Source organism: Coprococcus hominis (ex Arizal et al. 2022) (assembly GCF_040094675.1).
Taxonomy (GTDB): domain Bacteria; phylum Bacillota; class Clostridia; order Lachnospirales; family Lachnospiraceae; genus Coprococcus_C; species Coprococcus_C hominis.
The window spans coordinates 173,015-230,685 of the sequence record NZ_JBBNHG010000032.1 but is presented as its reverse complement, the minus strand read 5'-3'; the positions used below and the strand labels follow the sequence as shown (position 1 = coordinate 230,685).

The 57,671-nt window shown below is 45.2% G+C and carries 60 protein-coding genes and 2 pseudogenes (2 of these 62 running past the window's edge); 7 read left to right on the top strand and 55 right to left on the bottom strand.

Annotated elements, in window-relative coordinates; translation table 11 throughout:
* The 17 genes from AAAT93_RS09240 to AAAT93_RS09160 all read right to left on the bottom strand — a co-directional run.
* Nucleotides 1–1,458 carry the 5' portion of an RNA polymerase sigma factor gene (locus AAAT93_RS09240; RefSeq protein ID WP_118374341.1) on the bottom strand. It extends 363 nt beyond the left edge of the window, so the window shows 1,458 of its 1,821 coding nt (coding positions 1–1,458); the start codon lies at nucleotides 1,456–1,458; the stop codon falls past the left edge of the window.
* Entirely contained in the window at nucleotides 1,430–2,008 is a 579-nt protein-coding gene (locus AAAT93_RS09235) for an FHA domain-containing protein (RefSeq protein WP_021985906.1), read from the bottom strand. Before AAAT93_RS09235 ends, AAAT93_RS09240 begins: the two co-directional genes overlap by 29 nt.
* 1 nt (nucleotide 2,009) lies before the next feature.
* Nucleotides 2,010–3,065 carry a hypothetical protein gene (locus tag AAAT93_RS09230; protein WP_117780015.1) on the bottom strand — a complete coding sequence of 352 codons (1,056 nt, stop codon included), beginning with the start codon at nucleotides 3,063–3,065 and terminating at the stop codon, nucleotides 2,010–2,012.
* 36 nt (nucleotides 3,066–3,101) lie between these two features.
* Nucleotides 3,102–3,431 carry a hypothetical protein gene (locus AAAT93_RS09225; protein ID WP_117780014.1) on the bottom strand — a complete coding sequence of 110 codons (330 nt, stop codon included), beginning with the start codon at nucleotides 3,429–3,431 and terminating at the stop codon, nucleotides 3,102–3,104.
* Nucleotides 3,432–3,529: 98 nt separating this feature from the next.
* The gene (locus AAAT93_RS09220) at nucleotides 3,530–4,105 is read right to left on the bottom strand and encodes an indolepyruvate oxidoreductase subunit beta (RefSeq protein WP_117780013.1); all 576 of its coding nucleotides are present in this window, start codon (nucleotides 4,103–4,105) and stop codon (nucleotides 3,530–3,532) included.
* A 1-nt stretch (nucleotide 4,106) separates the two neighbouring features.
* A complete protein-coding gene (iorA, locus tag AAAT93_RS09215) occupies nucleotides 4,107–5,849 on the bottom strand; it encodes an indolepyruvate ferredoxin oxidoreductase subunit alpha (protein ID WP_117780012.1) in 1,743 nt (580 codons plus the stop codon).
* Nucleotides 5,850–5,872: 23 nt separating this feature from the next.
* Nucleotides 5,873–7,507 (bottom strand): class I adenylate-forming enzyme family protein, encoded by a 1,635-nt coding sequence (locus AAAT93_RS09210; protein ID WP_021985901.1) that lies wholly within the window; start codon nucleotides 7,505–7,507, stop codon nucleotides 5,873–5,875.
* Between the two features lie 22 nt (nucleotides 7,508–7,529).
* Nucleotides 7,530–9,182, bottom strand: a complete 1,653-nt coding sequence (locus AAAT93_RS09205) for a hybrid sensor histidine kinase/response regulator (RefSeq protein WP_117780011.1) — start codon at nucleotides 9,180–9,182, stop codon at nucleotides 7,530–7,532.
* 32 nt (nucleotides 9,183–9,214) lie between these two features.
* Nucleotides 9,215–10,747, bottom strand: coding sequence for a serine/threonine protein kinase (locus AAAT93_RS09200; protein WP_118545415.1), 1,533 nt, complete (start codon nucleotides 10,745–10,747; stop codon nucleotides 9,215–9,217).
* 50 nt (nucleotides 10,748–10,797) lie between these two features.
* Entirely contained in the window at nucleotides 10,798–11,346 is a 549-nt protein-coding gene (locus tag AAAT93_RS09195) for a cob(I)yrinic acid a,c-diamide adenosyltransferase (protein WP_227573147.1), read from the bottom strand.
* A 70-nt stretch (nucleotides 11,347–11,416) separates the two neighbouring features.
* Complete coding sequence (locus tag AAAT93_RS09190; RefSeq protein ID WP_117780009.1) at nucleotides 11,417–12,931, bottom strand: cobyric acid synthase; 1,515 nt, start codon at nucleotides 12,929–12,931, stop codon at nucleotides 11,417–11,419.
* A gap of 18 nt (nucleotides 12,932–12,949) precedes the next feature.
* On the bottom strand, nucleotides 12,950–14,029 hold the full coding sequence (locus tag AAAT93_RS09185; RefSeq protein WP_117780008.1) for a Fic family protein: 1,080 nt from the start codon (nucleotides 14,027–14,029) through the stop codon (nucleotides 12,950–12,952).
* Between the two features lie 131 nt (nucleotides 14,030–14,160).
* Complete coding sequence (locus AAAT93_RS09180; RefSeq protein WP_118671006.1) at nucleotides 14,161–15,255, bottom strand: pyridoxal phosphate-dependent aminotransferase; 1,095 nt, start codon at nucleotides 15,253–15,255, stop codon at nucleotides 14,161–14,163.
* 45 nt (nucleotides 15,256–15,300) lie between these two features.
* Nucleotides 15,301–15,990, bottom strand: a complete 690-nt coding sequence (locus AAAT93_RS09175) for a TMEM165/GDT1 family protein (RefSeq protein ID WP_227573146.1) — start codon at nucleotides 15,988–15,990, stop codon at nucleotides 15,301–15,303.
* A gap of 16 nt (nucleotides 15,991–16,006) precedes the next feature.
* Entirely contained in the window at nucleotides 16,007–17,008 is a 1,002-nt protein-coding gene (locus AAAT93_RS09170; RefSeq protein ID WP_227573145.1) for a calcium/sodium antiporter, read from the bottom strand.
* Nucleotides 17,009–17,325: 317 nt separating this feature from the next.
* The gene (locus AAAT93_RS09165) at nucleotides 17,326–18,474 is read right to left on the bottom strand and encodes a sensor histidine kinase (RefSeq protein WP_195540986.1); all 1,149 of its coding nucleotides are present in this window, start codon (nucleotides 18,472–18,474) and stop codon (nucleotides 17,326–17,328) included.
* A complete protein-coding gene (locus AAAT93_RS09160; RefSeq protein WP_227573144.1) occupies nucleotides 18,471–19,151 on the bottom strand; it encodes a response regulator transcription factor in 681 nt (226 codons plus the stop codon). The genes AAAT93_RS09165 and AAAT93_RS09160 overlap by 4 nt, the downstream gene beginning before the upstream one ends.
* Before the next feature lie 98 nt (nucleotides 19,152–19,249).
* Here AAAT93_RS09160 and AAAT93_RS09155 point away from each other — a divergent pair, with 98 nt between their 5' ends.
* The 3 genes from AAAT93_RS09155 to AAAT93_RS09145 are packed head-to-tail and all read left to right on the top strand — an operon-like array spanning nucleotide 19,250 to nucleotide 21,239.
* Nucleotides 19,250–19,393 carry a CD1871A family CXXC motif-containing protein gene (locus AAAT93_RS09155; protein ID WP_117780134.1) on the top strand — a complete coding sequence of 48 codons (144 nt, stop codon included), beginning with the start codon at nucleotides 19,250–19,252 and terminating at the stop codon, nucleotides 19,391–19,393.
* Nucleotides 19,386–20,300 (top strand): 4Fe-4S binding protein, encoded by a 915-nt coding sequence (locus AAAT93_RS09150; RefSeq protein ID WP_021985890.1) that lies wholly within the window; start codon nucleotides 19,386–19,388, stop codon nucleotides 20,298–20,300. Before AAAT93_RS09155 ends, AAAT93_RS09150 begins: the two co-directional genes overlap by 8 nt.
* A 30-nt stretch (nucleotides 20,301–20,330) precedes the next feature.
* Nucleotides 20,331–21,239 (top strand): TlpA disulfide reductase family protein, encoded by a 909-nt coding sequence (locus AAAT93_RS09145; RefSeq protein ID WP_117780002.1) that lies wholly within the window; start codon nucleotides 20,331–20,333, stop codon nucleotides 21,237–21,239.
* A gap of 206 nt (nucleotides 21,240–21,445) precedes the next feature.
* On the opposite strand, the gene AAAT93_RS09140 is transcribed toward AAAT93_RS09145, so the two are convergent.
* From AAAT93_RS09140 to AAAT93_RS09045, 20 genes and pseudogenes are all read right to left on the bottom strand, one after another.
* Entirely contained in the window at nucleotides 21,446–21,910 is a 465-nt protein-coding gene (locus tag AAAT93_RS09140; protein ID WP_021985888.1) for a GNAT family N-acetyltransferase, read from the bottom strand.
* 98 nt (nucleotides 21,911–22,008) lie between these two features.
* Nucleotides 22,009–22,341, bottom strand: coding sequence for a DUF3784 domain-containing protein (locus AAAT93_RS09135; RefSeq protein WP_118374330.1), 333 nt, complete (start codon nucleotides 22,339–22,341; stop codon nucleotides 22,009–22,011).
* A gap of 620 nt (nucleotides 22,342–22,961) precedes the next feature.
* Nucleotides 22,962–23,546 (bottom strand): hypothetical protein, encoded by a 585-nt coding sequence (locus tag AAAT93_RS09130; protein WP_227573143.1) that lies wholly within the window; start codon nucleotides 23,544–23,546, stop codon nucleotides 22,962–22,964.
* Nucleotides 23,547–23,637: 91 nt separating this feature from the next.
* Nucleotides 23,638–24,567: a RhuM family protein gene (rhuM, locus tag AAAT93_RS09125; RefSeq protein WP_118671619.1), complete on the bottom strand. Its 930-nt coding sequence runs from the start codon at nucleotides 24,565–24,567 to the stop codon at nucleotides 23,638–23,640.
* Nucleotides 24,568–24,649: 82 nt separating this feature from the next.
* Nucleotides 24,650–24,895, bottom strand: a complete 246-nt coding sequence (locus AAAT93_RS09120) for a TipAS antibiotic-recognition domain-containing protein (RefSeq protein ID WP_227573142.1) — start codon at nucleotides 24,893–24,895, stop codon at nucleotides 24,650–24,652.
* A 75-nt stretch (nucleotides 24,896–24,970) separates the two neighbouring features.
* Nucleotides 24,971–25,669, bottom strand: coding sequence for a transglutaminase-like domain-containing protein (locus AAAT93_RS09115; protein ID WP_227573141.1), 699 nt, complete (start codon nucleotides 25,667–25,669; stop codon nucleotides 24,971–24,973).
* Between the two features lie 74 nt (nucleotides 25,670–25,743).
* Nucleotides 25,744–26,337 (bottom strand): DUF3267 domain-containing protein, encoded by a 594-nt coding sequence (locus AAAT93_RS09110; RefSeq protein WP_117781736.1) that lies wholly within the window; start codon nucleotides 26,335–26,337, stop codon nucleotides 25,744–25,746.
* A 131-nt stretch (nucleotides 26,338–26,468) separates the two neighbouring features.
* Nucleotides 26,469–27,266, bottom strand: a complete 798-nt coding sequence (locus AAAT93_RS09105; RefSeq protein WP_227573140.1) for a PfkB family carbohydrate kinase — start codon at nucleotides 27,264–27,266, stop codon at nucleotides 26,469–26,471.
* 48 nt (nucleotides 27,267–27,314) lie between these two features.
* Nucleotides 27,315–27,833, bottom strand: coding sequence for an isochorismatase family protein (locus tag AAAT93_RS09100; RefSeq protein WP_227573139.1), 519 nt, complete (start codon nucleotides 27,831–27,833; stop codon nucleotides 27,315–27,317).
* A 155-nt stretch (nucleotides 27,834–27,988) separates the two neighbouring features.
* Nucleotides 27,989–28,981: a hypothetical protein gene (locus tag AAAT93_RS09095; protein ID WP_227573138.1), complete on the bottom strand. Its 993-nt coding sequence runs from the start codon at nucleotides 28,979–28,981 to the stop codon at nucleotides 27,989–27,991.
* Nucleotides 28,982–29,358: 377 nt separating this feature from the next.
* On the bottom strand, nucleotides 29,359–29,802 hold the full coding sequence (locus AAAT93_RS09090) for a GNAT family N-acetyltransferase (protein WP_227573137.1): 444 nt from the start codon (nucleotides 29,800–29,802) through the stop codon (nucleotides 29,359–29,361).
* A 26-nt stretch (nucleotides 29,803–29,828) separates the two neighbouring features.
* Nucleotides 29,829–30,362: a nitroreductase family protein gene (locus AAAT93_RS09085; protein ID WP_227573136.1), complete on the bottom strand. Its 534-nt coding sequence runs from the start codon at nucleotides 30,360–30,362 to the stop codon at nucleotides 29,829–29,831.
* Between the two features lie 21 nt (nucleotides 30,363–30,383).
* Nucleotides 30,384–30,545: a hypothetical protein gene (locus tag AAAT93_RS09080; RefSeq protein WP_227573135.1), complete on the bottom strand. Its 162-nt coding sequence runs from the start codon at nucleotides 30,543–30,545 to the stop codon at nucleotides 30,384–30,386.
* 110 nt (nucleotides 30,546–30,655) lie between these two features.
* On the bottom strand, nucleotides 30,656–31,054 hold the full coding sequence (locus AAAT93_RS09075) for a bacteriohemerythrin (protein ID WP_216507567.1): 399 nt from the start codon (nucleotides 31,052–31,054) through the stop codon (nucleotides 30,656–30,658).
* 83 nt (nucleotides 31,055–31,137) lie between these two features.
* Nucleotides 31,138–31,680, bottom strand: a complete 543-nt coding sequence (rbr, locus tag AAAT93_RS09070) for a rubrerythrin (RefSeq protein WP_117947600.1) — start codon at nucleotides 31,678–31,680, stop codon at nucleotides 31,138–31,140.
* Between the two features lie 18 nt (nucleotides 31,681–31,698).
* Nucleotides 31,699–32,319, bottom strand: a pseudogene (locus tag AAAT93_RS09065) (flavin reductase); the annotation flags it as partial.
* Nucleotides 32,312–32,404, bottom strand: a pseudogene (locus AAAT93_RS09060) (Fur family transcriptional regulator); the annotation flags it as partial. The pseudogenes AAAT93_RS09065 and AAAT93_RS09060, both read right to left, overlap by 8 nt.
* A 69-nt stretch (nucleotides 32,405–32,473) precedes the next feature.
* On the bottom strand, nucleotides 32,474–33,463 hold the full coding sequence (gene cbiB, locus AAAT93_RS09055; RefSeq protein WP_227573134.1) for an adenosylcobinamide-phosphate synthase CbiB: 990 nt from the start codon (nucleotides 33,461–33,463) through the stop codon (nucleotides 32,474–32,476).
* 122 nt (nucleotides 33,464–33,585) lie between these two features.
* The gene (locus tag AAAT93_RS09050) at nucleotides 33,586–34,374 is read right to left on the bottom strand and encodes a histidine phosphatase family protein (protein WP_227573133.1); all 789 of its coding nucleotides are present in this window, start codon (nucleotides 34,372–34,374) and stop codon (nucleotides 33,586–33,588) included.
* A gap of 1 nt (nucleotide 34,375) precedes the next feature.
* The gene (locus AAAT93_RS09045) at nucleotides 34,376–34,723 is read right to left on the bottom strand and encodes a bifunctional adenosylcobinamide kinase/adenosylcobinamide-phosphate guanylyltransferase (protein ID WP_118374289.1); all 348 of its coding nucleotides are present in this window, start codon (nucleotides 34,721–34,723) and stop codon (nucleotides 34,376–34,378) included.
* Nucleotides 34,724–35,019: 296 nt separating this feature from the next.
* Here AAAT93_RS09045 and AAAT93_RS09040 point away from each other — a divergent pair, with 296 nt between their 5' ends.
* Entirely contained in the window at nucleotides 35,020–36,387 is a 1,368-nt protein-coding gene (locus tag AAAT93_RS09040; protein WP_227573132.1) for a hypothetical protein, read from the top strand.
* Here the strand turns inward: AAAT93_RS09040 and AAAT93_RS09035 are convergent.
* From AAAT93_RS09035 to AAAT93_RS08980, 12 genes are all read right to left on the bottom strand, one after another.
* Nucleotides 36,380–37,192: an adenosylcobinamide-GDP ribazoletransferase gene (locus tag AAAT93_RS09035; protein WP_227573131.1), complete on the bottom strand. Its 813-nt coding sequence runs from the start codon at nucleotides 37,190–37,192 to the stop codon at nucleotides 36,380–36,382. The two genes, AAAT93_RS09040 and AAAT93_RS09035, sit on opposite strands and share 8 nt — an antisense overlap.
* 247 nt (nucleotides 37,193–37,439) lie before the next feature.
* A complete protein-coding gene (locus AAAT93_RS09030; RefSeq protein WP_195541565.1) occupies nucleotides 37,440–38,030 on the bottom strand; it encodes a bifunctional adenosylcobinamide kinase/adenosylcobinamide-phosphate guanylyltransferase in 591 nt (196 codons plus the stop codon).
* A gap of 17 nt (nucleotides 38,031–38,047) precedes the next feature.
* On the bottom strand, nucleotides 38,048–38,827 hold the full coding sequence (locus AAAT93_RS09025) for a hypothetical protein (protein WP_227573130.1): 780 nt from the start codon (nucleotides 38,825–38,827) through the stop codon (nucleotides 38,048–38,050).
* 10 nt (nucleotides 38,828–38,837) lie between these two features.
* The gene (gene cobT / locus AAAT93_RS09020) at nucleotides 38,838–39,899 is read right to left on the bottom strand and encodes a nicotinate-nucleotide--dimethylbenzimidazole phosphoribosyltransferase (RefSeq protein WP_227573129.1); all 1,062 of its coding nucleotides are present in this window, start codon (nucleotides 39,897–39,899) and stop codon (nucleotides 38,838–38,840) included.
* 6 nt (nucleotides 39,900–39,905) lie between these two features.
* Nucleotides 39,906–40,553, bottom strand: a complete 648-nt coding sequence (locus tag AAAT93_RS09015) for a precorrin-8X methylmutase (RefSeq protein ID WP_021984587.1) — start codon at nucleotides 40,551–40,553, stop codon at nucleotides 39,906–39,908.
* 57 nt (nucleotides 40,554–40,610) lie between these two features.
* On the bottom strand, nucleotides 40,611–42,005 hold the full coding sequence (locus AAAT93_RS09010; protein WP_227573128.1) for a cobyrinate a,c-diamide synthase: 1,395 nt from the start codon (nucleotides 42,003–42,005) through the stop codon (nucleotides 40,611–40,613).
* Between the two features lie 182 nt (nucleotides 42,006–42,187).
* Complete coding sequence (gene cbiT, locus AAAT93_RS09005; RefSeq protein ID WP_117780372.1) at nucleotides 42,188–43,558, bottom strand: precorrin-6Y C5,15-methyltransferase (decarboxylating) subunit CbiT; 1,371 nt, start codon at nucleotides 43,556–43,558, stop codon at nucleotides 42,188–42,190.
* Complete coding sequence (gene cobK / locus AAAT93_RS09000; RefSeq protein WP_227573127.1) at nucleotides 43,548–44,360, bottom strand: precorrin-6A reductase; 813 nt, start codon at nucleotides 44,358–44,360, stop codon at nucleotides 43,548–43,550. The genes cbiT and cobK overlap by 11 nt, the downstream gene beginning before the upstream one ends.
* Nucleotides 44,357–45,109, bottom strand: coding sequence for a precorrin-3B C(17)-methyltransferase (gene cobJ / locus AAAT93_RS08995; RefSeq protein ID WP_021984583.1), 753 nt, complete (start codon nucleotides 45,107–45,109; stop codon nucleotides 44,357–44,359). The genes cobK and cobJ overlap by 4 nt, the downstream gene beginning before the upstream one ends.
* 101 nt (nucleotides 45,110–45,210) lie before the next feature.
* Nucleotides 45,211–47,052, bottom strand: coding sequence for a precorrin-4 C(11)-methyltransferase (gene cobM, locus AAAT93_RS08990; RefSeq protein ID WP_331682241.1), 1,842 nt, complete (start codon nucleotides 47,050–47,052; stop codon nucleotides 45,211–45,213).
* Nucleotides 47,037–48,230: a cobalt-precorrin-5B (C(1))-methyltransferase CbiD gene (gene cbiD / locus AAAT93_RS08985; RefSeq protein WP_227573126.1), complete on the bottom strand. Its 1,194-nt coding sequence runs from the start codon at nucleotides 48,228–48,230 to the stop codon at nucleotides 47,037–47,039. Before cbiD ends, cobM begins: the two co-directional genes overlap by 16 nt.
* A gap of 252 nt (nucleotides 48,231–48,482) precedes the next feature.
* Nucleotides 48,483–49,922: a hypothetical protein gene (locus AAAT93_RS08980; protein WP_227573125.1), complete on the bottom strand. Its 1,440-nt coding sequence runs from the start codon at nucleotides 49,920–49,922 to the stop codon at nucleotides 48,483–48,485.
* Between the two features lie 224 nt (nucleotides 49,923–50,146).
* Between AAAT93_RS08980 and AAAT93_RS08975 the strand changes: the two genes are divergently transcribed.
* From AAAT93_RS08975 to AAAT93_RS08965, 3 genes are read left to right on the top strand one after another with little or no spacing between them, the layout of a single operon-like run.
* Nucleotides 50,147–50,890, top strand: coding sequence for a LytR/AlgR family response regulator transcription factor (locus tag AAAT93_RS08975; RefSeq protein ID WP_182439293.1), 744 nt, complete (start codon nucleotides 50,147–50,149; stop codon nucleotides 50,888–50,890).
* The gene (locus AAAT93_RS08970) at nucleotides 50,887–52,221 is read left to right on the top strand and encodes a sensor histidine kinase (RefSeq protein WP_227573124.1); all 1,335 of its coding nucleotides are present in this window, start codon (nucleotides 50,887–50,889) and stop codon (nucleotides 52,219–52,221) included. The genes AAAT93_RS08975 and AAAT93_RS08970 overlap by 4 nt, the downstream gene beginning before the upstream one ends.
* Before the next feature lie 4 nt (nucleotides 52,222–52,225).
* Entirely contained in the window at nucleotides 52,226–53,155 is a 930-nt protein-coding gene (locus AAAT93_RS08965; protein ID WP_227573123.1) for an asparaginase domain-containing protein, read from the top strand.
* Here the strand turns inward: AAAT93_RS08965 and AAAT93_RS08960 are convergent, their stop codons facing one another.
* The 6 genes from AAAT93_RS08960 to AAAT93_RS08935 form a co-directional block, all read right to left on the bottom strand.
* The gene (locus AAAT93_RS08960) at nucleotides 53,156–54,004 is read right to left on the bottom strand and encodes a patatin-like phospholipase family protein (protein ID WP_182428856.1); all 849 of its coding nucleotides are present in this window, start codon (nucleotides 54,002–54,004) and stop codon (nucleotides 53,156–53,158) included.
* Between the two features lie 4 nt (nucleotides 54,005–54,008).
* Nucleotides 54,009–54,743: a lysophospholipid acyltransferase family protein gene (locus tag AAAT93_RS08955; RefSeq protein ID WP_349095566.1), complete on the bottom strand. Its 735-nt coding sequence runs from the start codon at nucleotides 54,741–54,743 to the stop codon at nucleotides 54,009–54,011.
* 67 nt (nucleotides 54,744–54,810) lie between these two features.
* On the bottom strand, nucleotides 54,811–55,752 hold the full coding sequence (locus AAAT93_RS08950) for a magnesium transporter CorA family protein (protein ID WP_021984574.1): 942 nt from the start codon (nucleotides 55,750–55,752) through the stop codon (nucleotides 54,811–54,813).
* 86 nt (nucleotides 55,753–55,838) lie between these two features.
* Nucleotides 55,839–56,597, bottom strand: a complete 759-nt coding sequence (locus tag AAAT93_RS08945; RefSeq protein ID WP_117780380.1) for a YlmH/Sll1252 family protein — start codon at nucleotides 56,595–56,597, stop codon at nucleotides 55,839–55,841.
* Nucleotides 56,598–56,684: 87 nt separating this feature from the next.
* Nucleotides 56,685–57,479, bottom strand: coding sequence for an ABC transporter ATP-binding protein (locus AAAT93_RS08940; protein ID WP_021984572.1), 795 nt, complete (start codon nucleotides 57,477–57,479; stop codon nucleotides 56,685–56,687).
* Between the two features lie 5 nt (nucleotides 57,480–57,484).
* Nucleotides 57,485–57,671, bottom strand: partial view of an ABC transporter permease gene (locus AAAT93_RS08935; RefSeq protein WP_021984571.1) — the 3' end only. 749 nt of this gene lie beyond the right edge of the window; the window shows 187 of its 936 coding nt (coding positions 750–936); the start codon falls outside the window, past its right edge — the gene reads right to left on this strand; the stop codon is at nucleotides 57,485–57,487.

The window sequence follows — 57,671 nt, the reverse complement described above, 5'->3', positions numbered from 1 at the left end:
CGACATAACATTTCCTTCACTATAATAGCAATTCCCATATCTGGCTTCTGGATGATATTCCCAATTACAGATATCTCGGATTTCTACCATCCTCTTCTCCGAATTCCAACAACCAAACAAAAGCTCATCTTCTCCATCCTCGTCAATATCTTCCAGTGCATAAAAACTGTTTTCCTTACTGTACGTTGTAATTGTGTAATAATCTGAATACTCACTTTTCCCGGTTGTAGCATAATCTTCCATCCCCGTTCTCGCCTGTTCCAGCATTACTTCTAATTGTGACTTTACCTGCTGCTCATCTTCGTTCTCCGGCATTGTCTCCTCTTCCGTTTGTTCTGTCTCAACTTCAGGTGCCGGTCCATCCTCCCACATAAGCGCACCATTGCCATCCTCTTCTTCTATTGCTACAATGTGTCTTTCCGGTTCGGACGATGCATGATGGATTCCCAGACCGATGCCGACAACCGCTGCAACTCCGACAACTCCAACTGCCACTTTTCCGCCAACCGTACCAAGGAATTTTGCAATCCCATGTGCGGATGCTTTCGCTGCTGCACCTGTAGCTCCGCCTGCCTGTCCGGTTACCGCTGCACTTGCAGCACTCCCTGCCTGTCCTGCCGTGGTTCCTGCAATACCTCCTGCCTGTCCGATTACCGCAGATGTTCCTGCCACGCCACCTGCCTGTCCGACCATCGCGATTGCACCAACCGCACTTCCTGTGATTCCGACATGCGCGATGCCCGTCACCTTTCCAATATAATTCTGGAACAAAATATACATCCAAGGTGTATCCTTCAAGCCGAATTTATGCGACTTCTCCTGCTGTACCGCATATGCAGGTGCCTGTCCATACGCGGTGATTGCAGAAAGCAAGGCTGTCCGTGTCTGTCCGATGGTATGCTTTACCGCCCGCGTTGTACATCCCGTTTTTTCTACGATCGCAGGTACGCTCTCGCCAAAATAATAATACGACTGGAATACGACCTTTTCCATCGGTGATAACGCCTCGATCACAGCCTGCACATGCTCTGTAAATACGCGATCCTCAGATAAATCCTCCGTAATCGCAAGGGCTTCATCCTCCGCTGCATAATCATAGAACGGCATATCCGAACTGCTGTCTGCCGATTCCATAGTCTGTGCATTTACAGAATCCGTGTCTGGCTGCATGTCAGAATTTCCTATCGATACAGCATTTCCCTTTAAGTACTCCAAAGCTTCCTCATTTGCAAGCTTTGCGCTCCACGCATAAAATGCCTCTGTCTGTGGAAGCGTCTGCACATTCGCATAGATTTTCTCATATACCTTCGGCATCAGCTCTGCCGCAGTGTTCTCATCCGGAATAATCGTATGCAGCATCGTATAGACCGTCTGCGATGTCGCATAATAAAAGCTCTCATATCCGCTGAAATCTCCGGACTGAAATTTCTCAATTTGTTCTGTAATAATTGGTTCCATCTGTACTCCCTTTACTTCCCATCACCTTCAACGGTCCGATCACATAGGTAAGCGCACCCATATAGATCACCATCCCGTGTTCACATTCTACCACACTTCCCGGCTCCGGGTCTGCTAACTTCATCCGGATATCCCCATCCACGATCAGGAATTTGCTGCAGCCTCGCGAATCCATCGCCCGCCACGGCGCATCATAGTACCGCGTCCGGAAGAACGCCCACACCGTTGCCGGACTTACGACCGCATCCTCGCCGCCACCGAAGACGAACACATCCCCCGGCGAAACCATCACCGGCTTGACGCGCCCATGCAGCCCGGAAGATAATTTCTTCCAATTGCGGATCGTACCATTCTTCGGGTTTTCATCCATGTAAAACCAGATACCGTCCATATTCTGAAACCGCCCATGCCTACGGCTGATTGTCGTTGCATGCATCGGGATATCCGGTGTATGCTCCTTCGACATCCGTCCAACCTCCCAGACAACCTGATTGTCCAGCAAATAGATATTCAATTGTCCATTTTCAATTACGATTAAATTATTTTCCATCCTACCATATATCCGTATCGAGATCCGGAAGCTCCGCGAGAAATGCGTCGATCTCCGGCAGGTCAAGCTCCAGCAGCACCTTACGCGCATAGCGGCATAACTCATCTGGATCAAACTCCTCCGATTCCGTATCAAGCATATTGTTCAACTCCGCATCATCCAGAATAAACAGGATCACACTTTCGAACAGGTTCTTCGCACACAAAGGTTCCATATGTGCCAGCGTGAGCATCTCGTCGATCTGCTCATGATCCATGCTCAGATGCAGTCCCAGCGAGATGATCTTGTTCCGCGTCGGATACCATTTGTTCTGTCGTATCGCGGACACACACTGCCGCAGCGATGAAGACCAGCCCTGTCCCTCTGCCAGATTCGCCACACTCGACGAATACCGCTGGTAATTGATCGTCACATACATTTTCACATAGGCATAGAACTTCTGATATGCTGAGGAAAAGGTTGCGATATTGTCATAGATAAACTGCGTCAGGGCATCTGCATCCTCTACCTGTGATAGCCGTTCTGCAAACTGTGCCGTATTGATATCCGGGATTTCCATATCCGCATCCGCCGCCATGTTCTCCTTAATCTGCGACAATATGTAATCATAGGCGGTCAGTCCATACGCTTCCTCGCACTTCTCCGACTCGCGATTATCTACGCAGTCCATATCAAACCTGTGATTTAACACGTAGATACAGACACAGTCTTCCAAGCTTTTCGAATAAAGCTCCGGGTACTGCCCGTATCGACGCAGAAGCTGGTTCATCTTCTCCAGATCATACTCCGCCGCCATGCCGATTCGAAGAAATGTCTCGCGGTTCTTCGGTATCGCTCCCTTGCACCATTTGTCGACCGACACCCGGCTCACGCGGCACCGCTTCGCAAATGCAGACTTCGTAAGTCCGCTCTCCGCAAGGATTTCCTGCATCTTCTGCATCCACAGCTCCTGCTGTGACTGCAGCAGTGGAAAAATCCGCGCTTTCAGTTCTTCGAGATCCTCACATCTTCCGATCTCTTCTCTTATAAATCTTGTCTCTAAATCATTTTCTTCCATACATCATCCTGTGAGATGCCTGCCACAGGCATCCGTTTACTCCATCGACTGTTCCTTGTACGCCTTACGAATCGGAATAATTGGCAACGCCATAAATACGAAAATCGAAATAAAAAATGCAACCAGACCGGTCACGATATCATACGGAAACGGCAGAATGATCCAGCCCCATTTTGCAATCTTTCCCGCCATTTTCACTGCGGTTTTGATTCCGCCGAAGAAGTATGAGATCAATCCGATCATCACACCATATCCACACATCGTCATACTCCATCTGCTCTGTGTGGCGAGGTTGATCACGAACCCCAATACTGTCATACAAGTTGCTCCAAGTGCAATATACTGCGCAATTTCCAATCTTTTCATTTTTACCTCTCCTTTGTTCGTTTGTTTTTCAGCTCTTGCTGATGTCCTTATATTACACGAACAAAGGAAAGGTGTTTTCAGGCAAAGTTTACACCTGCCTATGCATTTCTTCCAAGTTCAAATGCTTTATGGTTTAAAGCACGAAACTTCTCCGCAACGATTGCATCGATTGCTTCTTCCCATGCATGCTCCGGAATCTCCGGGAAATATTTCGAAAGTCTTCCCATGAGTGCGATATTTACCGCCTTGGCAGAACCTGCCTCCTCGGCGATAGCGAGGAAATCCTTCGCATCGACATTCGCACCGGCTGCCTCCATCTTGGAGACAAGCTCCTGCGGATACTCCGCAGCACCTGTGATAACCGGCATCGGCTCTACCTCCTGTGTATTCACGATGATCTGTCCACCCTTCTTCAGGTAGGAAATCCATCTTGCCGCTTCGAGCTTCTCAAATGCGACAATCGCATCTGCCTCGCCCTTGTCAATGACCGGTGAATACACCTTCTCACCATATCTTACATATGTGACAACGCTTCCGCCACGCTGGCTCATACCATGCACCTCGGAAACCTTCACATCAAAATTCTGTGAGAGCAGCACATGTCCTAATATCTTGCTGGCAAGCAACGTACCCTGTCCGCCGACACCGACGATCATAATATTCTTTGTTTCCATCTTACCTGCCCTCCTTTGCTGCCGGACACAATGCGCCGAATTTACACATCTGTGTACATACTTCACAACCGATACACAACGTTGTATCGATCACTGCCTTCTTATCCCGCACGGAAATCGCAGGACATCCGATCTTCATACACATCTTACAGCCGACACATTTATCGGTATCCACCTTGATTGGCGGCTTATGTACCGTACCCTTGATCATAACACACGGACGGCGGCTGATAATGATACTTGGCTCCTCTGCGGCAAGCTCTTCCTTCACGACACGCTCCACCTCTGCGAGATCGTACGGATCAACAACTGTGACACGGTTGAATCCAAGTGCTGCACAGAGCGCTTCGAGATTCACCTTACCGGCCGGTTCACCACGCAGATTCTTACCGGTTGTCGGATTCTGCTGATGTCCGGTCATACCTGTGATTGAATTATCCAGGATAATCACGGTCGAATTGCTCATATTGTAAGCGATATCTGTAATACCGGTAATACCGGAATGAATGAAGGTCGAATCTCCGATTACACCGACACTCATCTTCTCGCCCTGTTCACCCATCGCTTTATTAAAGCCATGCAGACCGGAGCAAGACGCACCCATGCAGACATTTAAGTCCATCGCATTCAACGGTGCCACGGCGCCCAATGTATAACATCCGATATCACCATAGACCATACACTTTAATTTCGAAAGGATGTAGAAGATTCCACGGTGTGGACAGCCCGCACACATAACTGGTGGACGTCCCGGAATCTCATCGGCAAGTGCCAGCTCTTCCGGTGCATCTCCGCCAAGTGCCGTACGCACCAGATTCTGTGAGAATTCGCCACAGATCGGGAATGTCTCTTTGCCGACAACTTCCAGACCGAGCTTTCTACAGTGATTCTCAATAAATGGATCTAACTCTTCCAAGACTACAACCTTATCCACATGCTCTGCAAAGTCTAAAATCAGCTTCTCTGGAAGCGGCCAGATCATACCAAGCTTCAGATAGCTTGCATTATCGCCATACACTTCCTTTGCGTACTGATACGATGTGGAGCTTGTGATAAATCCGATGGATGTATCTCCCATCTCCACGCGGTTCAGATCACAATTCTCAGCAAATGCGATCAGATCCTTTGTCCGCTGCTCCACGCGCACATGCGCATCGCGGGAATTCTTCGTCATCATAACCTTTGTCGGATCCTTCTTGTAAGGAACCTGCTCTGGAACGATCCGCTCCTCCGTATTTACAACACTCTGTGAATGTGCTACACGCGTGCACATCTTAAGGAATACAGGTGTATTGAACTTCTCAGATAATTCGTACGCACGCTTTGCAAATACGCGCGCTTCCTCTGAATCTGCCGGCTCCAACATCGGCACCTTTGCAGCTTCAGCATAGTGTCTGGAATCCTGCTCATTCTGGGAAGAATGCATACCCGGATCATCTGCCACGCAGACAACCAGACCTGCATTTAATCCCTGATAAGAGATCGTGAACAATGGGTCTGCTGCCACATTCAATCCAACATGCTTCATTGCCGTTGCGCTTCTGACTCCACCCAGACTCGCGCCATGTGCCACTTCCATAGCCACCTTCTCATTTGGTGCCCACTCACAATAGATCTCATCGTATAAAGCGGCTTCCTCTGTGATCTCTGTACTCGGTGTACCCGGATAACTGGAAATCACTTTGCATCCGGCTTCGTACAGACCGCGTGCAAGTGCCTTATTCCCTAACATCAATTCTTTCATTTATAATTTACTCCTTTTGTTCTTTATGCCTCATTTTCCTTCTCTACCAGCTTGTCTGCGCCGTACATCTCACGCAGTTTCGGCTTCTCGATCTTTCCGGTCGCATTACGCGGAATCTCATGGAAAATAATCTGCTTTGGTCTCTTATATCTTGGAAGCTCCAGACAGAAGTTCTCGATTTCTTCCTCTGTGCAGGTCATGCCATCCTTGATCTCGATGATCGCAGCGGTCTTCTCGCCCAACCGGCGGTCTGGAAGTCCAATAACTGCCACGTCCTTGATCTTGTCATGCTTGCGCAGGAAATCCTCGATCTGTACCGGATAGATATTCTCGCCTCCACTGACGATGACATCCTTCTTCCGGTCAACAAGGAAATAGAATCCATCCTCGTCCTGTCTTGCCATATCTCCGGTGAACAACCAGCCGTCCTTGATTGTCTCCGCGGTTGCTTCCTCATTTCTATAATAACAGGTCATCACGCCCGGTCCCTTGACACAGAGCTCTCCGACTTCGCCCTGTGGGACTGTCACACCGTTCTCGTCCACGATCTTACATTCCCAACGGTAACCCGGCACACCGATCGCACCGACCTTATGGATATTCTCCACACCCAGATGCACGCAGCCCGGTCCGGTTGACTCGGAAAGTCCATAGTTCGTATCGTACTGGTGATGTGGGAAATATTCTTTCCAGCGCTTGATCAGCGATGGCGGTACCGGCTGTGCACCGATATGCATAAGCCGCCACTGCGAAAGCTCATAATCCTCTAACTTCAGGTCCCCGCGGTCTAACGCATCCAGAATATCCTGTGCCCACGGAACGAGCAGCCAGACGATCGTACAATGCTCACTCGACACAGCGGAGAGAATCGTCTCCGGTTTTGTGCCCTTTAAGAGCACAGCCTTGCTGCCTGCCACCAGACTTCCCATCCAGTGGAACTTCGCACCGGTATGGTACAGTGGCGGGATACACAGGAACGTATCATCCCGGCTCGTGCCGTGATGCTTCTGCTCCATCTGTGCGGCCTGTGTTAAGCTCTGGTGTTTATGTAAAATTGCCTTCGGGAATCCGGTCGTTCCGGATGAAAAATAAATCGCTCCAAAATCATCGTCTGTGATCTCCACATTTGGTGCATGGCTCGAACAATCTGCCACGAGCTGATGATAGCTCTCTGCGAATTCCGGACAGTTATCCCCGACATAGATCAACAGTCTTCCCTTGGAAAGCCGCTCTGCATTTGTCTCGATTCGTCCGATGAACGCCGGGCCAAACACGATCATATCAACCTCTGCAAGCTCTGCACAATATAAAATCTCTTCTGCATCATACCGGAAATTAAACGGCACGGCGATGGCTCCTGTCTTCAGAACGCCGAAATAAATCGGCAGCCATTCCAGACAGTTATACATCAGGATTGCGACCTTATCGCCCTTCTTGATGCCTCGCCCGATCAGCATGTTGGCAAACCGGTTTGCCTTCTCATCGAAGACACTCCATGTAATCTCTCTTCGATACGGCTCAAATCTCGATGGCTGTATCAGCTCGAACTCCTTCCACGAAGTTCTTCTCGTATCCGGCTCATCCGGATTCAACTCCACCAGTGCAACCTCATCCGGGTACAATCTGGCATTTCTCTCTAGGTACTCTGTAACTGGCATTTTCTTTTGCGACTCCTTAATTTTATATATATTCGCGCACGGCTTCCATCAGTTTCCTTGCACTGACAGGTTTTTGAAGCCTTGCTTTCATTCCATATTCTTCTCCATGAAACTCATCGTCTGCATATAACCGGGAAGACAACGCAATCACTGGAACCGTCCTTCCATCCTCGCGAAGCTGTCGTATTCCCATTGTTGTTGCATAACCATCCATAAACGGCAATCCCATATCCATCAATATCAGATCATAGTAATGCGCCGGTGACCGTTCAAACATGCAGATTGCATCCTCTCCATTGATCGCACGGTCAACAACAAGTCCACGTTCTGTCAAAATCTGCTCCTCAATCGAAGCGGTAATATCATTATCATCTACAACCAGCACATGCTGTCCGGAAAACATCGTTTTCCTCTCGCGCGCAGATTCCCAATCGCTCCAGTCAAAATACTGGATCTCTCCTTCGGCATCCTTGGACTCTGTTCCATATCGCAGTTTCATTCCAACTGTGATCTTCGTCCCATGACCAGTCTTTGTCTCAACCTCAATCTCTCCATCCAGCAGACGAACCAAATTCTGCACGATCATCAACCCCAAGCCAGAGCCTTCCACACGCTCAATCCGGTCTGAATGCTCTCTTGCAAATGGCTCGAACATAATCTTCCGAAACTCCTCAGACATACCGACTCCATTGTCCTGCACATAAAATTCAAAGTATCCGGTCGTTTCGTCCATCGGTTTCTCTTTGATCCCACAAAATATCTCGCCCTGATATGGCGTATAATCAATTGCATTTTGCAATAAATTCAACAATATCTGCTGCATCTTCTCCACATCGCCAATCACATTGCGATGGTAAAGCTGTGCCATGTCCAGATGCATTGTGTGCCGCCGAAGCCGCATGGATGGCTTGACAATATCAAGCGTATTTCTCCACAGATTTTCTACAGATGTCTGCTGCATCTGCAACAGCGTCGTACCCTGCTGTATCGCGTCTGTATTGATCATCTGACGCACCATACGGAAGATTGCCTTTGCTGAAAGGGAAATCTCCTCGATACACGCGGTCACACGTTCCGGATTCGTGACAAATGTCCGCGCAACGGATGCATTTCCGACGATCATGTTGATCGGCATCTGCAATTCCTCGTTCAGCCGCTTAAGATACATATTTTTGATTGCATACGCCTGCTCACTTTGCAGGTAAGCATCCCGAATCGCCTGACGCTGCTTTAGCTCCGCAGACTTCTTGCTGTCAATATTCATGTGGAACCAGTTTAAAATCTTCGGTTCCTCATCTTTCCATTCCACTACCTTGAACACATCTCTGCGCCATACATTTTCTCCCGTGCATACAATATACTCGCATTCCGCGGTATCGCTCTGCTTCAGAAGCTTGCGCAGATTATCCCGCACACCGAAATTATAACGATATTCCTGATATTCTGGTGCAACCAGCTCCTGCATCTCGAAATTCTGCTGGCTGTAACTACAATTCCGTGGTACCGGAATCCCCTGCTTCTGCAAATTATCGTGCAGGATTTCAAATGTATCCGCTTCCAGATCAATCTCCTCAATCAACAACCATTCATCGCACATAGATGCGATGGCACGATTCAATTTGTCCTTTGACGATTCCTTAAAATCCCCGTTTTTATCCATTTCAAAATCCCCCATGTTCTCCTTTTTTTCTTATGTTTTCCTGTTCTTTATTGATAAAATACTGCCCAGAAATATGTACCATCCTGCGCTCGCGCTACGCTGACGCCAAGATACGCACAATTATCCAAATCCACGGTTCCCTGATTTTCCTCGTTCATCTGTGCAATATAAGTATCCAATGCCTGTTTTACCGTCGCGACATCTTCCTTTAAAGAAAATGTATATGTCACCCATCCGGTATTCGGTATCTTATATGTGGCAATCGCCTGATTGCCAATCTCCGTTAACGCGGCATTTAATTCATCCATGCTGGTATATACCAACGCCGCGCTTTTTGCCGCTGTCTCTTTAGCAGCAACTGTAAATTCATCCCTCTGTGTCAGAGTATTCCCCTTTGATTCGTGCTGCTTCGCACATAAATCATAAAACTCCTGCGCATATGCAGTACAATCCACTTCCTCCACCGGACTCGCATCTATCTCCGTCTGTAAGATCTGCTGTGTCGTTGCTTCGGAAGCAGCCGTTGTCTCATCCCCATTTCGCGTCCTCTGAAAATATATAAAAGTTCCAATCCCCAACAACAGAACAATACCACAGACCATACCAATCTGCTTTTTTCTATGTGCCTGCTTTTTCCGGTCTGCCTGCATATCCGCCAACATCTGAGATATTCCACTGTGCGTCATCATGGATACGCTTCCTGTTTGCTCCATCGACGTCTCGTACAATGCCTGATACAACTGTTCCGCATTTGCATACCTCTGTGCCGGATCAATTGCAAGTCCCTGCATCAAAACAGCTTCTTCCTGCGGTGCGATCACAAGTCCCATCGCAGATGGCGGCACAAGTCTGTCCTGCTTTGCCCGCTCGACGGCATGCGGCACCTTCACCCCGGTCATGCAAGTATACATCGTCGCACAAAGCGCATATACATCGGAATACGGTCCAATCTGCGCTCCCGGTGTCACCTGTTCGATTGGCGAATATCCACCCTTTTGCACGCGGAGATAATTATAATTTCCATACATTCGCGCAGCGCCAAAATCAATCAGCTTCACCTTTCGGTCATGTGTGATCATGATATTGTCCGGGCTGATATCCCGGTGGATCACACCTCGTTTATGTACACCCGCCAACGCACGGATAACCGGACGCATGATTGCCAGAGTCTCGGACACAGATAACCTGCCTCCCCGGCCTTTCACATATGCATCCAGCGACTGTCCTTCCACAAAATCCATGACAAGGTAAGCTGTGTTGTTCTCTTCAATAAACGTGTAGACATTTACCACACCAGGCTGCTCTCCCAAGGCAGCCAGCACACGACCTTCCTCAATATACTGCTGTTTCATCTTCTCGAAATTCTCACGTTTTTCACCTGCCTCGGTGTAAACATTCGGATCTCCGGGATTCCGGTAGCAGTACCCGCGCATATAGAATTCTTTGATTGCAACCTTCCGCTGCAGCTTCACATCATACCCAAGATACGTGATTCCAAATCCGCCATCTCCAAGCACCCGCTCAATGTAATATTTATTCTGTTCCAGATACGTCCCCGAAGGTAACTGATGTGCTTCCATGTGCGCTCCTGTTTTTGTCGATGATCGGTTTTATTTTATCACAACAGTCCTTAGAATTCTATCCCTTTTCTGGCAGAAATTCCCTGTTCATACGGATGCTTTTCCTTTTTCATTTCCGTGACATAATCTGCAAGTGCCAGAAGCTTGTCCGATGGATTCCGTCCGGACAGAACGAATTCGATCTGCGCCTGATTGCTCTCCAGCACTTCCATCAATGTACTCTCATCAAGTAACCCATACTTTACAGCGTGCAAAACCTCATCCAAAACAACAACCGCCTCAACCGTATTTTCCTTCCGCACGTCGTCATGCTGTTTTTTCTGTTTTGCAATCCACATTTCAACCTGCGCCAGCATATCTGCAAAATATGCACGCGTCTTTGCAAGCTCTTCCTCACACATCCGGCTCACAAATCCATACATCTGCGGGGCATGCAATGTCTCGACACCAAGCCTCTGCAGCATTGCAATCTCTCCGGACGTATCATCCTTCAAAAACTGTACAAACAGTACAGGAAGTCCGCTCCCCACCGCGCGCACAGCCAGTCCCACAGCCGCCGTTGTCTTTCCTTTTCCATCTCCATGATAGATCTGAATCATTTCCGTCTCCTTTATAATCTATTACTGCTTTCTGTATTTCGAGTTTATTTCCGCTTACACAGGAATTACTTTATCCCTGCTTGATTAGTCCCAGAATTTCGTAGATTTTCTCCATATCAAGACTTTCCCGCAGAACCTGTGCCAGCTTGTCAAACTGCTGTTCCCGGTATTCCTGCAAGGTCAAATGTTCACTTTCTCCCCGTGTTTTCCCTTTGCGCGCATACAACAGTTCAATAAATGCCTCACGGAATGCAATTTCATCGAAGATGCCGTGAATATAACTGCCTGCCACAGTTCCTGCCGTGTAGCCGAGTACGGTTCCTGCTGAATCGCTGACGAAAGGATAAATGGGGGTTGTAGTTTTGCCAGCAACTTCCGTCCGCCCCATGTGTATCTCATAACCGGCAATTTTCTTATTGCTGAGTGACACAAAATTCCCTTCCAACATTCCAATCCGGTATGCGCGGTTCTCCAGTTGTTTTTCCTCTTCAAACACAGTTGTAACCGGCAGCAATCCCATACCACGCACACTACCAAGTGCACTCTCCGTCTGCAATGGGTCCATGAGTGATTCGCCAAGCATCTGATACCCGCCACAGATTCCGAACACGATGGTGCCCTTCTTCGCCAGACGCGTAATCTTTGCTTCCAGTCCGCTTTCCCGCAGCCAGAGCAGATCCTGAATCGTATTTTTGGTACCCGGAAGTAAGATTACATCCGGTTCTCCTAGTTCTGACGGCTTTGTCACATAGCGTACTGACACATCCCGCTCCATGCTGAGCGCCTGCATATCTGTGAAATTCGAGATGCGCGGGAACCGGATCACAGCCACATCAATTTCCGCCTGTATATGCGTCTCTTCCAAACTTGACGCAAGAGAATCTTCATCCTCGATATCCACATCTGCATACGGCACCACGCCGAGCACCGGCTTACCTGCCCGTTCCTCTAACATTGTAATACCCGGATCTAATATTTTCTTATCGCCACGGAATTTGTTCACGATCAGACCTTTGATTCGTGCCTGTTCCTCCGGTTCCAAGAGCATCACCGTACCGATTAGCTGCGCAAATACACCCCCGCGGTCGATGTCACCAACCAGAAGCACTGGTGCATCCGCGATTTTCGCCATCCCCATATTCACGATATCATCCTGCTTCAGATTGATCTCCGCCGGACTTCCCGCGCCCTCGATCACAATGATGTCGTGATCTGCAGCAAGCTGCTCGTAGCTTTCCCTGATCACCGGAATATATTCTTTTTTCTTTGCAAAATAATCCATGGCGCGCATGTTTCCTACGACCTGTCCCTGCACGATCACCTGCGAACCCATATCGGTCGTCGGCTTAAGCAGGATCGGGTTCATCCGCACAGATGGTTCCACACCGGCCGCCATCGCCTGTACAACCTGTGCACGTCCCATCTCCAGCCCCTCACTTGTCACATAGGAGTTTAATGCCATGTTCTGGGATTTGAATGGGGCAACCTTGTAACCATCCTGTTTAAATATGCGGCAAAGTCCTGCCGCAATAAGAGATTTGCCCGCGTTGGACATGGTGCCCTGAATCATGATTGATTTTGCCATTTTGTGTCTCCTTGTCATTTAAAACTCATTTGTTCCAACGAACACTTCATATATTCTTTGATATCGATATCCTTTTTTCGAAACCGTGGAATCTGGTACAATCACATGTAAATCTACTAGCTGATCTATTATCCTTGACACAACATTCACAGATACCCCAGACAGATCCTGTATTTCTTTTTTATTAAACACAATCTGCTTCATAATCACAGGCATAATTCTATATATCGAATTTCCTTTTATCTGCTTAATTGTCTCCATATCTTCTTTGTAAATCACTTTAATTCGTTCCAGTTTGTTAGTATATGAATTGCACTGATCAATCACACACTGTAAAAAGAATTTAATATATCCTGCTACATTGCCTCTTCTACATTCCATAAGATATCTCTGATAAGATGGCTTATATAATTCGAGAATCTCTGACATGTACAAAATCGGAGTACTTTCATCCATCATTGCCATTTGTACCGGAATCAATGCCCTGCCCAGTCTTCCATTTCCATCCTTATATGCATGAATCGTCTCAAACTGCATATGGGATAAAGCAACATTTACCAACAAAGGATCTGTAAACGCATCATTCATATAATCGTATAAATTTATAAGCAATCCATAAACTTCTTCTGGAACTGGCGGAATAAATGTTGCTCCCTCAATCGTACATCCTCTTGGTCCGATCCAATTCTGTGTCGTTCGGATTTTTCCGGGCGTTCTTTGCGATCCTCTCACACTATCTAATATAATTTTATGCATTTCATTTACAAGTTCATAATTTATTTGCTTTTTCGTCTGCAAATATGTTTGCGCATATTCGATTGTTTTCTTGAGATTTTGTATTTCCTGATTATCATCTGTTTTTTCCATATATTTCAGATAAAACATTTCATCCTGAGATATCTGTGTTCCCTCAATCTGTGTCGATTTATAACTTTCATTTAATATTACGGAATCCAAGAAATAGCTGGCATCAAATTCCAACGTATTTAACAATGATTTGTATTCCCCATATTTTACATTTGCTTCTGAAATCAGTTTTAACATATCTTTATCTATTTTATAGTCCAAAGGCATACTTTTTGCTTTATATGGTTCCATATATTCACACCCCTTTTTCATTTATAGTAATATAATACCACTCAGGGTCAAAAAAATCACTGTTTTTTGAAAAAACAGTGATTTTTTTGATTTTATAATTTCTTTTTTCACTACTTTATATAAATCTAAGTTTATTTTACCACATTTTTCACATGGGCCAATCTGCGAATGAATTCCTGATTCTCACTGTGGGAACGGATTCCAATGCGGAAATATGTATCATCGAGTCCCTCAAAATCACCGCACGCACGAATCAAAACACCCACTTCAAGCATCCGCTCTTTCAAGTCCGGTTCATCGTGAAATAACAGGAAATTCCCATATCCATCATACACTTCCGCCACCAGCTCACGTAGTCTCGGCACAAGATACGCGCGTTCCGCCTGCAGATTCTCGCGTGTCTTCGCCAGATACTCTGTATCCGATAATGCCGCGATGCCTGCCATCTGTGCGGGAATCGATGTATTCCACGGCTGAAGCTTCGCACGAATCCTCGACTGCAACTCTGTATCCCCGCAAGCCAGATACCCAAGTCGAAGTCCTGCCATACAGTAAATCTTCGTGAATGCACGGAGCACTAACAACCGCGGATGTTTCGCCAGATAAGGCAGCATACTATACGAAGCTTCCTCCTCTAAAAATGGCAGGAAACATTCATCCACACAGACATACGCCTGCATTGCTTCCGCCTTCGCAAGCACGCGCAGGATCTGTTCCCGCGTAAACAATGTTCCGGTTGGATTGTTCGGATTGCACAGGAATACAAGGCGGATGGAATCGTCCAGCTTTGCAAGCAGACGTTGAATTACGGTTTCAGAATCAAACTGCAACCTATCCTGTCCGCTCATATCATCAACGCCCCCATCCGCATCCTCGCATCCTGCATAACTCATCTCTCCGCCTCCCGCAGCGACAGCTTCCGCATACCCGGTAAAAGTCGGTGCAATTGCAAGTGCCTTCCCGGGAATCGTCTGTCCAAGTGCATACAGAAGCTCCGCTGCGCCGTTCCCGGGAATGATCCGGTCTGCCGGTATATTTTGTGCTTTCGCTATCGCACGGCATAGCTGCTCCGCCCTATAGTCCGGATATCTGCCAGTCAGCACAATTCCCTCATGTGCCGCCTGAATACTTGCAAGCGGCATGCCAAGCGGATTGACGTTGATGGAAAAATCATATTCAATTGGATTTCGGTAGACATCTCCACCGTGCGTATAGTTATATTCCATGTTTTATTCCTCGCATTTTTATAAAACAGATTATTGCTTATTATCTTATGCTGTTTTCTTCTTTTTCTCCCGTCTTACAAAGAGGAACGCACACAAGCCTGCAAAGGCAATCGTCACAACTACAAGCACCGGAATTACCGGAATTGGAGAGACGCTTGCGCGAACAAGCTTCAGCCCCTGATACAATGTGTACACACCGAAGATGGAGAAGATTGCAAATGCAAGCATGCAAAGCAGCCCGTCCGGCGTCTTGCTCTTCAGCAGATATCCGATCAGCATACCAAGCATATCCGCAACGAACAGTCCAAGCGAGCAGCCAATCCATACAACCAGTGCCGCACGCATGCCTTCATTTGCACCAAATGTGATCGCGGTAAGCTGTGTCTTATCGCCAAGCTCTGCCACGAAAAATGTACAAAATACCGCAAGCGGCGCAAACTTGATCTTCGTCTTACCATCTTCCTCCTCTTCTTCGTCGTCACCGGCAATCGTAGATGCGGCGAAATAAAGAAATGCGAGTGCTGCAATCATCTTGATTACCCATTCCGGCACAAACTCGCTGACAAGTCCGCCTGCCAGAACCGCAAGTCCGTTCAATACAAGAATCGCAACACCGGTACCGAGTATTATGTCCCTTAATTTGTATTTCGAAGTAAGCGCGATCAGCATAAGCTGGGTTTTATCGCCCATCTCTGCTATAAACTCCGTGAAAAACACCTTGAAGAATAATATCATTTGTCCGAGCGCCCCTTTATCTTACTATGATGTAAACCGCATATGCCGCGTAAAGCGCAACCATGCAAAGCCCTTCGGCTCTTCCGATTTTCTTCTTCGTTCCTGCAAAGATCCATGCACATATGGTAAATACGATCAGTACGCACAGGTCAATGATATTTTCTGTGATAATGCTGATCGGACTGATCGCCGATGCTATACCAAGCACCATCAATATATTAAATATATTAGAACCGATTGCATTTCCAAGTGCCATATCCACTTCATTCTTTCTGGCTGCTACGATAGAGGTAACAAGCTCCGGAAGCGATGTTCCGATTGAAACGATCGTAAGCCCGATCAGTGTCTGGCTCATACCGAGATCGCTTGCGATTCTGGATGCAGCATCAACCGTCACATCTCCGCCGACAGCAATCGCGATTGCGCCGCCAATGATAAACAGTATACTCACGGGAACAGAAACAAGCTTGATCTCCTCGTCCGATCCACCTTCGATCTCGACCTTCTTACCTTCCTTACTTGCCTTCATCGCAGTCCGGACCATGTAGATAATGTAACATGCAAAAAGCACTACGAATATCACACCATCCAGATGTCCAAGCGTCATACCAGTCTTGTCGCCAAGTCCGACAATTCCAAGAAGCATCAGAAGTCCGGCACATATAAGGGATAATGGGATATCTCTCCGGATTGTTTCTCTTGCAACATTCACTGTTGCCAATATCGCGCACACGCCAATGACGACCATCAGATTAAAAATATTGGAACCGACAACATTGCTGACTGCAAGCTCATTGTTGCCTGCAAGGGATGCAGACACACTGACTGCGGTTTCCGGAAGGGATGTTCCCATCGCAACGATGGTAAGTCCGATAATGATCGACGGCACATGCAGCCGCTTCGCCACGCTGGAACTTCCCTCCACAAAGAAGTCCGCGCCCTTGATAAGCAGTACAAAGCCTATCACAAGGAATACAAGTACAAGGGCAAATGGGGCATTGTTAATGATTTTTTCCATGGTTTCCTCCTTTTCTCGTTCAAAGCTTCCGTCAGCTGAAATCCCGCTATCATAAGTATGGATAGCTGAAAAAAGACTCATGTATATCAAACAGCTGCCTGTGTAGATTATTGCACAGACGGTTGATCAATATACATGAGTCTCATTATTTAAGATTTGCCAGATTATACTCTCAACTTATAATCAGAATGTTGACAAACCACACTTTCGCGCTAACTACTCCCTCATGGACTGTTCAATTATCTGATAAATTTTATCAAATATAGCAACGTGTGTCAACAGGGGAATCCGGAAGAAATGCTTCTCATAACCGAAAATCACTGCGTAAACATCACCTCAAAAACCGTTCCTCCTGACGGGTTTGATCGGACAGTAATGTTTCCGTCATGTACTCTCACGATTTCATGAACGAGTGCAAGCCCGAGTCCGACGCCGCCAAGTGCACGGCTTCTGGATTTATCCACACGAAAGAACGGCTCAAAGACACGCTCCCGAAGTTCCTCCGGGATTCCGTTCCCCGTATCGGCTACCGACAGGCAAACGTGCTTTTCCTTCCGGGATGCATTTACTGTGACCTGTCCGCCCGGATGATTATATTTGATAGCATTCTCAACAAGATTATATACCAGCCTGTAGATGAGAATATCGCTTCCGACTATCGTTATAGCCTCACAGTTCCCGGTCAGTTCTACATCCTTCTCCCTGGCAAGCGGTTCTAAGTCTGCCAATACCTCATCCACAAGCGCGTCGACCATAATCGTCTCATCCCGGCCCACGGTCTGAAGCTCACTCATGTCGAGGAGCGTCTTCACCATCTTGCTGAGTCTGTCGTTTTGTTCCGTAACCATCTTGATCGTCTGTACGGTTTCGGCATCGCTGCCCGGGTGTTGCCCGGAATTATAGGAATCCAACTGCACCTGCATTAGAGCTAACGGGGTTCTCAGCTCGTGTGCCGCATTCGCGGTAAATTGCCTCTGTATCTCAAATGCATCCGAGAGACGTCCGAGCATCTTGTTGTAGGAGACGCTCAGCTGGTTCAGTTCTTTCACCTTGTTTTCTTCGAGTTTTGAATCAGCCAGATTCTGCGCCTGCACCTCTTCGATCTTATCCGAAAACTCACGAATCGGCCGGAGCGCATGTCCGCTTATAAAATAAGTCGCCACTCCGCCAAGCAGCGCCAGCACCGCCGAGATTATCAGACTGTTTTTCCTATAGTCGGCCTTGTTATTATATACCTGAACAGAAAAATCGTTCGCAAACGCATCCCAATTATCTTCCGGAATACTGATATATATTTCATCCGTATCATCCGCATTCTCATCTCCCCTGGCATCGACAGTCTCCTTCAGGGAGTCAATATAATACACACCATTTTTATAGACAAGCATAGTCAGACAGCCACATATAACCGCGATATATATGGTAATTATACAGGTCAGTCTCCACTGCAGTGACATCTTTTTCATCGATCGGACTCCTCTCGTAGTTTATATCCCTCTCCCACTTTGTTCAGGATTGGATCATATCCAAGCACCGCCTTGAGCTTTCTCCGAAGCGAAGACATATGTACCCGGATGGCTCCGCTGAAGCTGTCCACAGATGCATCCCAGACATGCTCCATCAGTTCCTCCTGGCTCACCGGTCTGCCCAGGTTGAGCAGCAGATATTCCAAAATTCCATTCTCTTTTCTTGTCAGAGGAACGATCTGCCCTTCGGCGTATGCTTCGCGCCGGATCGTATCGAACTTTATCCCGCCGCATTCCAGGCATACATCCTTCTGCACGAATTTTCTTCTTGTCAGGCTTCTGATACGCGCCTCAAGTTCCTGCAGATGAAACGGCTTTTCCATATAATCATTTGCCCCCGCATCCAGCCCTTCAACCTTATCCGCGATCTGTCCTCTGGCGGATAATATAAGCACCTTCGTCTCCTCGTTGCTCTGTCTTAGTTCGCGCAGAATCTCCATCCCATCCATACCGGGCAGGTTCAGATCCAGCACGATCAGATCATAATTCTCTGCCAGGATGCATTCAAGCGCCGTTTCTCCATCATAACAGGTATCCACCTCATACCCGGCATCATACAGGCTTTTCGCAACTGTGTCGCATAGTTGTTTCTCATCTTCCACTATTAATAATCTCAAAATATTTCTCCCATTTCTTAACAATAATTTTACAACTGCTATTGTATAATACCGAAGTCAGCTGGTCAACAAATACAACAAACGAAAGGAGCAATTATATCTTGAAGCGCAGAAAAATATCCCAAATTGTTTTGCTCATCACAGGTATCGCCATGATCAGCTATGGTGCAGTCAGAGGAGAAGCTGCTACCGTGCTGGGCAAAGCTATAAAATTATGTCTGGAGTGTGTCGGAATTGGATAAGAAAAAGAAATCACTATCACAAAAAACTGCCCGGATGCGCGGATGGATACAGGCGGCCGCCACACTGCTTACCAATATCCATATCCCCAATCTGTTTAAGGGCAAAATATACCAGGGCAAAGCAAAAACCGTCTGTGTGCCGGGATTAAACTGCTATTCCTGTCCCGCCGCAACGGGTGCCTGCCCGATCGGTGCCTTTCAGGCAGTGGTCGGATCGTCCAAATTTAAATTCACCTATTACATAACCGGGTTTTTTATTCTGCTCGGTGTGTTACTCGGAAGATTCATATGCGGGTTCCTGTGTCCGTTTGGATGGTTTCAGGATTTACTTCATAAAATCCCCGGGAAGAAATTCTCCACAGCCAGACTGAAACCGCTAAGATACCTCAAATATGTTATCCTCGTTGTTTTCGTTATACTTCTGCCGATGCTTGTAACGAACTCCATCGGAATGGGTGACCCATTCTTCTGCAAATATATTTGTCCGCAAGGTGTCTTAGAGGGGGCCATCCCGCTGTCGATTGGAAACCCGGCTATACGATCTGCATTGGGAAAACTGTTTTCCTTTAAATGCCTGATCTTAATTACAGTTATAGTACTAAGTATTTTGTTTTACAGGCCCTTCTGTAAATGGATCTGTCCGCTTGGGGCAATCTACTCCCTGTTTAACAAGGTGAGCCTTCTAAGCATCCGGGTAGATGGAAGTAAATGTGTGGGCTGTAATCAATGTGCGAAGGCATGTAAAATGGATGTTGACGTGTGCAAGACGCCAAACCATCCGGAATGCATCCGGTGCGGTGCCTGCATAAAGGCTTGTCCAAAAGACGCAATCCATTACCAGTTTCTAGGCGGTGCCTGTCAGAAAAAAGAGGACAGCGGGAAGCCGCAATCAACCGATAACAATTAAATTTTAATATAATTCAAAGGAGCAATAATCATGAAAACGAAAAAAACTTTTATTCCTATTGTAACACTCTGTGCAGCATTATTCCTTACGGCTTGCACCGGAAAGGGCGCTGCAACCACGGAAAAGCCACAGGATTCCCAGACGGAAGCCAGTACAGAAGCCACAGGGGATTCCAGCACAACACTGGATGATTTATATCAGCAGGAAAACCAGATCTTTGCCGATCATGAGGATGTATGGAACAAAGTGTTCGGCATGATGAACAAAAGCACTGCCGATCCAAGCGGAAATTATGCAGATTTTCTAGCCAGCACCGTTGAATCAAACAAGGATGCTTTTACAAAAGACGAATTGAACACACTTACGACTGATATTGAGACTATACGGAAGATCGAAGAACAGATCGCCGAAATCGAGAAGAAAGACACAACCTCCGAGAGTGCTGACGCAAACGACAATTCCGGATCCACATCTCCGTTTCGCAATTTCTCCGGTCAGGATTATGACGGTAATACGGTTGATGAAAGCCTGTTTTCCGGAAATGCAGTCACAGTCATCAATTTCTGGTTTACCGGCTGTAAGCCTTGTGTTGCAGAGTTATCGAAGCTTAATGAATTAAACGATGCCATCAAGTCCATGGGCGGCGAAGTGATCGGCATCAACACAGAAACCTTCGACGGAAACGAAACTGCGATCAAAGAAGCCGCAGCAGTTCTTGAAAGCCAGGGGGCCAAATACCGCAATCTCTCCATCGACGCATCTTCCGATGCAGGGAAATATGCTTCCGATATTATGGCATTTCCTACAACCATACTCGTTGACAGAAACGGTAATATTGTCGGAGATCCGATGCTTGGAGGAATTGATAACCAGGACAACTATGATACTCTGATGAAGCAGATCCAATCTGTAATTGATGCAGATAGCGCAAATAAATAATTGAATCAGGGACAGGCTGAAAGACGATTGTTTTCCAGCCTGTCCCTGATTTACTTTATATCGCTGCAACCAAATATTACTTCCATTATGTCCGGAATCTGTGGTTTATACGTGTTCTCTTTCATTCTTAATTCTGCTCATCTTCTATCAATTGACTATATATCAAATAATTTCAATCTTTCTAGATTCTGGAGATATAAACAGAATCACATGTTCAATTCCATCACCATACATGAATCTGATGCCTGAAACCCTAATACTTCATACAAAGGTCTTCCTATCTCTGTTGCATCCAGACTTATCTCTGTCACACCATTTTCCTTTGCCTCTTCAATCAGAATCTCAACCATCTTCTTAGAGATTCCGCTTCTTCTGTGATCTGCACGGGTATAGACATTCATCAAATGCGCCCGATTGCCTGTCGGGTGCGAGAATGTCGGCATAATCCATATATAGGATAGGCTTGCACAGCCTACGGGAGTTTGCCCATCAAGTGCAATAACCGTTGTTTGCTCACCTGACTCAAAATACCGCCTGCTCTCAGAGATAAATTTCTCATCATATTCATACTCACCGGACAGATCATTTACCTCTCTAAGCATTTCAAGTCTCAGCTTCATGAGGATTTCCATATCATCTTTTGTAGTCTTTCTGTATAAAATCTCGTTCATTTCCTACTCCCTTAACAATCTATCGAGCAACATCTGCCCACAGTCAGTCGTTTTGTATTCTCTAAGTTTCATGTTTTATCCTCATAAGCTGGAAGTTATTACTTTCTGCATAATGTGTTTCCTAAAATGATAATTACCACGACATCAACCAAAATAATCCCCAATGCAATATATACAAAAAATGCGGGCAAAATATTTTCAAACAAGCCCATAGTTAATGCAAGAATTGCTATAATAGACATTCCAATTCCCATTGTTCTGCATAACTTCTTTTCATCATATTTTTCCTTTTCTTCATTTGAAGCTGTATTATATCCAGAAATGAACCAGCTTCCATGTCCAGAAAGTAAAATAATAGAAAGTACAGCAAATATCGCAAAGACAATCCACACTATCCAATCAGAGTCTGTTGCTAAATCTGCTAATTTCATTTACATACTCCTCCTTAAATTCCATTTTCTTAATTTTATAAACTGGAATTTGCGCGTTTCTACAAGCGGTGCACAGGCAGGACGAAATCAGCCATGGGAGCTTGCTCACAATCGGCTGATTTTCGGACTGGATGTATAGCGCGCCAGCGCGACATGAGCATGAAGCGCAGCGTAATGCGAATGGCACCGCATTACGATAACATTTTCTCCTGCATTGGGTGTTTTTTTGTCATTCCAAATATTCACCCAATCCTTCCCTACACATTCATCCGCAATTGGGGAATTTTTTCATATTTCAACAATTTCCCCATCGTCCTCTGAACTTCTTCCCATTTTGATTGGGTGATTTTTTCATATTGGAATTTTTCACCCAATATGCATCTATATATCCCTTCAACATTGGGTAATTTATGTCTATTTCAAAAATTTAATCAATATTCGTTGCCACACTTTTTCTGGCGTCTTCACGAAACGAATTTCACTATAACCAACAAACTGGAATTGTATATTAATTTTTCTTATTTAGTCTAATATGGAAATCGTTGGCTTTAGAACATTCTTCATATGTAAGATTAGTTTCATTCATTAAAAACTCAACGGCTTCCTCCTTTGTATTGTAATTAGATTTTTCTTTCATATATCTTAACAAATTGGTCATATATATTCTTCCGTACTTCTTCTGACAAACCGGCGTATTTTGTATCCAACACCTTTTTTACGGCTTCGTACTTCCTATTTTTATCTTCTATATCCGGACCACGGTCATAATTAAACCTCACATCATAAAAAATGTGTTTCATATCGTTACTTAAAGCTTGTAACACGCGAAACCCTTTCATAGAAAACTTTCCTTCTTTTATACCATTCTCCACACAGGGCTGTATCGCCCAATCCATCATAAACCAATTCTCCATTGGCATATTTACACCATATCCGGAATCTGACAAAAAGTCATTTATCTCATTCCAATTTATCTGTAACGGCAAATCGTTTTCTTTCGCAAATAAATAGTCATCACGCTGTAATTCCTGTTTTTTTCGCTTTCTTGTATTTCTTTCATAAACAATCCAGCATATTACCATTGCTGCTATAATACACACGCTAAATATCTTCGTAATCATGGTATTTCCTTTATAAATAATCAAGTATACTACGGTTACTACCGCAATACTTATGCTGAGTACCTTTATAATCAAACCATTCATTGTGTATCTCCCTATCACTAAAAATTGGAAATTATCAAGTCGACAAATACCGATTTACCAATTTCATTAAATAATAAATTTCACGAACTAACTACATTGTCAAAAAATTCATTACAAGATTCACCATTATATCTTTTTCTTCTGGTCTTGACTCTGCAATCATAAGTGTAATCGCAACCAATGCTCCATCACTGATTATCTTACTATCATCTCTATACAAGGCATTATTCCGAGCAAGGAATTCCAAAAACAAAGATGCTGCAATTCGTTTACATCCATCTGCATATGGATGATCCTTAATCATAAAATATAATAAATTAGCAGCTTTTTCCTCTAATGACGGGTATACATCTCCACCAAACACACTCTGATAAACTGCTGCCAAAATACCCTCAACTTTACCTTTTTCTTTCTCCACACCAAATACATCCGATTTAAATGAATCCTCCATGTGTGAAACCATTTTTTTACATTCCTCATATGTTATTTTATATATAGGTCTGTTTCCCACAGGTTTTTTAAGGGATTGATGATCATATTGGTCTAAAAGCATTAATGCATCTGTATACGAGGTAACAGCCTTTAAAATGTCTGATTCTTCAACCTCCAATGTGCACGCAAGCATCTTTGTTTGAATATCAACGGTTCTTTCAAGCGCTTGCAATCGTTTTTCATTAATAGCATAGCCTTGAATCACATATTGCTTTAAAACAGAATTAGCCCATCTACGAAATGCGATGCCTCGTTTTGAATTAACACGATATCCCACGGATAATATCATATCAAGATTATATATCTTGGGTTTTCTTCCTCCAGAACTTTTGTCGGAAAAACCGACAGAAGTTCCATCTAATTCTCCTGAAGAAAGAATATTGGAAATATGCTCACTCACTGTAGCATGCTTAACATCAAATAATTCTTCCATTTGTTTCTGCGTCAACCATACAGTTTCTAATTCTGGGCTTAACTCAACTTCAAGATTTATATCACCATCTGTAAATAAAACAATTTCATTTTTCAAAAAATATCACCACCTATTACACCAAATAATTAATCGCATCTTCAACAGTCATACATGTAACACACTCCTGCAAATTCTGATTTTACTCTGCATTATCGCAATAAATCTCTATTGCATTTGCTACAAAAATCGCGGTACCTTCACCTCCATAAGCATCAATATTTGTTGTAATATCCCCGCCACCTGAATACATTTTTCCTAATCCACGCAAAATCTTATTTGTACAAGTATATAAGTTCTGTGTAATATATTCCTGTATTCTTTTTACAAGGTTCTGTGCATCACCGGATAAACTATTACGCAACGTCGGAGTCAATACCTTTTTCAAAATTCAACTCTCCATTACTCTCAATGTTTCACAATCCCAAAATAGTGTTATACTATTCGACCAATCGGATGAATTTCAAGAATTTCTAATCTTATTAACGTTCCGATTCATCAAGTGTCTTCCTAAATTTCTGTATAAAAAAGCCCTCAACTCAGACATTTCCTGATGATGCTCCTTTAGCAAATCATCTGGTGAATCATAAACTCCAAAATCTTGATTGATTCCCTCGCTCTGAATATATGTATTATTTCTGTCAAAATCAATAACCGGATTTTTGAAGTTTTTCACCGCCACGCCATAACCGCAAAACGCACCCGTGCAATCGCTATTTTTTATTTGCAATTTTCTCAAATATTGCATATCAAGAATAAATGCCTCTAGCTCGTACCATGTATCTTCAAAATACACTTCAACCCAGCTATGCAGCACATTTCGAGGTGCATTTTTATATACAATTCCTGTCATTGCTCCCTTTTGCAATTCTTTATCAATGGTAAATCCATGTACTCTGCATGGAATATTACAAGCTCTTAGTAGTGCCATGAACAATGTTCCCTTTGTATTGCACTGCCCATAACCATCCGCCAAAACCTTTGATGCACAAACAGTATCATCAATATTATATCCAAACAAAATTTCATCTCTTACAAACGTGTAAATTGATTTTAGTCGTTCAAATTCTTCTATGTCGTTCCAGTTTCTTTCCCGTATCAATTGCTGTATGTTTTTACTTGAATAATCCAGCATTTTTGTTTCTCTTAAATATTTTTTCATGCTATTTCTCCAAAATATTTTAAGTTGCAGATTTACATTTTCCTATCTGATCAACTGTACAATCAACCAAAAATTTAAGAAATCTTATACATATCGTTCTTGTAGAACATTATTGAATCGCTTTTTTCAGAATTTCTTAAAACGGCAAGAACATTAAACACATCCGGAAATGGCGAAACCATACCCATACATGCCATGCCAAAATTCAATCCATTAAATACTCTAAATTCAGCAGGACTAATTACAAATAATATAAATGGAACTAATCCAAGAACAAATGGCAACAGGCACATCAATATAAACCGATTTCGCTTTAATGGATAGGATGCTAATGCGACAAATGTTGTCTTTCCTTTTATTCTACCTATTGTTACATCTGCTTCCTTAGGATAAACAATTCCATGTAACCACTCATGAATTATTAACAATAAAAAACCGAAAGTAAATCCAACCAGAATAAATATTGGTGAGATTACAACTGTCTTGCATATAATCGTTTTACAAAGCATAGCGATAAAAAGAAAAACGCATAGAATTGCAGCAATCGGCACTGCTTTTTTCATCAGGTCACCAACACTCTGCGGTGTTTCTATCTTTACTGCGTCATCTGGCAAGCTTCCTGTTTGATATTTATTTATATCATTTATTGACCACACAATTTTTATCATATCTACTTCCTGTTCTTTCTGTATAATCCTTTGCATTTACACTGTGTACCGTATTACAAAATAATTGCTCCAATTGCTCATAGTCAGTCGTTTTGTATTCTCTAAGTTTTATCCTCATAAGCCGGAAGTTGTTAAAATCCACCATAATGAGACAGAGTCTCTGTTGCTAATTCTGTCCCAACTCTCATAGCCTCATAAATATTCCCATTTATCAAATGTGAACATACAAATCCTGCATGGTAGCTATCTCCACAACCTGTAGTATCAATTACTTCTTTAACTTCATTAGCTTGAACAAAATACTTTTCACCATTATGATATGTAACACTTCCTTTATCAGCTAAAGACACATTAAATAGTCCTTTATACTTCTTTGAAAACGCCTCAAATATTGGGAGAATTGATTTCTCTCCACTAATCATGAAATAATCTATATATGGTGCATATTTTTCCATCTCTTTGAAATTACGATATTCTACAAAATCCACTGCCAATCTGAAGTTATTATTCTTTTTTAAATCTATAATTTGTCCAAAACAGCCTGCCCAAAAATGTACAAATACAACATCTGATTTTTTGATAAACTCCAATTCATCATGGTCCAATATCATTTTATCAACAATATCACCCGTCCACGAATCATCTTTGTAATATCTGTCACCGCCAGCTGTAAGATATGTACGATTATTCGCAGTTACTTTATCCTTTTCTACTCTTACATGGCTTATATCTATTCTCTTATCAGAAATAGAATCCATAATAAATTTTGCGTAAGAATCCTGTCCAACCGCACCCAATATCGAAACATTGAACTCCTCAAATTTTGATGCATGGGCTGCAAAATTAAGGGCTTCACCCCCAGCATATAGTTCATCAGTTCCATCAAAAACATCTACACATAAACACGGAAGTGCTACTAGATTTATCATTCTTTTTACCTCCAAAACTTGAGATTTACTAATTCAACAAATCCCGATTTAACTTTCCATCAATTTAATTGCTTCATCAACAGATACACATGTAGCAAATCTCTTTGGCCACATCATATCATTGTAATATTTATAGGTTTCTTCTCCAGACATATAGTCGTTATCAAATGTTGAATTTGCCCCTTGTGGAACAATTACTTTATATCCTCTTTCAAAAGCAGATTTCACAGTTGCATCTATACAGAAGTTTGTCTGTAGTCCCACTATCATTAATGTATTATCATTTTTAACATAATCTGTAAAATCTTTGTTTCCAAAACAACTATTGATATTTTTTATAAATTTCTTTTCCCCATCCTTTGGAGTCACTTGTTCTGCAATTTCGAAGTCTTCATCACCGATTGAAAACCCCGTTCCTGGTCCATCATCATGTTGAAAATATATAACCTCTATTTGATTATCTCTAGCGGCTTTTATAATTCTTGTAGTATCATCAATAAAAACTTCAAAATTAAAAAGTCTACTGTCTGTTATCCCTTTTTGTATATCTATCACAAGTAGTTTCATTCATTTCTCCTTTACACATAAAAATTTCAATTTTCTACTCATACACATTTTCTTCCAATCTGCGATGCATGAGAGCACAATCAATAACCTGTTATATACGGAAAGCAGGACAGTTGACTTTCAATCAGCAATCCTGCTTCTTATTCCATAATTATTTATGCTTTTTCATTTCCCCGTGCTTCTAGCACTTCCGTGGCAATTGCACCCACATCATATTCTGGTGCATGTTTCTTCACGATATCGTAAATTGGCTGGATTGTTTCAACAGATTCTTCAAGTTCATCTGCAATCTGGTCAAGTGTTTTGTTCTTCTGCACCTTTTTTATTACAGAAGTAATTAAATAGTGCACCTTACCCTTAGCATATCCCTGTGTAAGTCCAGATGAATATCCTTCCGCACGTCCTTCTTCCACACCATCGTTATACCATTCCCGTTTTGCATTCTCCATCTGCTTTTCATATGTCAGATCAAACATCATAATTTTCTGCACATCCTCTCCGCGTTCCAGCAAAAATTCCTTCAGGATATCTTCTGCAATACAACGATTCACCGCATCTCTGATTGCGGTCTCATAATCCTTGTCGCCCTTTTTTGCCTTTGCAAGATTCTCATTTACATATCCAACAAATATCATATACTCCCGTAGTGTCTGGCTCCGCTTCTTCAAATCCTCATTATTTCCCGGATTGATGTTGTACACGGTACACATCAGCTCTAACTGCGGCTCGTCCGACTGGTTTTCATATGCGTCAGACAATTTCAGCACTTCACGTTCCGGTCTCGTTTTTTCTCCATTGTAGAACACTGCGAACTTCGGTGTCGGTATCTTCACCAGCTTGTGACTAAGCAGATATCTATTTTCGACCAGCTTCTTGATAATCGTCACAAAATAAATCAGTTCCCGAAGTGGCATGTTCGGGTTATACGTTGACTGGTGTTCGTAGATATTCAGAACCGAATCCATGCTCACCACAAACGATGCATCATTGTGCACGGTCAGTGATACACCGCTTTCCAGCGTATGAATCTCAATAATCTCCGGATCGGTGTATGCCGTCCCTGCCATCGCATTGTAGACATCCAACGCTCTCGCTCTGTCCTCCAACAACATACTAAACACATCACTTTTGTACTCTCTGTTTGCCATATTTCGTCCTCCTTTGGCTTGCGCAGGAGAAATCCATCTGCAAACATAGACTTAAACTACCTTCCTTGAATACCCCTGCATCTTAAATTAAATGAATTGAATTTAAAAGCATGAATGTTCAAGAATAAATAATTTGACTATTCGTAGAAAGCAGCTATCTTGCAGCTACTATATGAAACTTATGCTTTGGTAGTAGACTAGCATAATCGAACTGAAGCGTCAAGGACTTTTTCAAAAACGCTTCATAATCCCCGCTCTGTATAATGATCAAAACAGCATTCCAGCCATAGGTTGTTTCTATGTACTCAATATAGGTATGTGCATATGTATACCCACCGCAATTTGAAAATATCAACGGATTATTAGAACATGTTTCTTTATAGCTTTCTTTGCAAATATACCATATCTACCAATTGTACTCCATCTTCGTATATTGGATGATCGTAATTATCTGTAAAAAAATGGGGAATAATATGTGAACGGACAAAACCACATTTTTCATAAAATGGTATTGTAAGTGGGCTATCTCCTGTTCCTACCTGCAGAATGTCATATTGCTCTCCGTATTTCTCAACAATAAAATCAATCAGGGTTTTTGCATATCCTTTCCCTTGATATTCTGGAGCAGTTGCAATGTTCTTTAATTCAAGCACTCCATTTCCTTCATTGGTAACGACGCACTCACATTTAATCCCATTATCATCTAGCACATACATCCAGCCTTTATTAAGATAGCGGTCTATCATATTTTCCTGCTCATCTGCCAATAAGAGCAAATCAAGATATTGTTTTTTATTTTCTGTGATCTCTATAATTTTCATCTTTTATCCTCATAACCCGGAAGTTATTAGTTACTCTGATTGTATGAATTAAACCACGCTCTTTCTTCAAATGTTTTCTTTTGAGGATGTATCGGATTGCTTTCTGCTATACCTACAGGCAAAAAACAGACCAACTCATAGTCTTCAGGCACATTTAGTATCTGTGCCATTTTATCACAGATCTTGTCATCATCGGTAATATGTCCTTCATACCAACAACTTTGATAACCAAGCTCCACAATTGCAAGCAGCATATTCTGAATCGCAGCGGAATAATCCTGCACGGCGAAACATTTATCCCGATAAGCATTGACTCTCTGTGTCAAAACGCAGATAGCAGCGGGAGCAGTTTCTCCAACAGGTGGTTCTATCACGCTATGGAGTTGTTTCAGTACATCAGGATTATCAACAGCAATCAGTGATGTAGTCTGTTTGTTGCATCCGGACGGAGCATCAAGTCCAGCTTGCATGATTTTTATTAAATCTTCCTTTGGTACGGGAATATCCTTATATTTCCCCCTGTAACTATGTCTGTAATGAATAGCCTCTATAACATTCATAACGTTTCCTCCCCTAACGATTTATGCTTTTTCATTTTCCCGTGCTTCCAGCACTTCCGTTGTAATTGCATCTACATCATATTCTGGTGCATGTTTCTTCACGATATCGTAAATTGGCTGGATTATTTCAATGGATTCTTCAAGTTCATCTGCGATCTGGTCAAGTGTTTTGTTCTTCTGCATCTTAAATTAAATGAATTGAATTTAAAAGCATGAATGTTCAAGAATAAATAATTTGACTATTCGTAGAAAAAAGCTGCTACTCACTAGAAATAACAGCCTTTCTTACTATATCAGCCTTTTGGAATTTGACCATCGACATACAGAATGTGATTAACCAACCACTCTGTGAGATATTTTAAAATTTCCATAATCTGTTCATCTTGATCTTCTACCTCATCATTGTGGTGTTCCATAAATTCATCAAGCTTATGTATAAATTCCTGATGTTGAACTTTCTGTGTAAATATCTTCTTATAATTAATAGATTCCATATACTGCTCTTCATCACTAAAGTGTTTTACTGTATAATTTCGGAGATTTTCTAATATTATATCAATCCTATCATATTTATCCGGTGTAAACTCATCATGAAGCAGTTCATATGCCTCATCTGCATATTTAAATAACTGCTTGTGTTCTTCGTCTATCATATCTATGCCGATATAATATTCTGGTTTCATTTCATACATAAATTAATCCTACTTTCTGTTTTATTTGTTTTATTAACCTGTTCTATACATATATAATACTTTACTTCCATGCTTTTATATCCTTAATAGTTTTCTTCATGTACTTCAAAATAGCTCTGTGGATGATTACATACTGGACATACCTCAGGAGCCTTTGTTCCTACCACGATATGTCCGCAGTTACGGCATTCCCATACTTTGACTTCACTCTTTTCAAATACCTGTGCAGTTTCAATATTCTTAAGAAGTGCACGATATCTCTCCTCGTGATGCTTCTCAATTTCTCCTACTGCTCTGAATTTGGCTGCAAGTTCAGGGAACCCTTCTTCTTCGGCTGTTTTCGCAAAGCCTTCATACATATCTGTCCACTCATAATTCTCGCCTTCCGCAGCTGCCGCCAGGTTTTCCTTTGTATCACCAATTCCTGCTAATTCCTTGAACCACATCTTTGCATGTTCTTTCTCATTATCTGCAGTCTTTAAAAACAATGCTGACATCTGCTCGTAACCTTCCTTTTTCGCTACAGAAGCAAAATAGGTATACTTATTTCTTGCCTGTGATTCCCCTGCAAATGCCTCCTGTAAATTCTTCTCTGTCTGTGTTCCTGCATATTTGTTTGCTGCCATCTCTTTTACCTCCGTTTTCTTTACTACTTTTTCAAAATCTGATGCCGGGTGCTTGCACAAAGGACATATAAAGTCATCTGGTAATTCCTCGCCTACATATTCATATCCGCAAATTCTGCAACGCCATATTGTCTGACCGTCCTCTGTTTTTCCAACCTCCTGTGGCTTAGGCTTAATATTATACTGATAATAATCATATGTTACTGAAGGAACATTGCTTAAAACTTCCATATCGGTTATCTCACCGATAAACATCGTATGTGAACCTAAGTCCTCTGTTTTAGTAACTGTCACAGAAATGTATGCATTTGTACCTTCTGTAATATAATAAATACCATTTGTGCCCCTGGCACACTGCTCAAATGCTTCAAACTTATTGGTGTCTCTTCCTGATTGGAAGCCAAAATGTTTGAACAATTCAAACTCTGCATTCTGACTTAAGACTGATACAGTAAATTTCCCGGTTCTTTGAATCATATCATGCGTATAATTTGCCTTATTTACACAGATACTTAACTGGTTTGGTTCCGAAGCTGCCTGAATGGCTGTATTAATGATACATCCGTTATCTTTTTCTGCTTCTTTAGCGGTCAATATAAACAGTCCATAACTCAATTTATACATTGCTTTCCTATCCATATTTTTCCTCCTTTACCTTGTCCCTGCATTTCGGGCAAATGCCTTTAAATGAAATCAAAAATTCAATTCCATGAGTGTTATAAATTCATACTATTCTTAATAAGGATTGTATCTCTCTTTTATTCTATTGTCAATATAATAATAGTAATTATTACTACACGAAACATCCGCATCCGATCAGCACGCCGACCCCCACGATCACCATCAACACTGCGGTTCCGTACATCAACCGGTTTGCCCGGCGGATATCCTTCGGCTCGATCTGCCTTTTCACATCGCCAATCGTTGGTTTCTCATATAGCTTTCCAAAATAATATGCATTTCCGGCAAGCTGCAATCCAAGCGCACCCGCACACGCCGATTCCGTCTGTGCGGAGTTCGGACTTGCATGGTTTCGTCGATCCCGCAAATGAATCCGTGCCGCGCCAGCCATATCCATACCCAAAATGCCTGCCGCACCAACCATCAGCCACGCGGAAAGTCGTGCCGGAATGAAATTCACGACATCGTCCACACGCGCCGCACACGTTCCAAAATACCGGTATTTGTCGTTCTTATATCCAAGCATGGAGTCCATCGTATTAATTGCTTTGTACACCCACGCACCGACCGGTCCGAACAAAAACATATAAAAAAGCGGGGCGATCACGCCGTCCGACGTATTTTCAGCGACCGTTTCCACCGCGGCCTTCGCGATGCCTTCCTCAGTGAGCGATGCTGTATCTCTGCCGACGATCATGGATACCGCCGTTCTCGCCTGTTCCACATCCCCGGCTTCAAGTGCCTTGCACACCTTCATACTCTCCCGACGAAGCGAGCAGGCTGCCAGCATCTGGTATGACATCCAGATTGCCACAACCAGATACAACGTATGATGAATCCGGTTGCACCCATATAGGATTCCTGCCGCCACAAGCAGCGACACCGTTATCACGATCACAACTGTAAATGTTCCTGTCACCTGTTTTTTACGGATATCCGCGTCGCGATCTTCCCGTATCCGAAACCGCTTGCGCATCCACGCCTCCACATGGTCGATCAGCCAGCCCATCCCCTGTACCGGGTGCCACAGCCAGTGTGGATCGCCGAATACCAGATCAAGCAGACATGCAATTATAATGATAAATATTCGTTCCTGTAACACGGTCACTTTACATTTCCTTTCATCGCTGCATTGCATATTTGTATTCCGTACTGTTAGTTACCTGACATACCTCACACGACCTTGCCTTTACATAGTGTCTCTATCACATCTATTTCATAGCATCAGACACCGTTTTTCATACCCTGTGGCAATTTCATTTTCTCATAAGATACAATCTGCATCCCATCCGCTGTCACTTCTAACCATCCTGCAATTCCCTCGCCCGGCTTCAGCTGCCAGTCAAAATAATCCTTGTGTGGCTCTGACAACTGATCCATCAGTGCCATGATCGTACCTCCGTGTGCGACGATAATGATCGTGTCTGACAGGGATGTGTGCGCCGTCTCTATTCTCGATGAAACGTCACATCGTAACCGTTTTTGTCCTTCCCTGCTTTCCGCATCCACAAACACCTTCTCAAATCCCCGCATCACACGGTCTGTAAACCCCGCTTTCGTCTCGCCGCCCGGAAACGCCGTCGTGCCGCCACTGTCGATGTAGCGCTGGTAATCGGGATTGCCATTTAATTCCGCATAATTCTTGTATTCGAATTCACCGAACCGGCACTCTGCAAGCTCCGGGATTTCCACCTTTCCTGCATCCGGGAACAGAATATCCGCCGTCTGCATTGCGCGCAGATACGGGCTGACGTAGACAACCTGATTTTTGTTTTCGTTTTTTTCACTATACTGCTCACATGTGATTTTCCCCTGTACAATTTCGATTTCGTCATGTACACTATCTGCCACGGTTCTACCATTCATCGGCACCTGTTTCTGCCAGAACTCCTGCATACCTCGCAGATCTTCCACGCTCTCCGGAAGCAGTCCTTCATCCGTCGTACCGACATACCGATGTTCTTGATTTCCCTGCGTCATGCCATGACGGATTAATACAATTTTTGCTTTCATATCACTTAATCCTCGTTCCGATTCCTGCCGTCACGCGGATAACCTGCTCCGCCTGGCTTGCCAGATAGCAATTCACGCGCCCGTTCTTCTCGCGAAACTCCCGTTCAAATGCATCAATCGGCACAATGCCGCTTCCGACCTCATCGCTGACCAAGACGAGCTTGTCTGCATTTCCCGCAAGAACCGCTTTGTTCATAAGCTGCTTTGCCTCCAGCTCCGGATCTTTGCCCTGCTGCATCGTCTTCCGCACATATTTATGAAAATTATTGATGATCTGATGTCCTTCTTTGAAATTTGCCTTGGCATACTCGAACTTTCCCTGGTATGCACCACCGATTATTAAGATCATAGCGTTCCCTCTTTATACTTTTTATATTTCTTTATACCTTTTTATACTTTTTCGATTATTTTATACTTCTTTATACTTTTTCTGCAAGATACATTTTCATATTGCATAAATTTTTTTATTTTTCCCAACCTTTTCTCCTGTTCGTCCGTCTATATATTGAACGGACGGATTTCAAATTTGTTCCGTATCATTTATATTCAATACATGATTATGGGCAGCAGACGATTCTGTCTGCGCATAACGCGTGTCTTGTTATAAATGAAATCAAATATTTACTTAAAGGAGAGACTATCAAAATGAAGAAAAAATTTACAAAGGCACTGGCACTTGGACTGTCACTGGCAGCCGCCCTTACACTGACAACCGGTTGTGGCAAGAAAGAAGATACCACGTCGGACACTCCTGTTCCGGCAGTAACAAGCGAAAGCAGTTCCGATAATTCCGGAAGCGAAACAGCAGCCGGTACGATCGACTACACCATCTGTCCATGGGTGTTCAGCCGTGCGCTTTCCGATGAAGAGACATTGGAATTACCTGAGGGTGCCGGTCTGTACGGAATGACATTCCCGGTTACGACGGATACGCTTTTTAACATATCTTACAGCACATCCGGCGTGCCACTTACGGATGCACTGGATGAATCCGCATATTCCGTATCTTTTTATGAGGATAATCACTCCCTTCCCCAGCTGTTGATAGAAGAAGACGATATGACCATTGACGAAGCCCTTGACAAGAATCTCTGGTCACTGTTAAGTACATATTTAGATTACGATGCTTTCGGGGTTTCCGAGGATTCTTACAACGACGTCTACAACTTTTACGACGATCCGAATCCTGCATATATCTATATGGATATGCTGACAACCATGTTTGGTGCCCCAAATTATATCTGTTTCAGCAACGACTATGATGCAGAAAAGTCCGTCGAAGAAAATACCCAGTACTTTGTTGACACGTTCCTGCATCCGGAAAAATCGGATGACCAGTTCTCATCATATCTAATGTACATTGGCTGGCAATTTGAAGATTTTGGAATTGCGGTAGACTTCTTTGACACTTTTCGTTACAGTGAGACAAGCGGATATTACGTATCTCCGGAGAATGAAGTTGGATTTACATACGTTCCAATCCAGAAAGGAACCCTGGAAGACTATTTCTTAGACACCTTTGATGGTCGCTATGGAACAAACATCGTGAAAGAACTAATGGCAGAGAAAACGGCTTTGTTCGGCGATGTCGAATATTTAACCGCAGACGAGAAGATCGTGGAGCTCGTTAATTCTGCCAAAGGAAATGCATCGGCAACCGACGCTGAAACAACGGAAAGCACAACTGATTCTTCCAACTATGTGGATGTTGACCGTGATTTCAGTGAAGCTGCAAATGATGTCTATATGGCAATCACCGACTGCTTCCAGCTCGGCGGCGAAGATACGCTCGTCTTAAATGGCACAACCAATAAGGGCGTATTCAAGACAGGCGATCCTGTCTATGTACAGCTCACAAACGGAAAGGTTGTAGAAGGCACGATCAGCCGCATGGAGCAGCTCCGTCAGGATGTCACGGAATCTACCCTCGGCGAAAGCATTGGTATCATGGTTGATGGACTTAGCATAAGCGATCAGGATTATGTGACTGGTGGTGTCATCGTTGTTAAATAACATGCACCAAAACGACAGTTCCAATTAACATCCAGAGCTCGCACATCTGCAGGAAATATCCAGCCAGATCGCCGGTGATCCCGCCAAAGGTGCGATACGACATGAAACGATAATAGAAAAACATCAGTATGGTGATGCCTGCGACCACAAGTGCTGCAACCGGCTGTATCACACAGCCTGCGGCAATGCAGGCAATAAGCCATACGAACATGATCACCTTCGAGCGATTATTTACAAGGCGTGCGGTATCTGCCAGCATGCCTTCTTTTTTTGCTTTCTGAAATGTAAGTACCGAAAGTCCGGACAAAGCACGTTCCAGCACAAATCCTGCCGCGAACACGCCCATCAACCGCATTGCGTGTGCCGGCGCACCAGACTGTGTCCCGGATTGTATCTCTCTGTTCAGCGCATGCACAACTTCTGCCATGCATCCAAAATAAATCAGGAAATACAGACAGCCGCGGATAATTGCAAACGCCCCGGTATGTGGGTCTTTCAGAATCTGCAGCTTCTCCTCCTTGGACTTATAAGAAGATTTCGCATCCACGGTATCTAGGAATCCATCCATGTGGATGCCGCCTGTGATCAGGATCGGGAATATCGTAAGAAGCGCCGCTGTGAAGACTTCCGACCACTGCAAGAGAAAACCAAAGAGATACCAGATCGCGAACTCACCCGCGCCAATCACAGCCCCAACCAACGGGAACGCGCACATGCTGTACTGCAAGGCTTTCGGATCCCATTTGAAATGCGGCATTGGTATCTTGGAATATGTCGAAAATGCGATTAAGATTGCTTTCATCATGGTTGCTTATCTCCTCTGATCAATTTACTCGAACTTTTTGTTCTTATTTCTCCTACTTGCTATTGTTCCTACATGGGGATTTTTTGATAATTCTAAACTTTTTACCCAATTTTGACTTACCCATTTCTCTGAAATTGGGGATGTTTTTCATATTCCAATTTTCTCCCCAATGATTTCTCATTTTTCTGCATTATGATTGGGGAATTTTCTTCCATTCACAATTTCTACCCAATTCCTACTCTTAACCTTACTTCCCCATTGGGTGATTTTTCTTGACTATGACCGGAATCCCACAGACAACCTCCGTCACGGTTGCTGCCTCCCGTGCGAGTGCACAGTTAATCTCTGCCAGATTCTTCACATACTCCCGCGTGCTTTCATCGTAGGTCAGACTTCCGCCATCGGAGAACACATCATTTGTGACAATCACCAGTTCCTGCACACGCGTAGATAAATCAATGAGCGCCTGTACGATTTTGTTGCTTACAGGGGACATCGTCTCTGCCATATCGGAGCCTGCATTACTATCCGGTTCCAGATACATCTCATTTGCAAGCAGGTTCGACATACATTCAAGCAGCAGCACATCCTGCCGCTTCGCCACAATATGTTCCACATGCCGGTAACATTCGACCGTATCAAACCCTTTGTCGGCACGCATCGCGCGGTGGCGTTCAATCCGCTGCATCGTCTCCGGATCAATCTCCGTCGTATTCCATTTATACGGATACATCGTCGCAATGTAGAGCAGCCGTCCTTCGCCCTGCAAGGACATGGCGAAGCTTTCTGCATACGATGATTTCCCGCTGGCACTTCCGCCATACACAATATGTAACATCGTCTATTTACCTTTCTTTAGAAGCCCATATCCGCAAGGTCACTGCTTGTAGTCGTCCGATCCGGATCATAAGCTAAACTAATGTGCGAAACTGTCAGACTTTCATCAACCTGAACCTGCAGGTCATATGTAGCAAAATTAATAATGTATTGGATCGTATTTCCTGTCTTCAAATATTCCTCCGGCGTCTTATATTTCTCCAGTTCCTGCAATCCGGTAAACGGTTCTTCGTGAAACGTGATAACGCCAAGGTTACTGTCACATGTGTAATATTTCCGGTTATTTTTCTCCTCCAGTTCTCCATATTTCTTGATCTCATCTATATGAAGATACTCGTATACCTGCTCCAGCGAATCCCCGATCTGAATCGGTCCCTTATAATATGTATCATACTCCGGCTGCGATTTATCTATGCTCATGTGGATTCTTCTGTCATTTTCGCTCTCTTTCGAGACAATATACACGGAAGCTCTGTAGTTTCTATCCCCGTCAATCTCATACGGACACATCAGAACCTGCGCCTTCATATTATCAGCATAGTACACAAAATAATCCCTTGTATCATTCACGCTGTTTGCCATGCCAATATTGTTCTCCATCATAATCGCACTCATTCTGTCACCCTCGGACAGCGTATGCTTCATAAATGTAAACTCATCAAATCCAAACGTAATTTCAATCGAATGCGGTCCCGTATCCTTCGAATTCCAATTTTGTCTTACAAATACAACGCCGAGTACGCCAGCCACAATCAGTACTACACCCGCTATAATTATCCATATCCTTCTATGTTTCATGCGTTCCCCCCTATTCTTCCGGCTTTCCATCCCGGCTGTATGCTTCGATTGACAGATCATCAAACGTTCCCATGTTTTTATAGATGGATAATGTCATATCCAAAAGCGGAAATAACATCATTGCGCCGCTGCCTTCGCCCAGACACATTTTGCCATGAATCACTGCCGGAAGTCCAAGCGCGTCCAGTGCCAGCCTGCCACTCGCTTCCTCCGACACATGCGATGCCAGAAGATAATCTACGATCTCGGCATCCATCCGCATCGCAACGAGCGCCGCCACACAGGTGATCGCACCATCCAGCACGACCGGAATCTGATATTGTCTGGCACCTAAGAATACGCCCACCATCCCGGCGATCTCCAGCCCGCCAAGCTCAGCGAGTAGCTGCTTCGCATCGGTCGTTCCCTGCACACGCGCAAGTGCCTGCGTGATCACCTGCACCTTTCTTGCAAGTCCGGCATTATTGAGTCCGGCGCCGCGCCCGGTCACCGTATCCGCTGGCAGATCAAGCAGTGCCGCAAGCAGGGCAGAGGTCGGAGTTGTATTTCCGATTCCCATCTCACCAACCGCTAATATCTCATAGCCTTTTTCTTTACATTCCCGTACAAGCTCTTTTCCTGCTTCAATTGCGCGGTCGCAGATTTCCATCGACATCGCAGGTTCCTTCGCAAGATTCCCGGTTCCAGCCTGTACCTTCCGGTTTATCATATGTCCCATACCGAATGTCGCATCCGGATATGCTTCTCCCCGCATACCGATATCGACGGCATACACATCCACGCCTGCCATCTGCGCCATATAATTGACACCGGAACAGCCGTGTGCAATATTCTCCGCTACGACCTTTGTCACGCTGGCATCGGTCTGCGTCACGCCCTCTGCCACAACGCCGTGATCTGCGCACAGCGTCAGCAGTGCCCGCCGCTTATAATCACCGGGATTCACTGTCCCGGCAATCGCACAAAGTCTGGCAACCATATCCTCGAACACGCCGAGACTGTCGATTGGCTTCGCGATCGCATCCCATTTTTCCTTTGCCTGTGTATAGATTTTCTGCTGTGTCTCGTTCATAATTTCTTACTTCTCCATATCCCGCAGCTCATACAACAGCGCATTGCAGATTGCCGCGGCAATATTGCTACCGCCCTTCCTGCCTCGTGCCACAATATACGGCACAGGTGTCCGCATGATGAGTTCTTTCGCTTCCACCACATTCACGAAGCCAACCGGCACACCAATAATGCCGCATGGATGCAGCTTTCCTTCGTCGATCAGCTCATACAGACGCACCAGCGCGGTCGGTGCATTTCCAATCGCGAAAATAAGCGGCTTGTCTAACATGCACGCCTTCTCCATACTTGCTACTGCCCGCGTGGAACCTTGTTTCTTCGCGATCTCTGCCACGTCGTCATCGCTCATAAAGCAGTAGACCTCACCACCGTATTTCGCAAGTTCTTTCTTGTTGATGCCGGATTTCGCCATCTGCGTATCCGTGACAATACAGGCTCCATTTTTTATCGCCGTATGGAACTGTTCCACTGCCAGCTCAGAAAATGTCAGATTCTTCAAATAATCAAAATCCGCCGACGTATGGATTGCCCGCTTGATAATCGGTGCCTGAAGCGGATCTAATTCAACATTTCCTAGCTCCTCTGTGATAATCTCGAAGCTTCGTTTTTCAATTTCCTGTGGCAGCACCTGCTGTAACTGTATCTCTTCTAACATAATACCCTCTTACTCTTCTCTTCCCTCATTACTAACCAAAAACTATATTATCTATTTTCATCTATTTTCGTTCTCTGTACTATTTAAAAATAGATGATAGAAAAAATTCTCCGCACCCGCGTAATACAGGTGTGGGAATCCGGCGAACGTTCCTTTCTTCTTCACCATACACGAATAGGTCTTCTGCTTGGAAAGGGGCTTCCACGCCAAACAGGCATCGCCACAATCCGTGCTATCCCAGTAGTGAAACTCATGTCCGCGCAAAACCGTATTCACGGCAAATGCATCCGCTTCCTGCGGTGCCAGCTCCACATACCCAAATCGCTGTAGCCGCTCTGTCCGGAATCCTGCACCATCCAAGAAACCGACCATCTCATATACATTTCCCTCTGCATCGGCAAGTGATTTGCCAAGATATAAGAAACCGCCACATTCTGCATGGCACGGCATGCCTGCTTCCAATGCCTGCCAGACAGACGCACGCATCGACTGATTCTCGTACAACTGCTTTGCATAAAGCTCTGGGTAACCGCCGCCAAAGATCAGTGCGTCCACCTCCGACACATGCGCATCTGTCAGCGGAGAAAAGTACACAAGTGTCGCTCCCATATCCTCTAACATGCGCAGATTCTCCCGATAATAAAAGGAAAATGCCGCATCTCTTGCCACGCCAATGCGATAACCGGCTGGGAACTTGCTTTTTTCTGTCTCACCTGTCGCCTTCTGTATCTGCAACATCTCTGCTTGTGCCGCGATCTCCAGAATCCCGTCAATATCAATCGTTTTTCTGGCAGCTTCCGCAACTGTTTCCACCCAGTCTCTCTGCTTCAGCATTTCATCCGGTTGCAGCAGTCCAAGGTGTCTGGATGGTACCGCAAATGATGCATCTTCCGGCAGATATCCAAGCACTGGAATCCCACATTCCGTCTCGATCACATGCTTGATCCGGCTGTAAAACATCGGTGATACACGGTTTAATATCACCCCTACAATCCGGCTGTCCTTCTTATATTCCATAATTCCGCGGATGATCGCCGCAAGCGTGACACTCGCGCCCTTCGCATCCACGATTAGAACGACCGGTGTCTTCGTAACCTTGCTTAATTCATAAGAGCTTGCCATCGTCGTTGTTCCACCAACACCGTCGTAATATCCCATGACGCCTTCCATCACGATCAATTCTGCATCCTTCGTGTCTCGCGCCAGGATGCGTCCAATCGCATCAGCATCCGCAAAGAAGGTATCCAGATTTCCAGTGTCGATTCCGAGCACCGTCCGGTGAAACATCGGATCGATATAATCCGGACCGCATTTATACGCCTGTACCTTTATATTCTGTTTTTTTAATGCTGCCAGCACACCACACGTCACGGTTGTTTTTCCGCTGCCACTCCGTGTCGCTGCGAACATCACGCGTGGGGTATTTACCTGGATATTATTCTTGTGTTGCATTGTTTCTCCCCGACTGTAACTGTACATGTTATACCATTGATTCTTACCAGCTGTTCCTGTCCATTTTCCATACTATTGTTTCTTCTCGGCTGTTTCTGTGCATTTTCTATACTATTGTTTCTTCCGGTCGCTCCTGTGCATTTTCTATACTATTGTTTCTTCCGGTCGCTCCTGTACATTTTCTATCCCATCGTCACGATCCACACCGGATTTTGTGCTTGCATCATATGATACGGGCCAGCTTCGCGGCTGCGCGTCACCGCCATCTGTACCATATTAAAATCCACGTTATGCCGCTTCGCTATGTCTGCCAATGTAAGCATTTCTGCCTGCGTCTCCAATGTGACCGCAGTCAGAACAATGCGTGCGTTCGGATTTTTCGCATAGATCTGATCCATGATCTTGAACAGATTTCCGCCATTTCCTCCGATAAATACATGCGTCGGTGCAGGAAGCGTTGGAATCACTTCCGATGCTTCGCCCGCAAGGATCTCCATATTTCCCACATGAAACTTCTCTCGGTTCGCATGCAACAATTCCACAGCTTCTGGCTTTTTCTCAATCGCATATACCGTTCCCTGCTCTGTCAGGAGTGACAACTCAATGGATACTGAACCCGTTCCCGCTCCTACATCGTAAATGACTGGTGCAGGATTGCTTGTCATGCATTGCCCGCTGTTCTGATCATATTTCACCAGTCCTGTGTCTTCCTGAATTCCAAGCTTTGCGATTACAACCATCCGCACTTCTTCCTTCGTCATCGGCACCTTACCCCGGATAAACATTTCATCTTTGATTCCCGGAGCTAAACGCCTTGGCTGCGGATGATCATTTATAAATATCGCAACCGCCAGCTTATCAAATGTTTCCTCACATAGATTTTTGGCATACTTCTTTGTAATTTTCTCATCAGGATATGACAACCGCTCTCCAACGACTACCGCGATTTCTCCCAATCCCACTTCAGTAAGCCGCTTACAGACCTCTGCCACCTGATTTTCACCGCCAAGCAATGTACCAACCTTCGCATGATGCAGCACCTTCGCTGGAATATTTGCAGAGACGCCATGATTGCTGATAAGCTCTGCATCCTCCCATGCCCAGCCAATTTTGTCAAACAAATACTGAACAGACGAGAGTCCCGGAATATAACAAAGCTCATAAATTGTTTTATCTGCCTGTATCTGTTCGGTTGTTCCTGTCGTGTCATCCACCATATTGCAGACTTTCCCCACAGCCTTCCGCAACATCATGGAAAGCTTCTTCGCGCCAGAATAAAAGCCAATATCCCCGGAGAACACTACCGCAATCGTCTCTCCGACATGATTTTGAATCAGTTCTGCAATTTCTTCTGCCTTATACGCATTATAAAATGTCTGCTCCGCGTCGCGCCCATCTTCTTCACAGAGGCTCTTCCAGATCGCAAGCATGCGGGAAGCACCGATACATACGGTCGCCTGCGATAATGCCTGTACCGCTTCCCGCGTCAGGCAATCCGAATTTCCCGGTCCCATACCGATCAAATATACGATTGTGTGTTCATTATTCCCCATTCTTTTGATTCTCCTTTCTGCCCCTTATCATATCAGACAAATATTTTTCTGCCTGTGCAAGTGACATCACCGGTTCTACCTGCTCCTTCGGACGCCCGATCACAACCAGATGCACTCCCGCGGCAAGCGCAGCCTCACATTTTTCATCGTAGCCGCCGTTCTTCCCACTTGCCTTTGTCACAAGGAAATCAGCATTTGCATAGCGCAAAGTTGCCAGATTCATCTCCAGATCAAAAGGGCCCTGCATGCAGATCAGATGCTTGCCGGTAAATCCCAGTTCCGTACATGTCTCTACCACAGACTGCGCTGGAAGCACACGCGCCGTACAGCGCGATTCATAGTCCGGGATCTGCGTATACAAATGTAATTCTTTGCTGCCTGTCGTAATCAGAATGTTTCCGGTCGCGCCTTTCAGATAATCAACCGCCGCCTGTGTATCCTCAACATAGACACTGTCCGATGCTTCACAGGTATGCATCTCTCGCCGCACGCGAATATACGGAACTTCCACCGCCTTACACGCCTGATAGATATTCTGTGTCACGATCACCGCATACGGATGTGTCGCATCCACACAGAGGTCCGCCTGTACTGCCTGCAGGAATTCCTGCATATCTGCCTGCTCCAGCCGACCCACATGCACCTTGAGCGCGGCATCCTCCGGCAGTACCTGTGCACCATACTCCGATGCCACGCAAACATGGACTTCGATAGTCTGCATTTTCTGCTTCTTGTTTAATTGTATCAGATACTCGGCAAGCTGTCGCCCCTCCGTTGTACCGCCAAATATGACTACTTTCATGCGTTATCTCTTCTATATCCGCGCGGTGTCACCATCGCGTCACCAACTTTTCGTGTCTGGGAATTTCCGATAAATACTGTCGTGAACATATCCACCTGCGTCTCCAGTAACTCATCCAATGTCAGAATTCGTTTTTCTTCGCCATCGCGCCCGATATTCCGCGTGATTCCACAGATTGTATCTCCAGATTTTTTCTGTAACAGAATCTGACACGCTTTCTGCAGATAATCATGTCGTTTGTGACTGGACGGATTGTACAGACAGATTGCGAAATCACCCTCAGCGGCTGCCGCAAGACGCCGCTCTATCAGCTCCCACGGTGTCAGCAAATCACTCAGACTGATCACTGTAAAATCATGCCCAAGTGGCGCGCCAAGCAATGCCGCACCGGATAATGCTGCCGTCACGCCCGGAATCACATGTACATCCACCTCCGGAAATTCTGTTGCCAGCTCCAATGTGATTCCTGCCATGCCATATACGCCAGCGTCACCACTACAGACAAGCGCTGTCTTCTTTCCGCCTGCCGCAGTTTCCAGTGCCAGCCGACATCGTTCTACCTCCTGCCTCATACCATTCACCAGATATTCCTTATCCGGGTAATACGGTTTCAGCAAATCAATGTACACCTTATATCCCGCAATCACTTCGCAGGCTTCCACGACGTCGATTGCTTCCTGCGTCATCTTCTGTCTCGCGCCGGGGCCAAGCCCGACAATATACAATTCCTTCTTACTATCTGCGCTCATATTTCTCTCCGTTATTGCTCTATATTTCTATGTTATAGCTTCCGGTTTGGGTTTTTTCGCTTGTTTTTCGACTTCCAAACCCACCGCGTGGGTTTTTCTGCTTACTTTCCACTCGCTACACCCACATACGCCAGTGCTACCGTCACGCCATCCTGCGCCTGCTTGCGAAGCAACAGCTCTCCATCATTCGCGCCATGCTCGCTTGCATATTTCACTGCACTGCGCTCACAAACATTATCCACGCCTGTCACGCCTGTCACGAACTCGGATGCGGAAAACGTTCCCGACACCGCCTGCAATTCTTCTGCCGTATATGTCTCAAATGGCACTTTCCGCGTCTCGCAGAATTCAAGCAATCCAGCCTCTTCCTTCTTCAAATCGATGCTTGCCACCGCACATAACGCTTCCATCCGCAAGCCTGCTTTCGCAAATGCATCCTGCACCGCATGCTCGATTTTATCCGAAGATGTTCCCTTCTTGCATCCAATTCCTGCTACGATGCAGAGTGGAACAAGCTGCAACATTTTCTCATCTGGCAGGATATCTCGTGGAGTTACAATAACCTGATACGAACCTATCTTTAATCTCCGAACATCGATTCTATTCCCGCATGCGTTCTTCTCTTCTTCCTGCGAAACCTCTGCTTCATCCACCCACACAGGCTTCGCCCCGGTCGCCAGCACCTCTGCGCTGATTGCCTTCGCCTTCGCCCAGTCCGTCACAACTAAATTATGTTCCCGCGCATAATCATCGATAGAAAACTGTCCTTCCACGTCCGTCGCCGTCGTAATAACCGGTGTTGCCCACATCACATCCGCCAGCATCTGTGTGAGTGCATTTGCCCCGCCGGCATGCCCGCTCACCAACGATATCACGTGTTTGCTGCATTCGTCCATGCACACGATTGCTGGATCTTTGGATTTGTGTGTCAGGTGTTCCGCTACACTCCGTACCGCGATTCCACTTGCTGTTACGAACACGATAGCGTCCACCTGTTCAAAATATTCGTCAACACATGCCTTCACTGTTTCCTTCATTGAAACCTCTGGAAGCGCCTCGCATTTTACCTTCGCAATAATTTCTGCACCGGAAATATTTTCCAGCTTCTTCGCCAATTTTTGCATTGTTGCATACCCACGCACACTGCATGTGATAAGCAGCACGCGGCGGATCCCTGCCGGAAGGGCAATCTCCGTCGCACCGCGGTATTCCGTTGCAAATGCTGCGTCATAGAGCTTTGATTTCTCATAGATACTTCCAAGTGCCGGAGATACGATGATCAGTGCCGTCTTCGTAATTCCCGCAGCTTCCATATCTTCCGGAAGCTTTGCCAGTGTCGTGCGGATGATTTTCTCTTCCGGCCACGTTGCCTTATACACGACAGCAACCGGCGTATCCTCTGCATATCCACCGATCAAAAGCTCCTGCCGTACCTTTCTTGCAAGCCCGGACGACAGATACAACACTAGACTGGCGCGATGTGCCGCCAGACTCCGCAGATTTTCCTTCTCCGGCACAGGAGTTTTCCCTTCCGCTCTTGTCAGAATCAATGTCTGCGTCACATCCGGCAACGTATACTCACACGCCAGCGATGCCGCAGCACCGAACACCGCACTCACACCCGGACATACATCATATTTGATTCCGTATTCATCCAGCAGATCCATCTGCTCGCGGATTGCCCCATACACGGACGGATCTCCCGTATGCAGGCGCACCGTCCCTTTACCTGCTGCCTCTGCTTCCCGCATCACATCCACAACCGCATCGAGTGTCATATGCGCACTGTTATAGATCTTGCAATCCGCCTTTGCATAGGAAAGCAGCTCTGGATTTACAAGCGAACCCGCATAGATAATCACGTCCGCTTCCTTGATTCGATTCATGCCCCGCACAGTGATCAGATCACACGCACCGGGACCCGCTCCTACAAAATGTACCATTTATTTAACTCTCTTTCCGCATCACTCGTCTGCCCCAGATATCCATACTTCTCCGAAAATACAATAACTCCAAACCGCATCGTATCGCCGACTCTGCCTGCGACATGCTTCTCGATCGCCGCAAGGATACTCTGCATCACCACTTCCCGCAAGCCTTCTCGTTCCAACACATCCAACATCCGATCGGTATTGATACAGTCGTAGATTTCCTGTACCACCTTCGCTTCGGCGCCCGCCATCGCTGCATGCACCGCGAAGATTTCTCCTCGTCCATCTGCCACCTTGGAATGTGTGTTGAAAATTCCTGCCGCCAGCTTCACCAGCTTTCCGATATTTCCAACCAGCAAGAAATCCTTCATGCCATATGAGATTGCAAGGTCAATCGTATCACCGATATAATTGCTTGACTTGACGCTCTTTGTCAGATCAAGTTTCAAATATTCAGACGCATACGCCTGTCCATAGTTTCCCGGTGTGACTAATATTTTCTCTTCGCCGACCGCATGCAACTGCCGGATCTCCGTCTCGATCGTTGCCACAATCGCCTGCTCACTCATCGGCTCTAAGATTCCGCTTGTTCCTAGCACCGACAGTCCGCCCTCGATGCCAAGCTTCGGGTTAAATGTGCGCTTCGCCAGAGCCTCGCCCTCTGGCATCCAAACCGTGATGTGCAATGGCTCACTGACATTTGCTTTCTCGCACACATCTGCCACCGCCGCAAATATCATCTGCCGCGGTACACGATTAATTGCCGCCTGTCCGACTGCCTGTTCCAGGCCTTCTTTCGTGACACGCCCGATGCCGATTCCTCCATCTAATGTCAGATACGGAAATGATTCGCTGGTAAATGCGCAGGACCTGTCTTGGCTTCCATCTATCTGCTCTCGCACACGCTGCTTCGCATACGCCACCGTCACACAGACATCCGTGCCGTTTGTCACATCCGGATCATCGCCGCTGTCCTTCACAACCTTATAGCTTACCCTGTCTGCATCCGCCTCCAATAGATACACCGGAACGGAAACCGTCATCCCCTTCGGCGTGCGCAAGGTTACCGCATGGCTTTCTACCCCAAGCAGAAGCTGTATCGCTGCTGCCTGTGCCGCCGCTGCACTACACGTTCCGGTCGTAATGCCCAGCCGGAGCTTTTTTTGATTTTTGATCACATATTCTTCCATACGCATTTCCAATCTGTAAAATCTTCTTTATTTATACCATTTCATACGGAAATTGTAAATTTATTTCCGTTCCCGCTATGCACCTCTATTTTCAATCCTGGTTTTTCTGCTTACTTTCTTCCTCTCTCGCCCATCGCATGGGCTCCGGTCATATGTTCTCTTTCGCGCTCACTTCACTATACCACATGATTTACTTCCGAAAAAAGAGCAGGACTTCCATCCTGCTCTCATGTGTATGAATTGCACAATTAACTATTTTTCTTTTCTTCTTCGGATCATACCTGTGATACCGACGCCTGCGCCAAGCATAAGCGTAATCATAATCGCTATCGGATATGCATCTCCGGTGGAAACCGTTTTATCCGTTTTCTTGCTTGTCTCTGTTGTCTTCGGGGCACCTGCCTGTGTAGTTGCTCCATCCGGCTGTTCCACGAATGTCTGCTGTGTGGTTGCCTGCTCACCTGTCGTCTGATTTTCTGTTGTTGTCGTTCCTTCTGTCGTCGTCTGCTCGCCTGTTGTGGATGGAGCCACGCCCTTTGCAACAACCACCTTGGTAGATGGCGATGCATAGTAATTGTTTGTTTCCTTATATCTTACGTAATAATCGCCATCGGAAAGCTGCGTCAGCGTCGTGCCTGTGCAGGCGGTCCAGCTTGTCTGATCAACACTATATTCCATCGTCGTTGCCAGATTGGCAATCTGACCATCATTTTTTCCATCAATTGTTTCTGCCGTCGGTGTCAATCCCGTCGGTGCATTCTGATTTGCCTTTTGGATGGTGAATTTTTTCACAATTTGTCCATGTAAACTATTTATTCCGTCGATTGTGACACTCGCTGTTCCCGCATTTTTGTTATCGGCATAAGTCAGTGTATAGCTTGTGTTCTCTGTCAGTGTCTGTCCGTCATAGGTTACTGTCACGGCAGGTTTTTTTTCATTGCCATCATAGACATATGTATCCGGATTGAGTGTAACGGTAAGTTGTGAATCGGTGAGCCTGCGATAACGAAGTACATAATTGCTTGCCTCATTCCTCTGTTGGTCAAAGATTCTTGTTCCCTTTGCATTAAAACGATACCCTTCTGGCAGAAATTCTTTTACATCTAAACCATTCGCGACATTACCATAATTATTGATATATGCATTTGTTCCAACCTCAAACACACAACTTTCCTGCATTGTTAGCTTCTCAAGCCAGCAATAATCACCAACCATATCCACCTGACTTGTTCCTTCCAATGCAACACCACCATTAGTACCCCAGTAAAGATGTGATATCGTTAGTTTTACATCATTCAATGTCAACACTGGATCATTTCCAACATTTGCATTATCAATTTCCGCTGACATACTTCCATTTTTTATCGTCAATGCATTCATAGTGGAAATCTGTGTAATCGTCAAATTCTTGTCATTCAGATCAATCGTAAGATTTTTGTTTCCAATATCAACAGAACAGGTCTCCGTTGCGTCTGCCAGCATCTTGATTGTATAATTATTATATACATTTCTCGCCGCTACTTCAAACGTTGTATATCCCGCTATCTTCATTCCAGTCTCATCCAATACCTCTGCCACTTCTACCGCAGCCTTGACCGGCACAACCTTCGTCCCTCCGCTTATCGAAAAAATTGTGGCTGCTGCGATTACAACTGCCATCACCTTCCGCATTAACTTCTCTCTTACTTTCATTTTCTCTCCTCCTACTACCTAGGACTTTCCTGTCCTAAATATTATCCTCTTTACATTTTTTTCATTCTTTTTCTTTACCATACCTTTGGGGGGCACGTCAACCCTTTTGGGACGAAATGCATTTTTCTGGGACGAAATGTCATTTTGATACATAGATTCCTATATAAAATTGTGTTACAATGTTAAAAATTACAATTTAACCATTCATCAGAGAGGAAATGAATATGAACCTTGCCATCGTGGATGACAATCCGGAAGAATTACAGAAATTATATAAAACCATTATGGATTACAGCCGCACGCACGATGTTGCAATCGCCTGTGACTGCTTCGCGACATCTGCCGCATTTCTTTCCGCCTGCGCACAGATCTCATATTCTTTTGTTATCTTTGATATTTATTTACAGGATACAACCGGAATTGATCTGGCGGCAGAATTCCGCAGGATTGCTCCCCGGACACCTATCGTGTTCCTGACCAGCAGTCCGGAACATCGGGCAGATGCATTCCGGGTGCATGCATTTGATTATCTCGAAAAACCCGTAACCGGGGAGATGATCGCCCGGCTGTTCGACGAGCTGGCGATCACGCAGGAAGAAGAGACTGACACACAGGCATTTTCAATCTCGATAGACCGGAAGCAGATTCCGGTTTTATATTCTGACATCCGCTATATCACCTCGGATTCCAACTATCTGCAGATTCAGGGGCGCGATGTGTTCCGTTGCCGCATGCCATTTCGCGAAGCCGCATCCATCCTCACACAGGACGAACGGTTTCTGACCATCAACCGGGGGATACTCATCAACCTGGACTATGTGCAGCATATGGAGAACGCTTCCTGCACCATGTGCGACTCCACAACATTTTCGATTCATAGGAAAAATGCAGCCGCCATCACACAGGCTTATATCTCTCACCAGTTTAAGCGGCGCACGAAGGCATTGACGAAAGGAGGACTCTCATGAATTTCTGGAACCTCGTTTACAGAGCCGCCGAATACGGCATTATCCTCCCCGGCATCTTTCTTTGCATCATCCCTGTTGCGGACTGGCTCATCATTCCCCAGAGAAAGCTCTATCCGGTGCTGCTGCCATGCATGGTTGCAGTCTGTTTTGTGCTGGCATGGTTGGACTCTTCCGGCTCCTACTACACAAACATATTCTTCTTCCCTCTGCTCGGCATCTGTCTGATTGCGTATTTTTTGACTGTAAAACTGGAAAAGTTGAAATTACTTTACATGTTTTTATGTGCAACCGCTGCGTTATCCTTCGGCTGCATCATGAACTATTACATCATCGCGCGGATCGATCCGCATTCCAACATACATGACGACTCCGTGCCCGGTCTGATCATACAATATGCGGTCAGTCTCCTCATTATGTCTGTGTTGCTCCGCATGCGGCACAAATACCGATGGCTGTTTGAGAATTTCAACACGACATTATTCTGGAGAATCGCATGGATGATTCCTGCAATCATCTCCTTTTGCAACATCTATATGATTCCGATTGATTATGCCAACATCCGCGTCGGGCGGATCTTCCAGATTGCAATGGTGATCGAAGGTGTGCTGTTCCTGTTCTTCATGCTGTTCCAGTCCCTGTTGTACATCATCGCCGTCACGACCTCCCGGAAGATCGAAGCAGATTCCACCGCCCTGATGTACCAGCTTCAGGCAGACCAGTATGAGAAAATGCAGGCGTATCTGGATGAGACACGCCGTATCCGGCATGATTTCAAGCATACGATTGCAGTATTGAACGAACTTTCCCAGACCGGCCAATATGAGAAATTACAGGAATATATCTCCAACTATTCTTCCGAGATATCGAATGTACAGGCACCTGCCACCTATTGTGACAACCCCGTGGTCAACGCAACGATTCATTATTATATTGATATCGCCCAAAGCTATAGCATCCGGACGAAACTGCAGGTTGTTATTCCAAAGGAGATAGCGATTTCGGATATTGACCTGTGCCTGATCTTCGGCAATCTGCTTGATAATGCAGTCACCGCATGCCGCCATGTCCGGGCCGATGCCCGTTTCATCCGCTTATCCGCGGATCTCGACACTCCGGGGCACCTGTATATCACAATGGTAAACAGCTTCGACGGCAATGTCTGCACACGGAACGGAAAATACATCTCCACGAAGGAGCGTAAAAGTGGTATCGGTCTTGCCTCGATTCAGGCAACGACACAAAAATATCACGGTTCCTCGAATTTTTATACCGAACAACATGAATTTATCTCGAATATCATGTTAAAACTAAAGGAAAATGAAACGGAGTAGTTTTATGAATATCACAGTTATCTTCACAGGCGGCACGATTGGTTCGTCTGTACAGCAGAACTTTGTCTCCACTGATACACAAATGCCATATCGACTGCTGGCAATGTACGAGACCGAGCAAAAGAAAAAAGGAGCAGCCATCCCGCACTTTCAGACGGAAGCTCCTTATACAACCCTGAGTGAGTATATGGATGGTTCGCATCTGAACCTGCTTATCTCCTGCATCCGGGAGCAGCTCGCAAAGGATATTGACGGCATCATTGTGACGCATGGCACGGATACGCTTCCTTTTACCGCCGCGGCGCTTGGTATGTGCTTTGCCTATGCAAAGGTTCCAATCCTGCTCGTGTCAAGCAATTATATCTTAGATGATCCGCGTGCAAATGGACTGACGAACTTTACCGCTGCCGTTGATTATATCACTTCCCCAACTTTGCCAACAGCCGTCGGCATCGCCTACTGTAACACCGGAAGTACGCCGAAGATCTACAATGCGCTCGGTATCTACAACCATTATCCGTTTGACGATAGCTTGTACGAACGTCCATATAACGAATATGCGGATGCAGTTGCACCTGTCCTTCAGGAGTTTTCCGACCTGCGGCAAACATCCGTCCACTTCGATACATCCTGCCCAGTATGCTTCTTCCAGTCTATGCCGGGTATGCAGTATTATCTGCCGGACAATGCATGCGTAGTGTTGATCCACGCTTACCACTCCGGTACGATCAATACGAAAAATCCATCTCTGCTTGCACTCGCCGAACAGGCGGCACAAAAAAAGATCCCGGTCTATCTGACCGGAATCTCTGCATATTCTACTGATTATGACAGCAAAGAGGTATACGAATCTCTTGGGATCATCCCGCTTCCAGAATACAGTCCGCTTGTTGCGTATATGTATCTGTGGTACAAACACAGCCAAAAACGCTGATTATTTTCCCTGCAGGAAATCCTGCATCTTCTGCAGGTTAGCTGCCATCAGATCATATCCATTCTGATAGAATGCTTCCTGCTTTTCTTTATCCTGCTCAAACTTGCTGATGCTGTCTAACTCCGGACGGAACACGAGAAGCTTTCCTTCCTTCTCGTATCGGTCGATCCTGTCTAACTGCTTCGCATACATCTCACGTCTGCGCATCAACGTATCATAAAATGCCGGATATTTCTTCTTATAGGTACGCATCAGCACGCGGATCTTTCCATAGTTTGTCGGTGCTTCCTCTGGCTTTCTTGTCAAAATACAGACAACCCGGTCACATCCAACCTCAAATGCACGCTTCACCGGAATCGAATCAGCCAGACTTCCATCCATATAATGGAATCCATCTAATTCAACCGGATTGCACAGCACAGGAACTGAACACGATGCCTTGACTGCCGTCAGCATGCGCTTCTCATCCTCTGTCTTTGCGATATATTCGGCTTTTCCAGTCTCGCAGTTTGTCACTACGAGCTCTACCTCCGATGGTGACGCAATGAACTTCTCAAAGTCAAATGGATACTGCTTATGCGAAAACTCCATCACCATACGATCTAAATCAAGCATCTTCTTGCTTTTACGCATCTGCTTGACACCATAATATGCATTTTCACCGCTTGCGGTAATCGTCCATTTGGTACGACCCTTTTGCCCTGCCAGATAATTAACCGCGTTTCCAGCGCCGGCAGATACTCCTACCACATAATCAAATACTATCTGATTATCCATCAGGCAATCCAAAGCTCCCGCGGTAAAAAGCCCACGGAACGCACCGCCCTCTAATACAATACCTGTCTTCACGTTTTCATCTCCTCGGGTCTGCTTCTTTTAATTCGTCAAGCTTCTCCTGAATTCTCTTCTTTACCAATTCGCATACATCATACTTCCGCAATTTTCCATATTCTTCATATGGAATTGGCGGCAGGAAATATACCTGTGTCCGAACCTTCTCAAAGGTATTCGTATCCATCGACCTCCACGAATCGTAGATCACAACTGGAACCATTGGTGTCTTGGATTTTAACGAACACGAGAAACACCCGGACTTAAATTCCTGTAACTCATTTTTATTATCCGTATAACCGCCCTCTGGGAAAATCAAATATGGTTTTCCATCCTTCACACGCTCGGCAATCGTCTTGAGTGCTCCGATCTGCTGCTTCGGATCCTCAAAGGAAATCGTGGTTCCCTCCACCAGTCCACAAACCTGTCTTGCCACCAGACGATCTGCGGATTTCTCTTCCCACAACATCGCACATGGCTTCGGATGTGCCAGCATGATACCAAGTGCATCGTATTTCCCCTGATGGTTGGCATACATGATGTAGCCACCATCCTGTGGCAGATTCTCCCTGCCAAATACATCCGTCTTGGTACGGGCGCGTCTGCGCATATGATTCTCGATCTTCATCGCAAAATCATACCGCTGCTGTTCGGTGTATTTTTCTTTGTGTTTTATCATATAATTCGCACGCGGAATATGCGTGGCAACGAACAACGGACTCGTTGCAACAACGAATTTAAATCTCAAATTTTTCAATCTACCTCAACCCCTATATCCCCATGCCATCCTGCATAGTTCTGTGTCTGCCTGCAACCTGGAGCTATCACAACATCTTCTTCTTTCGCAGCACAATTGTCACTACAATACAGATGACAAGTGTAAGCACACATATAATCATAAATCCCCATGGTTCCTTTGAAAACGGCATACCGTTGCCATTTACATTCATACCATATAATCCCGATATAATCGTCGGTATGGACATGACGATCGTAATCGCAGCCAACAGCTTCATGATGTTGTTCAGACGGTTATCAATGAATGTTGACATCAATTCCCGTGTACCCTTTAAGATATCCCGGTAGATCTGCGTCATCTCTATCGCCTGCAGATTCTCGACAATCACATCATCCAGCAATTCCTGATCCTCCGGGAATTTCCGGATTCCGCTATACCGTGTCAGACGGTCCACGACCATCCGGTTCGCACGCAATGATGTATCAAAATACACCAGGTTGGATTCCATCTCATGCAGGTTGACGATATCGGCATCCTCCGTTGCGCCTCCCATACGTTCCTCCATCTCAAGTCTGCGCCGGTCAATAATCCGAAGATACGACTGATATAACATGCTCGTCCGGTACATAATCTGATAGGTAAAACGCACCTGCTTCTTCGTGGTAAAATCTCGTATATTATTGACAATAAAATGCTTGAGCACCGGTGTCTCCGCCGAACACACCGTGATAATTGCATCGTCCGTCCATACAACCCCCAGCGGGATGGTTGTATATGCCTCCTGGTTGTGCCGGATCTCAACCGAAGGAATATCGAATAATATCAAAACATAATCATCGTTGACATCCACACGGGATGACTCCTCATCGTCCAGTGCAGCCCGGATATCTGCGAGATCCACATTATATCTTCTTGCAATCTCGAGACTCTCGTCCTGCGTCGGCGCTGTCAGATTGATCCATGTACCAGGCATAAACTCATCAATCTGTCTGAATTTTCCATTCTCTGTAATGTACTTACTGATCATATCCTTCTCGCCTCATTGTCTCCCTTTTTCATGGCAAAAGCCTCACTGTCACATATTTTATCACGACTTTTCCAATTCGGAAACCCCTAAATATATTTCTTTAAATAAATATTCACTCTGCCCTTTCGCGTCTCACTTCCGGCACCGCAATACCGGAACTTTCCGTACCCGCGGACCGAGAAACTATCGCCATCTTTTAAGACCAGACTGTTGCGTTCCTCAATTCTGCCGTTCCGTGTGACTTTCTTCGCCCGGAATATATCCAGCGTCTCGTTGCGGGAGCATTTCGTGACGGCTGCAACGATGGCATCAAACCTCGGTGCACTGACGATCACGTGTATATCCTCAAGTACAGGCTTCAGATCCTCGATCTCACCCTCCACGAGAGAGGTTTTCACGTTCGTATGTTTTATCTTTGTCAGTTGCTCCATAATATATGCAGCGATATTCTCCTGACAGAAAATATATGCCCGCTTTCCATCCTTTACCAGAATGTCACCGAGCACAGACCGTTCAATCCCCAGATTCATAAGCGCGCCGAGAAAATCGCGATGACTCAGATCCTCAGCGAATTTGTCCAGTAATGGTTCTACCAGAATAATCGAGATGGGGAACACGCCCGCATACCCAAACAATTCTTCCGAGCCAAACTGCACCATCTGCCGTTCGCACTCCGGCGTTCCGCCGAAGCAGGTCATCCCCACAAAGGAGAAATCCGCCTGCTTCTCATAGACCACTGCAAGCTCTGCAGGTGTCAGGAATCCGGTGTATGTATAAATATTTTGCCTGTATGCGCGCTTCGCCAGGTCCTGCAAACGCGCAATCAATACCTGTTCTTCATTCATAATTCTATCTTACCTGTCACCACGCATAACCATGATGACCTGCACAGCATCCACGTCGCTCACCCGCAATCGTTCTGTCACGTTCAACTAGCCAAGAATCGCCTTATCGTTCGCGAATTCTTCGCCGCTTGCCTCTTCAAACTTGTGAAGCAGATCTGCAACGGTCAGCTTCTTCTTCTCTTCACCACGGATATCGAGAATGATATTGCCATCCATCATCATGATCAGCCGGTTTCCGTGTGCGATTGCATCCTTCATATTATGTGTGATCATCAACGTGGTCAGATTATCGCGGTTGACGATCATATCGGTCGTCTGCAATACCTTCGCCGCAGTCTTCGGATCAAGAGCGGCTGTATGCTCATCGAGGAGCAGGAGCTTCGGCTTCTTCAGGGTTGCCATCAGCAGTGTGAGTGCCTGTCTCTGACCACCGGACAGAAGTCCTACCTTCGATGTCATACGGTCTTCCAAACCAAGTCCCAGTGTAGCCAGCATCTCACGATACTTTGCATGCTCCTTCTTCGTGATTCCGGCTTTCAAAGTACGGCTGTCTCCCCGGCGGAGTGCCAGTGCCAGATTCTCCTGAATCTCCATTGTCGCTGCTGTTCCGGTCATTGGATCCTGGAACACACGGCCGAGATATTTGGCACGCTTATATTCCGGAAGCTTTGTTACATCGGCATCCCCAATCAGGATCTGTCCCTGATCGACCGGCCATACACCGGCGATTGCATTTAACATCGTAGACTTACCGGCCCCGTTTCCACCGATGACGGTTACGAAATCGCCATCCTCCAGCGTCAGATTCAGTCCTCTTAATGCCATTTTCTCATTGACCGTTCCCGCATTGAAGGTCTTATAAATATTCTTCAGCTCTAACATAGTATTTACGCCTCCTTCTTCTCTGCGGTTGCCGCAAGCTTCTTACCCTTGTTGAAATGTTTTCCCTTCCAATAAGGCACTGCAAGGAATACTGCTACGATCAAAGCCTGGAACAGCTTCAACAAATCCGTATCGACGCCGAGCCAGATAACGATCTGCAATACGATGAAATAAATCACTCCACCGATACCA

Coding starts and splice junctions, on each gene's coding strand:
- AAAT93_RS09235 (WP_021985906.1), bottom strand. CDS start 2,008: ATGGAAAATAATTTAATCGTAATTGAAAATGGACAATTGAATATCTAT.
- AAAT93_RS09230 (WP_117780015.1), bottom strand. CDS start 3,065: ATGGAAGAAAATGATTTAGAGACAAGATTTATAAGAGAAGAGATCGGA.
- AAAT93_RS09225 (WP_117780014.1), bottom strand. CDS start 3,431: ATGAAAAGATTGGAAATTGCGCAGTATATTGCACTTGGAGCAACTTGT.
- AAAT93_RS09220 (WP_117780013.1), bottom strand. CDS start 4,105: ATGGAAACAAAGAATATTATGATCGTCGGTGTCGGCGGACAGGGTACG.
- iorA (WP_117780012.1), bottom strand. CDS start 5,849: ATGAAAGAATTGATGTTAGGGAATAAGGCACTTGCACGCGGTCTGTAC.
- AAAT93_RS09210 (WP_021985901.1), bottom strand. CDS start 7,507: ATGCCAGTTACAGAGTACCTAGAGAGAAATGCCAGATTGTACCCGGAT.
- AAAT93_RS09205 (WP_117780011.1), bottom strand. CDS start 9,182: ATGGGGGATTTTGAAATGGATAAAAACGGGGATTTTAAGGAATCGTCA.
- AAAT93_RS09200 (WP_118545415.1), bottom strand. CDS start 10,747: ATGGAAGCACATCAGTTACCTTCGGGGACGTATCTGGAACAGAATAAA.
- AAAT93_RS09195 (WP_227573147.1), bottom strand. CDS start 11,346: ATGATTCAGATCTATCATGGAGATGGAAAAGGAAAGACAACGGCGGCT.
- AAAT93_RS09190 (WP_117780009.1), bottom strand. CDS start 12,931: ATGGCAAAATCAATCATGATTCAGGGCACCATGTCCAACGCGGGCAAA.
- AAAT93_RS09185 (WP_117780008.1), bottom strand. CDS start 14,029: ATGGAACCATATAAAGCAAAAAGTATGCCTTTGGACTATAAAATAGAT.
- AAAT93_RS09180 (WP_118671006.1), bottom strand. CDS start 15,255: ATGGAATATAACTATACGCACGGTGGAGATGTCTACCGAAATCCAATT.
- AAAT93_RS09175 (WP_227573146.1), bottom strand. CDS start 15,990: ATGATATTATTCTTCAAGGTGTTTTTCACGGAGTTTATAGCAGAGATG.
- AAAT93_RS09170 (WP_227573145.1), bottom strand. CDS start 17,008: ATGGAAAAAATCATTAACAATGCCCCATTTGCCCTTGTACTTGTATTC.
- AAAT93_RS09165 (WP_195540986.1), bottom strand. CDS start 18,474: ATGAAAAAGATGTCACTGCAGTGGAGACTGACCTGTATAATTACCATA.
- AAAT93_RS09145 (WP_117780002.1), top strand. CDS start 20,331: ATGAAAACGAAAAAAACTTTTATTCCTATTGTAACACTCTGTGCAGCA.
- AAAT93_RS09140 (WP_021985888.1), bottom strand. CDS start 21,910: ATGAACGAGATTTTATACAGAAAGACTACAAAAGATGATATGGAAATC.
- AAAT93_RS09135 (WP_118374330.1), bottom strand. CDS start 22,341: ATGAAATTAGCAGATTTAGCAACAGACTCTGATTGGATAGTGTGGATT.
- AAAT93_RS09130 (WP_227573143.1), bottom strand. CDS start 23,546: ATGAATGGTTTGATTATAAAGGTACTCAGCATAAGTATTGCGGTAGTA.
- AAAT93_RS09115 (WP_227573141.1), bottom strand. CDS start 25,669: ATGAAAAAATATTTAAGAGAAACAAAAATGCTGGATTATTCAAGTAAA.
- AAAT93_RS09110 (WP_117781736.1), bottom strand. CDS start 26,337: ATGATAAAAATTGTGTGGTCAATAAATGATATAAATAAATATCAAACA.
- AAAT93_RS09105 (WP_227573140.1), bottom strand. CDS start 27,266: ATGATAAATCTAGTAGCACTTCCGTGTTTATGTGTAGATGTTTTTGAT.
- AAAT93_RS09100 (WP_227573139.1), bottom strand. CDS start 27,833: ATGAAACTACTTGTGATAGATATACAAAAAGGGATAACAGACAGTAGA.
- AAAT93_RS09095 (WP_227573138.1), bottom strand. CDS start 28,981: ATGGCAAACAGAGAGTACAAAAGTGATGTGTTTAGTATGTTGTTGGAG.
- AAAT93_RS09090 (WP_227573137.1), bottom strand. CDS start 29,802: ATGAAAATTATAGAGATCACAGAAAATAAAAAACAATATCTTGATTTG.
- AAAT93_RS09085 (WP_227573136.1), bottom strand. CDS start 30,362: ATGAATGTTATAGAGGCTATTCATTACAGACATAGTTACAGGGGGAAA.
- AAAT93_RS09080 (WP_227573135.1), bottom strand. CDS start 30,545: ATGCAGAAGAACAAAACACTTGACCAGATCGCAGATGAACTTGAAGAA.
- AAAT93_RS09075 (WP_216507567.1), bottom strand. CDS start 31,054: ATGTATGAAATGAAACCAGAATATTATATCGGCATAGATATGATAGAC.
- rbr (WP_117947600.1), bottom strand. CDS start 31,680: ATGGCAGCAAACAAATATGCAGGAACACAGACAGAGAAGAATTTACAG.
- AAAT93_RS09050 (WP_227573133.1), bottom strand. CDS start 34,374: ATGAAAGCAAAAATTGTATTAATCCGTCATGGCATGACGCAGGGAAAT.
- AAAT93_RS09045 (WP_118374289.1), bottom strand. CDS start 34,723: ATGATCTTAATAATCGGTGGTGCATACCAGGGAAAGTTCGAGTATGCC.
- AAAT93_RS09040 (WP_227573132.1), top strand. CDS start 35,020: ATGAAGAAAAAATTTACAAAGGCACTGGCACTTGGACTGTCACTGGCA.
- AAAT93_RS09035 (WP_227573131.1), bottom strand. CDS start 37,192: ATGATGAAAGCAATCTTAATCGCATTTTCGACATATTCCAAGATACCA.
- AAAT93_RS09030 (WP_195541565.1), bottom strand. CDS start 38,030: ATGTTACATATTGTGTATGGCGGAAGTGCCAGCGGGAAATCATCGTAT.
- AAAT93_RS09025 (WP_227573130.1), bottom strand. CDS start 38,827: ATGAAACATAGAAGGATATGGATAATTATAGCGGGTGTAGTACTGATT.
- cobT (WP_227573129.1), bottom strand. CDS start 39,899: ATGAACGAGACACAGCAGAAAATCTATACACAGGCAAAGGAAAAATGG.
- AAAT93_RS09015 (WP_021984587.1), bottom strand. CDS start 40,553: ATGTTAGAAGAGATACAGTTACAGCAGGTGCTGCCACAGGAAATTGAA.
- AAAT93_RS09010 (WP_227573128.1), bottom strand. CDS start 42,005: ATGCAACACAAGAATAATATCCAGGTAAATACCCCACGCGTGATGTTC.
- cbiT (WP_117780372.1), bottom strand. CDS start 43,558: ATGGGGAATAATGAACACACAATCGTATATTTGATCGGTATGGGACCG.
- cobK (WP_227573127.1), bottom strand. CDS start 44,360: ATGAAAGTAGTCATATTTGGCGGTACAACGGAGGGGCGACAGCTTGCC.
- cobJ (WP_021984583.1), bottom strand. CDS start 45,109: ATGAGCGCAGATAGTAAGAAGGAATTGTATATTGTCGGGCTTGGCCCC.
- cobM (WP_331682241.1), bottom strand. CDS start 47,052: ATGGTACATTTTGTAGGAGCGGGTCCCGGTGCGTGTGATCTGATCACT.
- cbiD (WP_227573126.1), bottom strand. CDS start 48,230: ATGGAAGAATATGTGATCAAAAATCAAAAAAAGCTCCGGCTGGGCATT.
- AAAT93_RS08980 (WP_227573125.1), bottom strand. CDS start 49,922: ATGAAAGTAAGAGAGAAGTTAATGCGGAAGGTGATGGCAGTTGTAATC.
- AAAT93_RS08975 (WP_182439293.1), top strand. CDS start 50,147: ATGAACCTTGCCATCGTGGATGACAATCCGGAAGAATTACAGAAATTA.
- AAAT93_RS08970 (WP_227573124.1), top strand. CDS start 50,887: ATGAATTTCTGGAACCTCGTTTACAGAGCCGCCGAATACGGCATTATC.
- AAAT93_RS08965 (WP_227573123.1), top strand. CDS start 52,226: ATGAATATCACAGTTATCTTCACAGGCGGCACGATTGGTTCGTCTGTA.
- AAAT93_RS08950 (WP_021984574.1), bottom strand. CDS start 55,752: ATGATCAGTAAGTACATTACAGAGAATGGAAAATTCAGACAGATTGAT.
- AAAT93_RS08945 (WP_117780380.1), bottom strand. CDS start 56,597: ATGAATGAAGAACAGGTATTGATTGCGCGTTTGCAGGACCTGGCGAAG.
- AAAT93_RS08940 (WP_021984572.1), bottom strand. CDS start 57,479: ATGTTAGAGCTGAAGAATATTTATAAGACCTTCAATGCGGGAACGGTC.